The sequence below is a fragment of the Acinetobacter sp. ANC 4910 genome (genome assembly GCF_004331035.1).
Classification (GTDB): Bacteria; Pseudomonadota; Gammaproteobacteria; order Pseudomonadales; family Moraxellaceae; genus Acinetobacter.
Map to the genome: position 1 here is coordinate 57,672 of NZ_SJNT01000024.1, position 47,327 is coordinate 104,998.

Genomic DNA, 47,327 nt, shown 5'->3' on the forward strand with positions numbered 1-47,327 from the left:
CCATGGTGCATTGCTCGATGCTGAAATTTTAGCAGACGTCTATTTGGCGATGACGGGCGGACAAGTTTCGTTTGATATCGATGCGCTATCGCAAAGTGAACAACAACAAGGTGCAAGTGGACGACGTCAAGTTGATGAAACGGGCTTAGCCGTCATCTTACCTTCCGAAGAAGAATTGGCCGCACATGAGACTTGGGTCAAACAAATTGAGGAAAAACAGGGCAAATCTTGCTTTTTTTCAAAATAATTTCAACAGATTCTGTTATTTTTTGTATTTAAACTTTGGGGACATCAGTTATAGTTAAATACAAGAAATAACGCTTTAACTCAGCCAAACATAAACAGATAATACACTAGGAAAGGTGCAGATAAATGTCTTACCAAACCTCTATTCATTTTGATCCTACGGCCTTACTGATAATAAAAAATGAGGTTGATAACTCGATCAAGTTAGTTGAGTCTGCCGTCAGTACCTTAGCAGAGGATCATACTCTACCGTTTGGTATTGATGATGCGCTGAATCAATTTGAACAATGTGCTCAAGTTTTAGTCTTAATTGATATGCCAAACTTAGGACAAATTGCTCAATACGCTGCGGAACTCATGCGTAAAATCATGGCGAATCCTGAAAATATCAACACACAGGACGTGATCGCGCTCAGTGAAGGCACGACCATGCTAAAACGCTATATTGAGTTTATCTGCCTGCGTGAAGTCAAAATTCCTCAATTTCTACTCGATACTTTAAATCGCTTAGAACTTGCTCTGGGTAAACCGCTAACGCATGAAGGTCAGCATCTTGAATCATTGCTGAACTGTATAGAGCCTAACTTCCAGTTACCTCATATTCCAACCCTAGAAAAATCAGAATATGTGCACCGCTTATATAAACTTGCCTTGAACAAATTGCTCCAGCAGCAAGAAACAGAGCTCGATTTGCAAGCAATTCGTATTGTAGGCACCTATTTAGCAGGTTTAGCCAACCAATTACCAAGTCAACAATACTGGGGACTGGTGCATGTGGCATTTAATCAAATTGACAATCTGCTGTTCACAGATGCGCGTTTACGTAGTCTGATTGATATTGAACGCAATATGGCAGCTTTTTTCCAAGCACCGGAAAACTTCAATGCGAGTCTGAAAGATTTATCGAATATTCTTAGTTTATGTATTAGCCAAGAAGATGACTCGGCTCAAAGCATTCGTGACCAACTGAATATTGGTGAAGACGCCTTAACAGACACCCAACTCCAAGTGTTTAGCCGTCATCTTTATGGTCCAGATTTCAACACCATGCACACCATTAGCGAACTTGTAACCAGTGAAATGGCGCAAATCCGCAATGAGATTGAATATAACTACCAAACCATGTCGCCTGAGAAAACGCAAGAATTACAGGCAAAAATTAAGGAATTGGCCAATATATTCAAAGTCTTGAATTTGAATGAAGCATATCAAGACTTATCACGTCAGGTTGAAGCACTGAATCAAGGTGATGTGTTAAAAGACGAAAACTTTGCTCAACAATTAATGAAAAGCATTTTATCTGCTATGAATTCAATTGGGGTATTAGAACGTCACCATACTTCAAATCGCTTACAACATCGTGTAAATAACTTGAATGTTTCTCTAGATCGTCTAGATGAAGCCCATGATGCTTTACTGAATGAAACCAAAATATTGGTTGATCATGCTGCTGCTGCATTAATTCAGTATCTTCAAGATCAATTCTTGGGTGCCTTAGGTAATTTATCTACACAACTCAGTGAAATCAGCGGTGCTTTACTCTTCCTTAATGCCAATGAAGGTCAGCAAGCATTAAAAAATGCTGCGCAATTTGTGCAACAAAAAATTGAAGCTTCAAGCAGTATTTCTGAACAAGAAATCAACTACATTTTAGATACTCTCGCGAGTGCCGAAATGATGATTGATAATTTGAAGAACAAACAGCCTGTATTGCATTCAATGTTTGATGTAGCATTGAACAGCAGTCAAAAACTTAATGCCGAAGTAGTCGCCTAATGTCAGAATTATCACTTGCCTATATTTTTCATCAACAACAACTATTGGTTGATGAACATCTGCAACTACCTAAAGTTGAGCGCTTGGCAAGTGATCTGCACTTACACACGGGCAATACTGTGATTGCCCGTGATCTACAAGCCCATGAAAGCATTCCGAGTGGACTACAATTGGTGCCCATTCGACAACTGTTGACTCAATGGACCACCAAGCAGTTTGAACAGGCCAGTCGTGCCATGCAGCTATTAGAATGGCGTCGCAACCATAAGTTCTGTAGTCATTGCGGACATGAAACACAAGTTCATGCAACTGAATATGCCATGATCTGTCCTGCTTGCCATTATCATCAATATCCACGGGTACAACCTTGTGTTATTACGGTAATTACACGAGGAAAAGATGAAATTCTTTTGGCGAAAAATGCCCAAAATACCAACAACATGTATGGTCTAATTGCAGGTTTTGTTGAAGTCGGTGAAACCCTAGAAGATGCGGTCCGTCGTGAAACTGAAGAAGAAGTCGGCTTAAAACTCAAAGATATTCAATATTTAGCGAGCCAGCCATGGCCCTTCCCAAGTAATTTAATGATTGCCTTTCGTGCTGAATATGCAGCAGGCGATATTCAATTACAAGAAGAAGAAATCAGTGATGCACAATTTTTCAAATTTGACCAACTCCCTCAGATTCCCTTCAAAGGAAGTATTGCACATGCCATGATTATGCATGTGACGCAAGGACATCCAGTGGCCGATGACACCCATCTATGGCTTTAAGGCTTCCTCAAGAGAAATCAAAATCTGCTCTTTGGTTTCAAAATAACGGTTGAATAAACTGGATACCGATCCCATCACAGTAATGTGACCTGTGCGTGGAATCACAATCATTTTACTGTGATTGCCTTTTTCTTTTAGTACTCGGTCAAAATCTTCAGTATTGTTGTGTCCCACAATATGGTCATTTTCTGCCATCAGCAAATAATGCTTAATGCTATTCGATGCCACAAAATAATATGGCATGACCTGCTGAAAAGGAACACTTTGATCAAATGCCTCGGCACACAGCGGATCACCCTTATAATCAAAATGATACGGACCTGCAACCCCAATAATGGCACGGATTTGCACACGACATTGCAATTCATACTGCTGCGGATGATACACCGCCGACATGACATTAAATGCCCCTGCCGAATGTCCCATAAGTACAACATTGTCGGTGCGAATAGCCAGCTTTTGCTGATGCAGACTCAAAAAGTTGAGTGCAAGGGTTAAATCGTCTACATAGCTCGGAAAAATGTACTGTGGTGCAAGATGATAGTTAATGACTGCCACGTCGTAACCTTCACGAGCAAAAGCCTCCCCCACAAAGCGGTAAGAACTTTTATCACCATGCGTCCAAGCACCGCCATGCACAAAGATAATTAAAGGTTGATTCAACTGTGGTTTATGCGTTTTGAATAAATCGAGACGATGACGTGCCTTTAAACCATACGCAATATTTTCATGCAGCGTATATCCCTCACGCGGTGTGAGTTGATTTAATGCATAACTGCCAACATCGTAGATGCGAAAGTCTCGAAGAAAGTCTTTCGCATTACCTACGGTGTCATTTAATTGTTTAATCCAATATTCGGATTTATTGAACATTCGTCGGTTCTACCTGATCTGGGTCAATAGCTACAGGCGTTTGAACTTCAGGCTGCACATTGCTTGCGACTGGGCTTACAAAACTAGAATTTATCGACTTCTGTCCTTGATCGACATTATCAACCAATGTCACGATTTTAGTTACATTACCCACTTGCTGTAACACGTTGTTTAAATCATTGATTTCAGCATTATTCAAACGCCCCATCACGTACAACACACCATCCTCTGTATGTACACGGACTTTACTGTCAGAAACCACTGCTGCTTTCATAATCAAGCCACGAGTATTTGCTGTTGCAGAAGCATCCTGCATAATGGTGTTATATCCAATTTTATCACCCACGGTAATAAAATTATGCACATTTTTTACGTCACTCATCGCACGGACATTATCTTCAGCCAGTTGTTTTAAATACTGATCTGGGACTTGCCCTGTCAATAAAACATTACCATAAAAACTTTCAATATTGATGCGCGACTGTTTAAAACGAGAATCTAATTTATATAAATTAATGTTCGCTGTACGTTCAATGGAGGAATCAATAAATACCTGACCAAGTGAGCGTACCCCACTTTCAGTTCCAACGGGTGCAGTCCCTGTACCACCCGAAATAAAACTCGCACAGCCTGATAAACTTAGACCTGCGACACAAAGCACTGTCATTGCAATACGATTCAACACTCAGCAAGACTCCTCACTTATTTCATTCATTTTTCTATAGCATTGATGCTTCCTGTTCCTTCAAAGATTAATGAACTCTGAATCAAAAGTAAAAGCATTTTCTATCCATTGCAGATCATAAGTGAAACTTGAAAAGTCATACTGTACTGTTTTTGCAAATTGTTGATAGAAATCAAAACAAATTACATCAAATCGACAATAGAACTGCTGATATTCGGGATATTGGTTAAGAAAGCACAACGCTGTTTTGATGAGTTTGCGCTGTTTCGAAAGTGACACCACTTCATTGGCTTGAGCATAACGGGTCAAAGCACGCGCCTTCACTTCAACCAAAAGCAATTCTTCGCCTTGTTGCACCACCAAATCTAGCTCACCATATCGGCTATGATAATTTCTTTGTACAAGCTGAAAACCCTGCTGTTGCAAAAGAATTAACGCTTGTTGTTCTGCCCAATCTCCCAAAGCTTGCGATGTTGTTTTAAGCTTCAATTTTTCTTCCATTCAGTAAAACCCACTTATTTCTTGTTGTAATGCAATGAATACCAAGCTTTTTTATATATGTTTATACTAGTGCAAGCATAGATCTAATCTCAAATACACATGGTAAATTGAGTAAATGCACACTTGTAAATTTTAATCATTTTTTCAATACACTCAGCAGCAACCTTATACCACACCTTAAGCACATACTTTATCTGGTAACCCTGTAGAATCTAATTCGCGTCTGAGCAGTGGATTCAGGTAGAATGCAAGTATTCTCACGCGTTTTGGGAGCCTAACTCCCATATCAGTTAATCGCGTCATTCTTTTCTTAATTCTATTTTTGGCATGGAGACTTCACATGAGTGCTCAGTTATTTGTTATAGCAACCCCTATTGGGCACTTAGATGACATGACGTTTCGTGCTATTAATACCCTAAAATCTGTAAGTATTATTGCAGCTGAAGACACCCGTACCTCTGCACAATTGCTCAAGCATTTTAATATCTCTACACCCCTTACCGCCTGCCACGACCACAATGAAAGCAACAAAATTGATATGTTAGTGCAACGTCTGTTAAAAGGCGAAAATATGGCATTGATTAGTGATGCAGGCACACCTTTAATTAGTGATCCTGGGTTTAAATTGGTCCGTGCAGCCCAAGAACATGGCATTCGTGTGATTCCAGTTCCGGGTGCATGTGCCGCAATTGCTGCCTTAAGTAGCGTGGGTTTGCCAAGTGATCGTTTTAGTTTCGAGGGTTTTTTATCCTCTAAAGCTTCACAACGTTTATTGCAACTTGAAAAGTTGAAAGACGAAACTCAAACTCTAATTTTTTACGAAGCACCTCATCGAATTTTAGAATCTGTAAAAAACATGGCTGAAGTGTTTGGTGCAGACCGCCCAGTGGGTTTTGCTCGAGAAATTACTAAAACCTTTGAAACCATTCGCAAAATGACTTTGGGTGAATTGGTTCAATTTATTGAGTCTGACCATAATCAACAAAAAGGTGAAATCGTGTTGGTGGTGGGTGGTGCAACTCAAGAAAAAGACATGGAACAAGAGAAATTAGACCAACTTCTCACCCGTCTTTTACAGGATTTATCAGTCAAAGCAGCATCACAACTGGCTGCGGACTTGACTGGCATTAAGAAAAAAGTGGCTTATCAACGTGCCTTAGAGTTGACTGCACAGTAAAACTGAAGCTTGAATGCTGAACAAATAAAAAAACCACTCTCATGAGTGGTTTTTTATACTGCTAGGTTAGTCGTGTGCAGACTCATCTGGTGGAACTTCAGTAATACGTCCACCACGTGCCAAGAATGCAGCCACTTCATCTTCTAAAGCTTCACGTTGCTTCTTCTTTGCAGTCACGGTTAATGTTTCTGCCTCAGCAACATCACCATCAGAAGCACCTTCTACTTCATCTGATGCACCTTTTTCAGCAGCCTTTGCTTCATCCTCATCTACAGCAGAGTCTTCCGCATCATCATAATCATTCATATCCGTCATCTTAATCTCCCCACAATGACTTCCAAATACTTCGTTTCGAATCGATTTCGAATTACGATGAAATTTATCAATCTAAATCGCTTTCGCATAGTACTTAATGCAAAAAAATCGTATCTTTTTTAATCAAATTCGTAATCAGATTTAACTAAATGCCTAAAAATTATCTGTTTAAACCTAATTTGCATAACGGGTATTTTTTAATGCCTGCAAACCATTGGCCTGCATCATAAAAGCATCTTTCAATACGGGCTGTTGTTCAACTTGTTTTAAGCCAAAATTACGTGCCCAAATAATGGGGAAAAAATCTATGGTTTCTAACCAGCCGATTGCCGACATGCTATGCATCATGGCGTCATTTTGACCTTTACGACAATGTTCATAACGCTGCAACGTTTGCTCATGTGCCCACACCCCACGCGAAAAATCATGCAATAAGGCATCACTCAGTACCGCAGCATCTAAACACCCAATATTCACCCCTTGCCCTGCTAAAGGATGAATCACATGTGCTGCATCTCCAATCAGAGCCAACCCTGAAGTCACATACTGCTGTGCAGCTCGTGCTTTCAACGGAAACATCGCCCGCGGCGTCGCTTCTAACACCTCACCCAACATATGCTGACTTTCACGCGTCAGCAGTTGTAAAAAGGCAGAATCATCCAATGCAGTATATTCCTCGGCATAGTCATCGGGTAACGTCCAGACAATAGACTGCCAATGACCATCTTGCTCTGGTTTTAGGCTTGCCATTGGTAAAAATGCCAAAGGACCCGTTTCTAAGAAAATTTGACGGGCGACATGTTGATGTGGCTGTGTGGTACGAATGGCGCAGGTCACGCCTGCCTGACGATAATCCAATACATCCAGATCAATAAATGCCTGTTCACGCACAAAAGAGTTGGCACCATCGGCACCGATCAGCAATTTAGTGGTTAATTGCGTGCCATCCGCTAGATGAATATGCCAAACACCAACGCCGCGTTCTACACGCGTGACTTTGACTTGTGTTCGATAGTCTTTGACTTCACTCAACATGCGTTTTTGAATGGCTAAATTCAAAATACTTGGCTCGACCATTGAACCTAAGGCTTGCTCGGCTGATGGAGCTTTTTCGCTAGCATGTCCAAAATTAATTTCACCATAGCCATTTTTATTCCAGACCTGCATACCACTATAAGGCATCTGGCGTGCCAATAGCTCCCAGACCTTTACTGTTTTGAGCAAATGAATGGTCGCTTCGCTCAGCGCCAATACACGTGGATTGGCAACCGCTAAAACTTTGCCCTCATCCAAAATTGGTGCAGCATCTAAAACCGTAGCTTGTACACCACCTTGAGCCAGCAATAAAGCAGTCAATCCGCCAACTAAACCACCACCGACAATCACAACATCTAAAACTTGGCTCATGCTTTTAGTCCCATTGCGTAAGTGGCTACCAATGGTTTAATACCTGGAATTAAATCAAATGCGATCAGTCCTGTATTGCGTAATAGCTTCAACATTGGATTTTGATTGCTAAAACCTCGTACCACGCTGTCACAGAACTTAATCACGCGCTGTTGGTCTTTTAAACGAGCTTGTTCATATTCAAGTAAAATACTTGGTTCACCGAGGTCAGCACCCGCACTCTGTTGTGCTTCTAAATAGCGCAGCAATACATAAGCATCACGCATACACAGGTTAAAACCTTGTCCTGCAACGGGATGAATGGTATGTGCCGCATTACCCATCAGCACCACACGTCCTACTGCCTGCTTTTCTGCTAACACTTGTGACAACGGATAACTAAAACGCTTGCCTGTTTTCTGGAATTTTCCAGCACGGTCACCATAGGTTTTCTGCAAAGCATCCAAGAAATGTTGGTCATTTTCTTCACCTAACCACTCTTGCTCTGTGCCCTTTTTCACAGGCCAAACCACTGAACGACGGTATTCACCTGGTAAAGGCAACAATGCCAATGGCCCAAGAGGACTAAAACGCTCAAAGCCAATATGTTGATGCGGTTTCGAAGTTTGTACGGTGGTGACAATCGCTACTTGATCATAATCATGCTCAGATACACCAATACCCAAAGCTTGACGACAGAACGAATCTCGACCATCTGCCGCAATCACCAACTTGGCTTGTAGTTGCAACTGTTCTTCACCACGTCGTGCTTCAATATAAGCATGCTCTGTATCTTGGGTAAGTGACGTGACCTGCACACCATCAATCAGTTCAATCAATGGCTGTTGGCGAACTTGGGTCAGTAACACACGCCCTAACCACGCATTTTCAATGACTTGCCCAAAGCTTTCGACTTTTTCTTGCTCTGCAAGTAAACGCGCCTTACCAAAGCTGCCTTCTTCAGTAATATGTACTTGTAAAATTGGTGTTGCATGTTGTTGCAAGGCATTCCATAAACCCAGTTCTTGATAAATTTGCACGCTACGGCGAGACAAAGCGCTGTTTCGTGCATCGAAACTGGAATGGTAAGGCGCAAGATTGATGTCATCATAATTTGGGTATTTGATGGCTTCGAGCAGTTTGACTGCAATATTTGCTTTCGCCAACATGAGTGCCAGACTCAGCCCAACCATTCCACCACCGACAATGACGACTTCTTGCTGCATGCTTGTATCCTTTTTATGGCGTATTCGAAGGAGGAAACCTCAAAATACCTATAAGTTTTAATGGATTTTATATTACATCAAAGCGTTTTATTTTTATAATGAAATGGATGCTTTTACGTACTATCAAGGTAAAGGGCTCTACCATGATTTTGAGAATGAATGTTGTGTCTGCTCTTTAAAAATATATTTAGGACACTGTTTAGACCAACTTATCAAACTTATGGAACTTTGACCGAGTTGTAATCGTGGAACGTGAATAATCATGAAAAAGACCAATCGGCGAGGATTAGGTCTGCAAGACAAAGTATAAGATTTTGAATTATAAAAGCTAATTATAAAAATTTCGTATGACGTGTACTATGTTAATTTTAGAAAAGCTTAAACATTCTTAATGTGACAGAACATTTTAGGAAATAGTAATATTGCGATATTTTAAAATAGATTTATTGATCATTTTTATTCAGGTTATTCTACTTTTTCTCTCTATCCTTTTTACAAGGAATCATCCTGTCATTTCACATGATAATAGTATGATGGGAATAGTCTTTTTTCCGCAAATCTTGGTTATGGCTTTTATATCAATTCTACCTTTTATTTTAACTTCAAAAATGCCTAAACAAAAAGGTTTATTTATAAAAAAATTTTTACTTTCAATATTTTATATATTTATGAGTGCAATTATTAGCATTAATATTTGGAATACTGAACTATTTTATTCCACACCAATATTTTTTTTACTCAGTTTAACCATTTATATATTGAGTTTTTACTTTTCAAATAAATACGGTTCAATATAGGAACTGGGGGAGACATTAAGTATCAGGTGTAAAAATGGTACTATAGCTAGATAATTTCTTTAGGCTACAACACATATAAATTTAAATAATTTAACCCGAATCCTGTTGGGCTTTTTATTCGAATTGAGATCAGCTATAACAATGAAAATACTGTAAATAGAAAAATTCATGATTAAGTTAAATTTTGCGGAAAGCATCTTATTTGTTTCCCTAATTTTTTGGCCAGCAACATTATTTATTTTAGCTATCTTAATTGCTATTAGTTATGCATATAAAAAACATCCTTTTGGTCAATATTCACTGTATTTTTTCATCGTTGTTTTGATCATTTTTTCAGGAACAGCTTTATACATGATTCTGCAATTTTGAATAATTTTTAATCAATTTATTAACAGAAGATACCAAACATGCTTAAAAAGCAGCCAAATTATTTCTAGTTTGGTTTTTTCTGTTTTTTAAGTTATTAGAAAATTTCTAATGCATTGATTTAAAATAATTTTATAAAAAAAATTTGGATAACGACCATTATGTTAAATGGTGGAGCCAATATATGTTTCTATTTCTGTTAGAGCATTTTCTGGAGTAAGTTTAGCTGTATCTATTATTAATCTTTTATCTGTTCTCAATTGATAATCATGTACTTGAACAGACCGCCAATCTGGTAGTTTAAAATTTTCTATATCAGATGACCTCGTTTCAATACGTCTCTTATGCTCGGCCTTGTCACTACAAACAACTTCAATTTCAATAATCTTAACATTAGCTTTCTGAGCTATTTCTTTCCATTTAAGCCTGCTTTCTATGACAGGATTAACGTTGTCAGCTACAACTGTATTTCCAAGTTTTAGATTAGATAATGCTATAGAAAATGCAATTGCATAACCAATAGCTCCAATTTTTTCAGAAGAGTTATTACATTGTTGAATCGCAAATTCTATTTCGTCAATTCGGATATAAGTAAACCCTTTCTTTTTTATTAAAGCCTGACATAAAGTTGTTTTTCCTGTGCCTGGTAACCCACTAAATACTATGAGCATTAATTTCTCCTAAAATTAACATAATGGTGATTATACGAAGTAAATTCAGATATTCAATTAAATATCAACAATTTAAAAACATAAATACCATTAAAAATTCACAAAATACCGACTTTGAAACTAGTCGGTAGCTTATCCCTAATTTTTATATTCTCGCGCAAAACCAATACGGAAACACGCCTATTTTAGTGTGGCTTAAACCTAAAACATGAATTTTACTCACTTTATGTTGAGACTAAATCATTTTTATTCATGTTGTGATTACGGTATAAATTACACCATTCAAGAAATTTAGATTTAATCTCAAAAATTAGGATGACCATCACCATGAGTAAAGAGTTTGCATGTTCAATCAAACGCATTCGTTTTGATGAAAACTATCAACCAGCAGATAGCACACGCCTAACGACTAACTTTGCTAACCTAGCGCGTGGTGAAAGCCGTGAGCAAAATCTACGTAATACGCTTCGAATGATTAACAATCGTTTTAATGCTTTAGCGCAAACAGATAACCCAAATGGTGATCGTTATTCCCTTGAAATTGATATTATTTCTGCGGATTTAGATATTGAAGGCAATGGTCAAACCTTCCCAATTATTGAAATGCTGAAAAGCACTATTATCGATCATCATACCCATCAGCGTATTGAAGGCATGATTGGCAATAGCTTCTCATCTTATGTACGTGACTACGATTTTAGTGTGGTACTAAAAGAGCATAATAAAGAGAACTCAACTTCATACGCACCTGAAGGTTTCGGTGATTTACACGGCAAGCTTTATCAATATTTAGTAAATTCAGATACTTTTAAGGCTGAATTTAATCAACAGCCTGTAATTTGTTTGAGTGTTTCAACGGCGAAGACCTATCACCGCACGACCAATGAGCATCCAATTTTAGGGATTGAGTATAAACAAGATGCATACTCACGTACCGATGAGTATTTTCATAAAATGGGCTTACAGGTTCGCTTCTTTATGCCAAAAGGTAGCGCTGCACCTTTAGCATTCTACTTTGCGGGTGATTTACTGCGTGATTACACCGATTTTGAATTGATCAGCGCGATTAGCACCATGGAAACGTTCCAAAAGATTTATCGCCCTGAAATTTACAATGCAAATTCATCAGCGGCGCAAGTTTATCAGGCAAGTTTAGAGTACCCAGATTACTCATTAACACGAATTGTCTATGACCGTGTTGAACGTGGTCAACTTGCGGTCAAGCAAGGCAAATGGACTGAAGAGAACTTTATCAAGCCTTATCAAAACATTCTTGAGCAATGGGCTGCCAATTACAACGCAGACCGTAACGCTGCTTAATTTAACTGAAATAGAATATTGAAATAGAGATTTAAAATGGCAATTTTATTACCAACATCAACCGCTGGCAGCTTACCAAAACCTTCTTGGCTGGCTGAACCTGAAAAACTTTGGTCACCTTGGAAACTTGAAGGTGAGGCATTACTCGAAGCGAAACAAGATGCCTTACGTTTGTCATTGCAAGAACAACTACATGCAGGCATTGATATTGTTAGTGATGGTGAACAAACCCGCCAACATTTTGTCACCACCTTTATTGAACATCTTGACGGTGTGGATTTTGAGAAGCGCGAAACGGTTCGCATCCGTAATCGCTATGATGCCAGTGTGCCATCTGTAGTGGGTGCAGTTTCTCGTCAAAAGCCAGTGTTTGTTGAAGATGCTAAATTCTTACGCAGCCAAACCACCCAACCGATTAAATGGGCACTTCCTGGCCCAATGACTATGATCGACACGCTATATGATGGTCACTACAAAAGCCGTGAAAAACTGGCTTGGGAATTTGCCAAAATCTTAAACCAAGAAGCCTTAGAACTTGAAGCTGCTGGTGTTGATATCATTCAGTTTGATGAGCCTGCATTTAATGTGTTCTTTGATGAAGTGAATGATTGGGGTGTGGCAACTTTAGAGCGTGCTCTTGAAGGTTTAAAGTGTGAAACTGCGGTGCATATTTGCTATGGTTACGGCATTAAAGCCAATACCGACTGGAAAAAGACTTTAGGTTCAGAATGGCGCCAATACGAAGAAGCGTTCCCTAAACTACAAAAATCGAAGATTGATATTGTTTCACTTGAATGTCAAAACTCACGTGTGCCAATGGATCTGATTGAACTGATTCGTGGTAAAAAAGTCATGGTGGGTGCGATTGATGTTGCAACCAACACCATTGAAACAGCAGAAGAAGTTGCCAATACATTGCGTAAAGCGCTTCAATTTGTTGATGCAGATAAACTTTATCCTTCAACCAACTGTGGTATGGCGCCTTTGGCACGTGAAGTGGCACGCGGTAAACTCAATGCTTTAAGTGCAGGTGCTGAAATCATTCGTAAAGAACTTTCGACTTCATACGCATCTATCGCATGATGTGAAAGAGCTACGTATTAGATAAAATGGGTAGCTCTTATCTCAGTAAAAAGCATGTGTCGACTTTCCCCAGAATGCATTCTAATCCAGTGGTTATATGACCGAATTGCGTGATATAGCCCAATTTAAACAAAATGTACGGTTCAATTTAGGAATAAAGTGATGATTGAAGCAACAGACTTTAGAAATGCTATGTCTTCGTTAACCAGCGCAGTAAGTGTTGTGACCACGGCAGGTATGTCTGATCGTCATGGTTTCACTGCATCTGCCGTATGTAGCGTTACCGATACTCCCCCAACTTTATTGGTCTGTATGAATAAAGCTTCTCGATCACATGAGCATTTTATCGAAAATAAGATTTTAACGGTAAATGTTTTAGGTGCACAGCATGAGCATATTTCTAACGTATTCTCCTCTAAACTGAGTTCAGAAGAACGTTTTAAGCATGGTGTTTGGAAAGAGCTAGAAACAGGCGCACCAGTGTTGGAAGATGCTTTGGTCAATTTTGATTGTGAAATTGATCAAATTCAGGAAGTGGGTACACATACCATTTTTATCTGCCGTATTGTTGCGATTCAACAAAGCCAACATGAGCAAAGTTTAGTTTATTTTAATCGTGCTTATCATCAAGTTGGGCAGACGGAAATCGCTTAAATAACAGTTTCTTCGATAGAATATATCTCGAAGAAAACCAATGCAAAAAATAAAAAAAGCCAATCATAAGATTGGCTTTCATATTATTGATGCTTAAGCCATCAACGCTTCAATCTCTGCAATCGTTTTTACAACGCCTTTGGTTAAAACCAGTGGCCCATTGGCAGTCGCAACGACATCATCTTCAATACGAATACCAATCCCACGCCATTTTGCATCCACTGTTTCATCATCTGGCGCAATATAAAGACCTGGTTCAATCGTTACAACCATCCCTTCTTCATAAGGACGCCATTCGCCAGTTTGTTTGTATGCACCAACGTCATGCACATCCATGCCTAACCAGTGTCCCGTGCCATGCATATAAAACTGATGGTAAGCTTCGGTTTCAATAATCTGTTCAATATCACCCTGCATAATACCAAGTGACAATAAGCCTTCTACCAAAATACGCACGGCAACATGATGTGGCTCTTTATATGAGTTGCCAATTTTGACTACATCAATCGCTGCAAGCTGTGCGTTTAATACAATTTCATATAACGCTTTTTGCTCAGGACTAAACTTACCATTTACAGGGAAAGTACGGGTAATGTCTGACGCATATAACTCATATTCACAAGCTGCATCAATCAAGACCAAATCACCATCTTTCAATTCTTGGTTATTTTCCACATAGTGCAAAATACAGGCGTTGGCACCCCCACCCACAATACTGTTATAGGCTGGTACGCAACCTTGTTGCCCAAATACATAATTTAGTTCGGCTTCCAAAGCATATTCCATCATACCGACACGCACAGCTTGCATGGCACGGGTGTGTGCTTGTGCACTGATATTCGATGCAATTTGCATCAATTCAATTTCTTGTGATGTTTTAAATAAACGGATTTCATCTAAGATACGATCCAGTTGAACCACTTGTGCTGGCGATTCATTGCCACGGCGTTGTTGTGCATCTGCCTCTTGAATCCATTTACTCACTCGGACATCAAATTCTGAACTGTGTCCAATCCGATAAAATAATTTCTGTTTATTTAGTAATTTCTCAATGATTTCTTCATCAAGCAAATCAATCGCATAAGCTTCATCGGCTTCATAATCATCAATGGCACCATCAATTCCTGCACGGTAACCATTCCAGATTTCCATCTCACGATTACGTTCACGGCAGAACAAGCTATAGGTATAGCCTTCATCTAAAGATTCATACGTTTCAATCACAGCAACCGCTTCTGGTTCTGCAAAACCCGTCAAATAGAAAAAACTACTGTCCGCTCGAAATTTATAGTCTGCATCTCGATTACGAATGGCCACTGGGCTGGTGGCAATAATCGCGATACTGTGTGGTCCCATTTCCTCTGCGAGGCGGTCACGACGTTCCTTAAAATCTACTTGAGTCAGTTTTTTCATTAAATGTTCTTCGGTCTTGTTGAATAAAGAATAGGGTTGCTGTGTTTGCGATCTTAAAGCAAAAAATCGACCAAAATTAACTTGGTCGATGTGGTGTAAACATTTCTACAACACTGTTATCAGTGCTCATTTTATTCTGCTGCATTTTGGCATGAAAATTTTGCAATAATGAACTTTCATCTACCGCTACTTTCGTGCGACCTAAAGCCAAGCTCACAGGAATCAAACGTACAAACTCATACAGCTCTTGATAACTGTCCTCACCTTCTTCGTCATTGTCAGACTCTTCAAATTCAACTGCAGCCACATCTTGTAAATGCTCAATCAGCTCCATTTCATCGGCACGAATATGACCTGATGCTAAACCAAAACCCAATACTACACCTGCACACCAGTCTGCCAGTGCTTGCACGCGATCTACCAACACATGTTCATCATCTGGTAATAAAGGCAAGTAGTCTAATTCATCTTCCGAGAGTGCATGCGATACGTCTTCAGCTTCACCAGTAAGCACTGTTAAAGCCAAATCGCTTAATTCTGGAACATTAAGCGTTGCTAAAATTTGTTGCCACTCTTCACGCGTCGGTGATTCAGTCACACAAACTATACCCGTGAGTAACCCATGTAACTCACTTGGGCTTGAAATCTCTTCAATTTGTGAAAAATGTTGGTTCCATTCCGACCAACCTGAAATATCGTCTTGCATTCGTTTATCCAATCTCTATACTTCTTATATATTACCTTTGTTTGCAACACTGTGCGACTACGTTATGTTAGAAGAATTACAGCGTCTACAGGCGCATATTGGCGTTTTAAAATCTCGACTCACGCATTATGAAACTGAAAATAATGCATTAACTGAAGCCAGCGCAACAGCAGCTGAACAGCATCATGTCCAAGTTGTGCACAAAAACGGCATTATTACCAAAAAACAAGAAGAAATTGAGAACCTTACAGAGCAATTGACTGAGGTACAGTCCCAATTTAAGCAACTCAATACCGATGCAACTGCTTTAGCAGACCGTTATAGCCGTTTGGAAAAAAGCTGTACCGATTTAAAAAATCGTTTTCAGGATATTTTAAGTGAACGTAATGAATTACGTGTCATTAAAGAAAAAATGCAGAATGAACAACGTCATGCACAACAAGAAATTCAAGGTTTACAGCAGGAACGTGATAGATTGTTACAAAAAAATGAGTTGGCACGTACCAAAGTTGAAACCATTATTCAGCGCCTATCTATTTTAGGCACTGAACAAGACCAGCACGCACAAGAAATTCAACAATTGGCTCATCCCACCGAAGTAAATGAGGAAATGCAATCATGAGTGAACAAATTCCTGTTGAACTGCGTGTATTGGGACATAGCTTTCGTTTAGCCACCACAGAAGATAAAAAGCCAGAGTTGGAACGTGCTGCACAATTGCTGAATGACAAATATGATGAATTTCGACGTCAAGCACCGCGCATTGAACCCAGTAAACTGATTATTATGGTTGCACTTGAGCTTATGCAGGAAGTGCTCGCAATGAATAAATCCTTACAGGAATATGCACATTGTGAACGTTTACTCAGCACCATTCTTGAAGATGTCAAAACGCTTACCTAGTTTCACGTTTATTTGCATAATCTCTCGACAAACAGCACTTAATTTTACAGTTCTTTGCCTACGATGATTTGCCAGTATGGGTTTATCCGTTATACTAGGCTTAACTCTGAGATGTTCGCCAGCGGGTCTATTCCCCTGCCGATACTTAAACTTATGGATTGCGTTCTGTATATTTAGAGTGTATGCCCGCCTTCGAGTGGGAAACCCAGCAAGTATACGTCGCGTCCACCTTGAACTCATCGGGTTCAGGGTAACGACACATGCAGCGGCATCATCGGAGTACTTTAATTTCATATAATAAATACTTTATCTTCAATTATTTCCCCCTCAAGCTTAAGCAATCATTAAAGTCCGTTGTTGCAATAACTGAACTGACTGTCGTGCCTGCCATGCAAGTTCCATCATGTCTATATTTGGAATTTGGTCATTCTGCATCACCATTTTACCTGCCACAAACATGGCTTTAATATGTGCGCGGCCACCACTGGCAATTGGACCTATAGCCATGTCATGCAACCCAAAATAACGCGGGTCATCTAACTGATAAAGCACAAAATCTGCCTGTTTCCCGATCTCAATACTTCCAACTTGGTCTAGACCTAAAATTTTAGCACCGCCTGCGGTTCCCCAACGTACAATATCTTCAATGGTGGCGGCATCTGCTCCACCCTCAAACTGGCCACCCTCATACTGTGGTACCGCCAACATGCCTTTACGTGCACGCTGCATTAACCAAGCTGCATGGGTTTCTGACAACATATCAGCAGCTTCATTGGATGCTGCCCCATCCACCCCAATAGAAATGGTCATGCCGGCTTGTTCAAGCGCGACCAAATCAGCAATACCACTGCCCAAACGTGCATTACTTTGTGGACAATGTGCAATGCCCGTGCCTGTCTGACCCAATATTTGAATTTCTTCAGGCAACAATTTGACTAAGTGTGCAAACCATACATCAGAGCCAACCCAATCATGTTCAGCACAAAACTGGACTGGGGACATGGCAAACTTATTTTTAGCAGCATCTAGATAATCAACCGTTTCAGACAAATGACTATGCAAACCAATTCCTAATTGGCGTGCGAATTTAGCAGTCTCCCGTAACTGCGTGGGGGTTGTGGAATGCAAGCATGTGGTCGGCGCCATCACAATTTTGCGTAATGCACTGGCATCTTTTTGATGATAGCGCTGCACTAAACGTTCAACATCCAGCATAAAATCTTCAAACTTTTCTGCATGTAATGCTTGCGGTAACTCACTTTCTAAACCACGTGTCTGCGTTGCCCCACCACGACATAGCACAAAACGCATGCCTAATTTATCGGCTTCTTCAAATAAAATTGCTGCGCCATCAAACGGCATGTTCGGCCAATACAAATAATGATGATCGGCGACTGTGCCACAACCCGAGCGTAACAATTCAATCAAGCCAATACGCGCCGCTATCCGAAAGGTATCTTCATCAAACGCACCCCGAAAACGATAAGGTGTACTGGCCAACCACGGTGTTAAACTTTGATTTAGCCCCTGAGGTTCCCCTTTGAGTAAAGACTGAAACAGATGATGATGAGTATTGACCCACGCTGGATAAATCACGCAATCTTTTGCATCAATAACCGTATCTTCTGGTAATGAGCTGAGTTGACCAATTTCGCTAATTTTTCCATCTTGAATGCGAATATCCGTCGCTGTAGAGCGTGCTGATTTCCCAAATAAACCCGTGAGAATGCTATAGGCATTTTTAATTAAATATTGAGTCTGCATTACACTTGCTCACTTTCATGCCATTTACTTAAAAACAAACTACTGACCCAAGACATCACAACAAATAGGGCTAAACCTGTACAGGTAATCAGTAACAACGCAGCAAACATTAAGGGTAAATCCAGTTGAAAGCCTGCCTGTAAAATTTGATATGCCAAACCTGCACTGGTGCCCCCTGTTCCTGCCACAAACTCTGATACCACCGCACCAATTAAAGCTAAACCACATGAAATTCGTAACCCACCAAAGAAATACGGTAGCGCATTCGGCACACGTAGGCGCATGAGAATTTGCCAACGACTGGCTTTATTAATTTGGAATAAATTCAACAAGCCTTTGTTGACACTACGCAGTCCCAAAGTGGTATTGGTCAGGATTGGAAAAATCGCAACAAGCATCGCGCACACCACCAGAGCCAACGTAGTATTTTGAATCCAGATAATTACCAAAGGTGCGATTGCCACAATCGGAGTGACCTGAAATAAAATGGCATAGGGCATAAAACAAGCTTCAATCACACGGCTTTGCACAAACAAGAATGCCACCAACGTGCCAATAATTACCGCGCTCAGAAATGCCAATAAGGTAATTTTTAAAGTGACCCATAAGCTGCCAAACAGTAATCCTGATTGATTGATCAGTGCCATACCAATATCACTCGGTTTCGGCACAATATAAACAGGTACTTGCAGTTGCTGAAAACTGATTTGCCAAGCCAGTAACAAGACCAATCCTAAAATGACAGGTGCAGCGAAACGCTGGATGACAGGGTTTTGCATCAAAGGTTTATTCATGGTCTACACCTCCACTGGCTTGCACTAGCAACTGCGATAAATATGAACATTGTTTAATGAATGATTCCGAGGTACGGAAGGATTCATCTCGTTTAACTGGCCCATCAATTTCAATATCTGCCACAATTCGACCTGGGCGCGTGCCCATCACAATCACACGTGAAGATAAATACACCGCTTCATAAATACTGTGCGTGACAAACACCACGGTTAAATCTCGCTCTGACCAGAGCTTTCGAATATCGCTATCTAACTTATGTCGTGTAAATTCATCTAAAGCACCAAAGGGTTCATCCATAAGCAATAAGTCAGGCTCTGTGACCAAGGCCCGGGCTAAGGATGCACGCATTTGCATCCCTCCCGAAAGCTCTCGCGGGTAGGCTTGGGTAAAATTTTCTAAACCTACAGCTTTTAAAGCTTCATGTACTTTAGGATTACCCTTGGCTTTGCTCATGCCTTGCAAATCTAAAGGTAAACGCGCGTTATCTTCAATATTTGACCATGGCATTAAGGTTGCTTCTTGGAACACCATTGCCATTTTACATTGTGCCTGAATATCACTTTTTCCATTCCAGCGAACCTGCCCCGCAGAAGGCTGCTCTAATTCGGCAAACATTTTTAACAAAGTGCTTTTACCACAGCCCGATGGCCCAAGTAGCGAAACAATTTCCCCACGGGCAATATCCAAATCTAAGCGCTCTAAGGCTTTAGTCCCATTTGGATAGGTTTTTTCTACCCCACGTGCCATCAGCATTGGGGCAATAAAACTGGTGGATGCTTGTCGTAAATCATCAATTGGTAATGCGAAATTCATGAGGTTTCCCCTTCAGGCAACTGCCTTATTTTATTAACCTTTGCTTTACGTTATTTTTTCACAGGACTCACAAACTGAGTGGTATAGGCTGCTTTCCAATTCACCTTCGCATCCAGCAATCCAGCACCGACCATAAAGTCGCGCGTGGCTTTCCAACGAGCATCGGTCATGACACCAAGACCTTTAGTTTTGGCATCGCCGCCATCAATTAAATGTAATTTTTTCATTTGTCCTACAGCAAAAGCCAATAAATCATCCTGCATGTTTGGATTTTCTTTTTTAATGATGGCATTGCCCAGTCTTGGATCTGCTAAATAGTTTTTCCAACCTTCCATCGATGCTTTAACAAAACGTTGTAGCACTTCTGGCTTAGTCTGAATAACATCGTTACGGGTCACCAAAATACCGCCATAAGCTGGATAACCCGCATCTGCGAATAAGAAAAATTTACTCGATGGTTCTACTTTTTTGGCTTGGAAAACTTCAGACGTTGCATAGGCTTGTTGTGCAACATTTTTACCCGCAAGGAAAGGCTGCATGTTGAAGGTGTACGGGCGAGCTTGCGAAGCATCTAATTGATATTTGGTTTTTAACCACGGCCACCAACTGGCCTGTCCACTGGTCGACACCAAAACAGTTTTGCCTTTTAAATCACTCAGAGATTTCACATCACGATGTATAAGCATGCCTTGCGGATCAAACTGGAATGGTGCAGCAATAGCTTTAATGGGAAACTTGCTTTCCATGCCCTTCAGCACTTGTAGGTCATAGTTAATAATAATGTCAGCACGTTTAGACAACAGCAGCGTCATATTATTAACTTGTGGACCACCAATTTTAATCTCTACATCTAAACCATATTTTTTATAAATACCTTGCGCCAGTGCTTGGTAATAGCCACCTTGTTCCGCTTGTGCATACCACGTGGTTTGTAGCACCAATTTATCTGCGGCATGTGTAAATGAAGTTAAAAATAAAGCACCAACAAGGAGAGAGAAACGACCTTTGCCTACACGGTGATGAATTTTCATAAGTAATACCCCTAATATATGCATGAACTCATTTTTGCTATTCTTTTTAGGGGTAAATTTTTCAGATATATTTACTCTCAAAGCCAAGTCAGACTTAACTTTGTCCCCTAAAGAGGAACAGCCAACGCTGTAGAGCAATGTCCCATGTGTAAACTACACACTAACCGCTTATACTCAGACTAGATTTAGCAAGCTCTGTGCCAGTTCTATTTTTTTAATCTTTTTCATGCTTTTAATTTTCAAAATATGTTGTTTTCGATTTCTTCGCAGATCAGTTTAAACAAAAATAGCCATCCATCTAAACCATCACATCCCAACGCATGCATGAATGCACCAATTTATAGCAGCACATTGTGCAAAAATGATTCAGAAAAATAACCCAATAGTTATGCGAATTAGCCCCAAAAAATAGCATTGCTGTACTTCGTTATTTCTATTTTTGCATCCGTCATCACATTGGTATAAAAAATGCTTATCTTCAAGCAGAGTAGAAGCGTTCAGCAAAGATTATTCTTTTCATCATCTTTGTGGGTCATTGCTCAGAAATATGTCCATATTCTTAGGCGTTAAGAATATGTGACTCTTTTTGACCAAAATGATCCGATCTCTGATCTACAGCAAGATTGGGTCATGTATATCCAAAATTTGAGGTAAAGAGATGAACAGTGTAAGCATGAACCAACTGGCAGAAAATGATTACAGCTTAGACGAGTTAAAAAAAGAAGCGCGTATGGGCGCCTTTGGTGAAGAAACCTTTGAGCGTGAAGTTCGTGTGATTGATTTGTCTGATTTTGAACAACGTAAATACCAAATTGCCGATGAGCTATGGCTTGCAGCAACTGATATTGGCTTTTTCCAAGTGTCACATCATGGTATTCCACTTGATCAAATTCATGCTGCGTTTGCCATGACCGAGCAATTTTTTAAATTGCCTGAACAGGTCAAAGCCCAATATCCATTGAACCGTAATGCAGGTTGGGAAAGTAAGGCTCAGATTCGCCCTTCTACCCACACGCCAGACCAGAAAGAATCTTATCAAATCACTCGCCCACGCATGACTGGCTTGTATCCTTCAGCGCAAGAATTACCTTATTTTAAACAGACCATGTTGGAGTTTGAACATGCGTGTTGGGAAGTCGGCATGAAACTTTTATCTTGCTTTGCCTATAAACTGGGCTTTGCCGATGACTTCTTTACCCATGCACATAATCCAGAACAAGAAACCTATCAAAGTACCCTGCGTATGTTGCACTACTATGCGGTAGACCCTGCGCTAAAAGACCAATTGGGATTATGGCGTGCAGGCGCACATACCGACTTTGATTGTTTAACTTTATTGTTTCAACGTAAAGGGCAAGGCGGGCTGCAAGTCTGTCCGGGTAAAGACATGGAACAACAACAATGGACCAGTATTCAGCCACGCGATGATGTAATTACCTGCAACATTGGCGATATGCTGATGCGTTGGAGTGATGATCAACTGCCCTCTAACTTTCATCGTGTGAAAAACCCTGAAACAGCTGAATATCAAGGGGCACGTTATAGTTTGGCTTTTTTCTGCCAAGCCAATGAAGATGTTGTGATTGAGAGCCCAGCGCATAAATATTCTGCCATTACTGCACGTGAATATTTAAAACAACGCATTAGTGCCAACTTTAAAGGGAAATACTAAAACACCCCCACAGTCAGAGCGGAAGTAGCTCTGGCTGTGTCTGAGCTTCTAAAATCCAAACTGGTTGTGAAAACTTATACACATCACAATTATGACCGTCACCAATCCGATCAATCACCAAAAAGTCACTTTCAGCTTCCAAGGTAATTAATGGATGATGCCAAACCCCTTGATGATAGGTCACACCCTGCTGACCGTTGCTTAGAAATGCAAAAATTTGCTGCTCATTTGGCTGTTCATCATTCAGTGGCAAAGCCACGACAACCATAAACTTCTGTCCCGCTAAAGGCACAAAAGATTGCGAACCTAGAGGATGGCGTTCGAGCATTTCAATTTGAAAAGGAACTCTGATTGCGGTTAGGTTATGAAAAATGCTCACCCCGACTGCCCCATTTTCGTCACTCACTTGGGGCAAAGACAGTGCATGAAAGCGCTGAGTTAAACCCTGATTTATAGCAAACTGATCTCGCCCTTGGGTTTCAATCACATCACCAAAAGGCGCAAAATTTTCTCGTGTTAAGGGCTGAATCATAATGGCTTGTTCAGGCATGGCTCTTCCTACACTGTTCATTCTTCGAATTCAGCATCTAATAAAAAAGAGGCTGAACCTGTAGCTATTGTTATTGTTCTGACATTTTTCCCCAGAGGCGAATACGACTAATCCCCCCATCCGGAATCATATTGACGCGAATATAATTCACCTTATGATGGGGCAAAATTTCGCTGTTATAGCCGTGTTTGTGGTCCATGCCTAAAGGTTGTTGCTCAAGCAAAAATGACCAGAACATACTTTGCGGAATAAGCTGAGCATCCGTGGCATTTTCTACATACGCCGCTTGAATAGAGCAAAAAGCAGGAAAATTTCCCTTAAAAAATACAGTATCAACTTCAATCTGCTCGACATGTCCTGCTTGACCCAAGGCAATAATACACCAGTCAAAGCCAGGTGCACGGCGTCGTTTGGTTTCCCAACCATCCCCCATATTTAGACCCGCATTAGGCTTAATTAAATGATTGGGATGACCAAAATGCGCGTCACTAAACGCCACAATACGCCCACCATTTTTAAGCCCAATCAAATCCAACACCTGATCTGTCTTGATATTTTCCAAAACCACCTGACCATAAACTCTTAAACGAGCAATGCCACCATCTGGGAAAATATTGATGCGAATATGTGTGACTTTCTGAGACTCACACTGAAAAAAATGATGTTGATCGGGTGACAGTACCGAATTATTCAGTAGAGGCAACCACTCAACCTGATCCAACTGATCATCTGCCGCATAACAACCTTCTATGGATGCTGATGCAGGATAATTTCCAGTAAAGAACGAGGTATCAATATCGAAACCTGAAACCATGCCTGTAACACCTAAACGCACAATACACCAGTCATAGCCTGCTTCACGTTTACGTCGTGTTTCCCAACCATCCATCCATTTACCATTGTCGTCATATTTACCATCGATGAATTGTGCGGGTTCAGTTTGCAACATGCGTTCTGCTGCGGCAAAGAACTGATCCGAACAAGACACAATACTGGCACCAATATCTACACCGGCTAAGTTGGTCAGACCGTTCAAATATTTGGGTAAATCTACAGCTTTGGCAATATGCACCGTCATGGCTCATTCCTAAAATTCTGATTGCTTAAGATTATGCAAAATCCAGTCCAACTGGTCTGACCTGTTATAAAAATCTTGCTTATTTTTATGCTAAAAATAAAACCTTTTATTTTTTTTGTGTAGAATCAAGTTGTTCGTTTTGATTAGGATGCAGCAGCTATTATGAAGTCACAAGCAATACTCAAGGGAAAATCATCTCAGGTGACTGAGCAAGCTGTAGAAGTGATTCATCAACGCATTCAGCAAGGGATTTATGATGTCGGTTCTGTTCTGCCCTCGCAGCGCGAGTTGGCACTGCAACTGGGCATCAGTCGAGCTTCTTTACGCGAAGCGGTCACGCGGCTGGCGGCTTTAGGTTTACTTGAAATTAAAGCGGGTAAAGGCGTCTATGTCATTTCGCAACACAGCCAAGCCGCTGAACAATGGGATGGCGAACACCGTGTTTCCTTAAAAGACTTTTATCAATTGCGTTATGTCTTGGAAAGCTTTTCTGCCCTCTTGGCCTGTGAATATTTAAGCCCTGAAGATAAAACCTTACTCCAGCAATATCATGAGCAATTGACCCATGCCATTCAGCAACAAGACTGGCAAGCGGCATCTGAATATGACTATGCCTTTCATCAACACATTATTGATTTAAGCCATAATCAATCGATTATTCAAACACTTAAAATGCATACAGAATGGACTAAAAAGAGTCAAATTTTACCGTTTTTACAACCCAATTTGGCCTTTAAAACCGTACAAGAACATGAAGCTATCTTAAAAGCAATGTGTTTACAAGATTCGTTAGCCGCAGAAAAAGCCATGCAAGCGCACATTATTGGGGCGGCACAGCGTGCGGGGGTTTATTTTTCTAGACATCACGTCTTGAATTAATTCGATGACTCCAGACCTTTGCTGAATGCTCAGGTTCGGCTCGGTAAAATACTTTGATTTGAACTGATTTTCCCATTTAAGTAAAACCTCATTGCTCTAGTTCAGCTTAAATGTGCTCGGCAATATTTATCCCCAATTAAAATTAGTCCTGAACGTCAAAACATTGCAGATCATCATCTATACACGTCCGTAGTGTTTAAGTTTATATTTTAAAACATCCGTTCAGTGCCAAATTTTTCCAACCCTGCACCACTTTCGCCCACAGTGCAAAACAACAAGAAACAACCTCCTTTTTTATGCTGCTTGATGAAGCACAAATACTGGTCATACCAGTAAAACCAGTCTTATAAAATTGGCACAGTTCTCGCTTAATCCTCCTTATACATTTCATATTTTAAACAAATCTATAAGGTTCTCATCGATGAAGATTGCAATTATCGGTGCAGGTATGGGCGGTTTAACCGCAGGTATCGCATTAAAAAAATTTGGACATCAAGTTACCATTTACGAGCAAGCCACAGAAATTTTACCTGTCGGTGCCGCCATTTCACTATGGTCAAATGGGGTCAAGTGCCTGAACTATCTGGGTTTAACCCATGAGATTCAAGCCTTGGGTGGGGAAATGGAATCACTGGCGTATGTCGATGGTTTAAATCAGCAAACCATGACGCAATTTAGTCTGACCCCACTGTATAAAGAAGTGGGGCAAAAAGCCTATCCTGTAGCACGTGCCGATTTACAAAATTTGTTGATGCAACATTTTGGTCTGCAAGATATTCAGTTAAATAAGAAAATGATCGGTATTGAACAACACGCATCTCATGTCAGCATTCAATTTCACGATGCTTCAATGGTCGAAGCCGATTTACTGATTGGGGCAGATGGCACACACTCTCTGACCCGTCAATATGTGCTCGGTCACAGCGTGGAACGTCGCTATGCAGGCTATGTGAACTGGAATGGCTTGGTCGAGATTGATGAAGGATTGGCTCCAGCACAACAATGGACGACCTTTATTGGTGAAGGTAAACGCGTCTCGCTGATGCCTGTTGCCAATAACCGCTTCTACTTCTTTTTCGATGTTCCCCTTGAAGCAGGACTAAGCAATCAGCGTGATCAATATAAAACATGCTTAAAACAATACTTTAAGGACTGGTGTGAACCTGTACAGCAATTAATTGAACATCTAGATGAGCAGAAAACCAATCGTGTCGAAATTCATGATATTGAACCCTTCATGACTTTTTACAAAGGACGTGTCGTTTTACTGGGTGATGCGGCACACAGCACCACGCCCGATATTGGACAAGGCGGTTGCCAAGCCATGGAAGATGCGATTTATTTGGCACGTGCCTTACAAATCAATACCTTTGGACTGGAAGATGCACTGAATCGCTATCAAAACAAACGTAATCAACGCACCCGTGAAATGGTGTTACGAGCGCGTAAACGCTGTGATGTGACCCACATGAAAGATCGTCAACTGACCGAAGAATGGTATCAATCGCTGTATCAAGAACAAGGCACACACATCATGCAAGGCATTATCAGCAATATTGTTGGTAATCCTTTAGACTAAACAGATACATAGACTTAACGCCCCTCAACTGGGGCTTTTTTATGCCTATAGGCATAACATTAAAATCCAAAAGGAAAGTAAAGAAGATTAAAAGAGCTAAAAAACCTTCATCCAGCAAATGACCTTTTAGATGCCGAAATATTGGACTAAATATGCAGCGTTTTACCAACAAGAGCTGGCATTATGATGAATCATGTATTCAATCGATACAGTACAGTCAAAGCCGCATCTGATAAAAGCCAAATCACATGCCAATACCCTGCTCATTCTGAAGCTGTGTAACATGGCAGTACAATTAAAAAAAAACATAAAGCATTGTACGCGACCAAGCGCAAATAACTTAGAATCGCTGTAAAGCCGAATGCTCTATTCAATTTGCTTCAATATTATAAAAACTGATGAAATCAAATTTTATACTTTCAGTTGAGGTTTATTGCTTACAACTTGGGCTCAAGCTGCGTCTTTAATACAAGAACAATTTGATGAATATGTTCGCATAGATCTAGATCAATTCGAGATGCGTGTTCAAGGCAAAGATTGAATTAGATAATGCAGATGATTAGACAGTAGACGCCATTAAATATAATCATGAATTTAAGTCTGCTTTAAATGCATGTGGATAATGGAGATTAGCTTTGTATCATGAATCCCTGAACATACTTGTACAGCACATAGACGGTTAAAGTATTCTATATCGTGTTAATTTTTACTTTAACACCTTATATTTGAATCAATAATAAAAATACGATATATCTCAGTCGTTTAAGCTAAATCCCCCAAAAGCACTACATCTTTATATCTTTCTTTGAATATCCAATGCATTTAGAGCTGAGCAAGAGACGTATAAACAGCATTCTTGTTTCAGCAAAAATGCTGTTTTAATGTCAACTCTTAAAATTTATAGGAAATGGCAAAACGGTTTTGTAAAAAATCCTTGTGATAACGTGGCGAAGTTTGAATGCCCGCAAAGTTACTCACACTTAACCCTTTGAGTACACCTGTAAAATTATAGATGCCAAACAACATATATTCAGATTGATTACGACTTTTCAGACGCTCATCTTCTTTTAAATCCATAAATGAATAACGTACACCTGCAATCATTTGATCCGTGAGTTTACCCTCTAGGGATGCCATCAATGCATTACCTGCGCCTAAATCCTGCGTACTGGTAAAAAATGGCTGTGCAAAAATTTCACCTGAAGAGGTTTTTGTGGCATACGGTGTCAATAATGCACCGTTCAAGTAGCTGTCCTGATCAGGTTTAATATAATCATACGCCAGTTTTAACGTCGCTTTCGGTACCACGGTTAAAGCCGCCTGTACCCCAAAGATATGACTGTTCACCTCCCCTGCCAAAGCCTTGCCCTGCTCGCGTCCATTGATATATTGCACCGAAAATTCAGGTGAGGTTTTCCATAGCGGTAAAGCAAAATCAGCTTGGGTATAAATTAAATCTGTATAATCATCATAATGTTGATACCACAATTGAGTTTTCAACTGTTTTTGTTCATCAAAGGCAAAGGCTTTGCCCAATCCAATCGACCAGACGCCATCCGTCTCAATGTTGCTAGTTTGACGAGTCGTTTCAGTAAACTCATCATCGCCATAACTCTTGAATTTATTGACTTTGGTTAAACGTAAATAATCCTTGTTATTGCCAATCTGGACATCCGCCGCTTGGTACAGATTGAGCAATACACGTCGATCCGCATAGTCGCCCATAAAAGGTAAATTGAGGCGCTGATTACCAATGGTCACTCGCGCCTTATCATTTTTCCATGTGATGTATGCTTCCCCTAAACCATCACGATCATCTTTCAGCTCGGACACTTCTGGATGCTTATTTTTTTCATCTACGCGGCGTTGTAAGTCATAACCAATGGCGGCCTGTACGCCATAAAAGGGAGCGGTTTCATATTTGACATAGCCTCCAATCGCAACCGTATCTTGGTTAAGACCTTCAACAAAATAGGCATTATTGGTCGAATAATACAGTGACTTTACTGCACCATGTACAGCACCACAACCCAATGCTTCAGTGAGTGAACCGACCGAATTATTGGTAATCTGACAGTCTTGTTTTAAATTCAGTAGCCCATTCAAACTGGTGTCTGCCGACCACACTTGCATCGCAGCAGTGCTTGCGAGCATGAACATAGCCGATTGAATTTTAAAATGTTTCATATATGCCCCAAGAATTGTATTTAAAATTAACTTATTATTAATAAACAATGATTTGTATATCTTCTAAATTGATTCAATGACTTTTTACAGTCAAAAATCCCCCAAACCTATTCAAAAATGAATAAGCAGCTTTTAAATAATGACAATTAAAAAATAGTAAATTTACGTTGTTACCAACACAGCATCAGGTCGATTGTTCAGTCTTATTCGATACTGATTTCAACGTGACTGGTGCTTGCGTACGTGGTAAATGGTTGAATAATAAATTCAGTAAAATTGCGCTAATACAGGCCGAACTGATACCTGAATGCAATAAAGTTTTCACCCAAGTTGGAAACTGTGCATAAAACTCCTGATTCACAATCGGAATCATGCCTATCGCCAGTGAAGTCGCCACAATAATCAGATTGCTTTGCTCGCTATAATCGACTTTTGAAAGTGTACGAATACCACTCGCAGCCACTGTACCAAACAATACAATACCCGCTCCGCCCAATACCGGCATTGGAATGGAAGCAATTAAACGCCCAACAATAGGAAGTAGCCCCAGTAAAATTAAAATTCCACCTGCTGTTGCCACCACAAAACGACTTTTAATCCCCGTAATGGCAACTAAACCCACATTTTGTGCAAAAGCACTTTGTGAAAATGAACCAAACAACGGTGAAATGGCACTGGATAACATATCGGCGCGTAATCCATCACCTATACGTTGTGCATCGACTTTGGTCCCCACAATTTCACCAATCGCAATAATATCCGCAGTGGTTTCGGTCATAATCACCAAAGTCACAATCACCATCGATAAAATGGCGGTCACTTCAAATACAGGCAAACCAAAGTGAAATACATGAGGAAATGCCATGATAGGGCCAGAAGCGACTTTACTGAAATCTGTAAAACCCATCCCCCACGCGAAAATTGTGCCCAATACAATCGCTATCAAAATGGCTAAACGACGTAAAATAACCTGACGCAACATACTAAAAATCAAAACAATAGCCAAAGTTAAGGCTGCTAAGCCGACATTAGCAGGGTCTCCCCAATTTTCAGCTTTTGGATTTCCCCCCATAATCCAACGAATCGCAACTGGAGTCAGTGAAATCCCAATCATGGTAATGACACAGCCCGTAACCACCGGTGGAAAAAAGCGAATAATCCTGGCAAAAAAAGGCGTCAATGCCAAACCAATCAGTGAAGCAGCAATTACCGCACCATAGACCGTAGGTAAGCCTCCACCTGTACTTAAAATGGCTAAAATAGTGGCAACACCTGCAAAAGATACCCCCTGAACAATCGGCAGTTTTGCCCCAAAATATTTAAATCCGATGGTTTGTAACACTGTTGCTAAACCACCTACAAACAAAGCTGCCGCAATCAACAGTCCAATTTCAGCAGGTGCTAAGCCCGCTGCTGCCCCAATAATCAAGGGGGGTGCAATAATGCCGCCATACATAGTTAAAACATGCTGTAAACCAAACATGACATTTTTGTTTAGCCCCAAATGCTGATGCTCTGGGGCGACGTGTGACTGCTCTGAATGAATCTGCTCGTGCTGCATGTATTATTCCTCGAAAAATAAATTGATATATGTCTTGGCTACATTTAACTACCGCGATACGTTGAATAAGAAAATGGGCTAATCAATAACGGCACATGATAGTGCTGATGCTGATCTGTAACAGTGAAGTCAATGCAAACTCTCGGATAAAAACTGGGGACGTGTTGCTGCTCAAAATAGCTGCCGACTTCAAACACCAATTGATAATTGCCCTTGACCAGTTTATCTATCTGAAAAGCTTTAATTCGACCATCCTGATCGGTCTGTTGAACATCCAACGTCACAATGCTGCGCTCAAACTGTCGAAGCAATTTGACAACAACTTGAGGTGCGGGCTGCCCTATAGAGGCATTTAAAATATGGGTACTAATTCCAGCCATTATTGAATTTCCTGTTTTAGACGTAGTAGCGCAATTTCCGTCAGTTGTTGCTGTACTTCTTGTTGTTCTTGTTGAGTGTTATGATGCAAACGACGTTGCAATTCAGAGAGCATTTCTTGCCCCGTACGCCCTGCTGCACGAATAAGAAAGATATGTCCAAATTTGTGCTCATAAGCCAAATTGCCTTGATAAAGGGCTTGCTGAAGTACCTGACTGTCACCTAACTGCGCCTGTTCATTTTTAGAAAAATGCTGTTCTTTATCGCTCAGTTCTACCGCGGCTTGACGTTCACCAATGCGTGGATGTTGTGCCAATGCTTCTGCAATCTCAGTCCAATCCCACTCGCTTGCCTGTTCAGCGGCATATTGAAAGAGTTGATCTTTAGAGGCATATGGGCGCTGCTCAGTCACAGCATCCACCCAGGTCGATATATGTACACAAGGCTGTAGTAGCGCTTTACTTTGCTCGGCAGTTAACTGATTAAATTGCTCTAAATCCATCATCGCTCCATATCAACACATTGTCAGACTGGTCTGACCAGATAGGATAAATTAAGCAATGAATATGCCAAGTGTGATAAGAGAGCAAACAGTCCAATCACATACTTTACAGTTATGAATACGATAGACTGAAATAATGCAGGATATGTATAAAATAATAGGCAAAGAAAAATTTATTATAAAATCAGCCTGAAGATAGAATATTAAAATTGAGAAATGGATTATCTGATCAATTTACACACCAATTCCTGTCGACTATTTACATTTAATTTCTGATAAATATGCTGCACATGTGTTTTTATGGTCGACAAGCTACAATTGAGTTTTTGGGAAATTTGAACGGCTTCCAAATTTGTAAATAATTCCTCTAAAACTACAATTTCTTTTTTTGTTAATTGATATTGATCCATAATTTTATCTTTATTAATCATGTCAACATGATGATGAAAGTGATCAATAGATAAACGATGAAAGGCTTCAAATATCTTTTTTTCTTGCTGATTAAATTGAGCTTTACCCTGTTCTCTAAAAATACTCAAACCAAAGATCGGTTGTCCATCGCGCTTTCTGAAGAAAAATTCAGCAGTATCTTCAACTTGCCAGCGCTGCATAAAATTTAGAAATATTTCATTGGATTGATGTTGCCCCAAAAGTGCAATGTTCTGATCACCATGATAAAAATGCCGAAAGCTCACAGGATCATATTCAATTTTTCCATTTAAATATTCATCAATTGCACTTTTTGATATTCCACCTTGCTCAAAATCATAAGCATGTTGAATATTATCAATTTTATAAGTCAAAAAACCATCAATATGTACAACATACCGAATTTGAGAAATAAAATTCTGGCTAAATTGCTGAATAAAATTATGATTGAACATAAATTTTCATAGTCCTTTTGAAAATTTAATCTAATTTCTAGATCAATATTATTAGCTTCCTGCCAATAAATAAGATGACCCATATATATTCAAAATATATTTTCTATGGTTTTAATATAATCAATATATAACTATATTAAAACCTAGAGTTTCTTTCATCAGTCACACATGTTGATCTATTTTTCTCATGATTGAGAAATATGAATGGCTTGTTTATGTGTAAACAATAACAAGCCACTTAAACCAAAAGAGTAACCTAAACCTGACATTTTCCAGCCGCCAAACTCGGCTGCGGGTGAAACATCTGAATGGCTATTAATCCAAACCGTACCTGTTTCCAGTCTGCTGGCAATTTCTTGTGCACGATCTAAATCTTTGCTCCAAACTGAACCACCTAAACCAAAAATACTCTTGTTGGCACGTTCAATCACACTATCAACATCACTAAACTTGATAATCGGTAAGACTGGACCAAACTGTTCTTCATCTACCAAAGGCATGCCTTCTTTGACATTGGTCACTAGCGTTGGTGGAATAAAATAACCACGCTCACTTACTTTTTTCGCCTCAGTGATAATCTGACCGCCTTGTGCCACAGCATCCTCAATCATGCCTTTGACTTTATTATATTGCACATGATTTTGAATTGGACCAAATGTCGTCGTTGAATCTAATCCATTACCAATTACTTGTGCATTGGCAATCTGAGTTAGTTTTTGTGTAAGCGCATCATAAACATTTTCGTGTACATATAAGCGCTTCAATGCAGCGCAGGTTTGTCCCATATTCAAGAATGCAGAACCAAAGATTTTTTCGGCTGCAACATCGACATCGACGTCATCTAATACAATCCCGACATCATTGCCGCCCAGTTCAAGCACCACACTCTTTAAGGTATTTACTGAATGTTTCAGAATACTTTGACCAGTACGCGTTGAACCTGTGAAGGTCACTTTATCAACATCTGTATGTTCACTCAGTGCCTGCCCCACATCGCCTTTGCCTAAGACAATATTACACACACCTTTTGGCAAATGACGGTTAATAATTTCAACCAGTTTAATCGTACTGAGTGGGGTAAATTCAGATGGTTTGTTCACCACGGTATTTTTGGTTTTCAGCGCAGGAAAGAAATGCCAAATTGCAATCATAAATGGCCAATTCCAAGGGGTAATAGAAGCCACAACACCCAACGGGCGGTTATAGACCTTGATTGTCTTACCACTCGGATCAGCAATGGTTTCGACGGGTACTTCCAAACTGGTAATGTATTCAATCCAATTTGCACCAGCTTCGACTTCAAATTGTGCCAAAGCCAATGGTTTACCCTGTTCAGTGGTAATCAACTGAGCAATTTCATTACTTTCTGCGCGAATATCTTGTGCAATTTTCAGAAAACTTTCATTAATCGTCCGATCAGTCACATGCTGCCATGTTTTAAATGCAGCACGCGCAGCCTGTACAGCTTGATCAACTTGTTCAGCGGTTGCACTATTAATCTCGACAATGGTTTGCTCTGTTGCAGGATTTAACACTGCAAAAGCTTCACCCTGACCGACAACCGTTTCACCATTTAACAACATGTTGCTATTCATCTGACTCATATCCATATTGATGTTCTTTTACATGAAGTTTATCGCTGATTATTATTCATAAACTCATCCTTTGGGATGATTTTAACGCAACTCAGTTTAAAAACAATACACCTTAATTATTATTTTTACAATTTGGTATCAGTATTTTTAAATGTAATTTTACATGTATTTTATTAAAAAATGACGGCATTCACTATTTCAACTCAATCGAAAGATTTCTACCATTGAACATAACTTGACTATAAAAAGACATATTACTTATGCACTAGATTTTAGGGGCAGACTGATTCTTCTAGAAATTAGATGACCAAATAAGTCCCAATACAGACCGCTTTATGCAATAAAGCCCGATAGACAAAGTATCGCTCTAAAGACATGGTTACAATTTATTAAACAAGGACATGAGCCACTTGGTTTTTATCGCTATAAAGGCAATTCTATTACTGATTTGTATAAAGAATACACTGGAAATATTTAACCCCATAATCGCTTTATTTTCATCTGAAGGTTCATTCCTAAGCCCTCTTTTTTATGTATTTAAAAACTATTTCCCCAGCCATACATGAATTTAGAATTATTAACTTTTTATACTTTTTTCCGATCCTAAATTATCTTGTTTTTACTCTTAGCATCCGAAAGTTGATGTGGTGACTATTCAGTAAAAATTATAGACAAAAAATAAGCCCTTGCAAAAACAAGGGCTTATTTAAATATTTGGCGGAAGCGGTGAGATTCGAACTCACGGAGGACTCACACCCTCGTCGGTTTTCAAGACCGGTGCATTAAACCGCTCTGCCACGCTTCCAATGGCGGCTATCATATAAATATTTTCCTAAGTTGGCAAATACTTTTGCATATTTTTCTATTCAATTGCACAAAATAAAATCAAAAACTAAATTAAAGGGTTATTTCTGGCTTTTCGTAGCGGATTGTATTGATATACCAAGTCTTTTTCCCAGACGGTGTGATGACTTCAATTTCATCGTCCACTTGTTTCGACAGTAATGCACGTGCCATTGGTGAATCTATAGAAATATGTTGTGGATGATGATCATAAATTTCATCTACACCAACAATGCGCAGTTGTTTTTGCTCACCTTGTTCGTTCTCAATTTCGACCCATGCTCCAAAAAAAACTTTGCCCTCTTGCTCTGGAGCAAAATCAACAATTCTTAACTCTTCTAAACGTTTTCCAAGGTAACGTACCCGACGGTCAATCTTTCTTAAAATTTGTTTGTTGTATTGGTATTATAACCCCACTCTTAAACATACTATTACCCAATAAAAGAGTTTGACAATTGATGAAATGTTGATAGTTTATTTGTTAAACAACTCATACTTTATAATAAATAGTATATGGCTTACGTTAAGAAAATTTATGTAAATTACAAAGATTGTACTTCTCACACTAGCTTAGTCCTTCCTTGTATCTTGACTGAGAAAGGAGTCATTATTTCTCATTTGCGATACTTGGCTTGGTTTAACTCAAAAAGTGAGGCATGGAAAGAAAGATCATGCTATGCACTACAACTTCTTTTGAAATACATTAATTCTGTTCCAAATATTGATAGCGCAACAAAACTACTCAAAGCATTCACTGAAGCTTTAATCACTGGCACTATTAATTATTCCAACAATAAAGATCCACTCGATCTTTATTGGCGACCACGATCAGTTCGTGATACCAATAATTTATTATTTCATATCACTCACTACACAGATTTTCTCATGTTACAAGATGATCATTCAGCCAACAGAGTTAATCCTTTTCGTAAAGCGACTAGCTATGAGGAGCGTTTAAATTGGTGTGCTTATTATCATAAGCAGGCAAATGTATTTCTGAATCATTTAACCCATAAAGATCTAACACAAAACCAGGTACGTTTAGTGGGCTCGTTTCATGAAAGCATGGTTGATTATGAATATGCTGTACGTTTTCCTGAAAATCACCTTGAAAGACTTCTATATTTGGGCTTTGAAAAGAATGGAAACATCGATTTTAAATCTCAAGCAATTACTATGTTGATGAATTACTGTGGACTCCGAAAAAGTGAAATTTTTCATATTTATATATCAGATATTACATTGCATCCAAATCATCATAACGAAGCGCTAGTTAGAGTTTACCACCCTGAACTAGGTAGCTCTCCAGACTCAGCGTTCAAAAATAGAAAAGAATATTTACTAGCAACAACTTCTTATAAACCTCGAAATAATTATCTATTTTCTGAAAGACTTTATGCCGGTTGGAAAGCCCCATTATTAACCTCAAAATTAGGCTACTTTGAGGTTGTATTCATTCCTCCTGAAAAAGCTAAAGATTTTTTATTAATCTGGGCAAACTATCTAAAATATCAACGTATAGAGCCTTCAAAAAGCTCTCCCCATCCTTTTGCATTTACAAATAGTCTAGGTGAACCTGAAACTATAAAAAATTTCCAAAGATTGCATAAAAATGCCGTAAAACGTATTGGATTAATCTGTAAAAAAGATCTTGGAACGACCGAACATGGTCATCGACATGCTTACGGTTTTCGAGCAGCTCAGGCAGGCTTAAGTCAAGTTGAAATTCAAAAAGCAATGCACCATAAAAGTCCAACTTCTTGCCTTGTTTACATCAAGCCAACACTTGAAGAAGTACAAGAAAAATTGAGAAAGATTCAATGATAAAACCTCCAGCTATTCGGCAAATTGAAAGTAAAAGATTTAATAAAGAGTTTTCAACTTTTCCTGACTTAGATTCTTTAAAGCAATTTTGTAAAAATGCTGGTATTTCAAATTCTGTTTTATATAGACAAAACTACAAGGAATATGGACTACCTGCACACCCTGAAAGAATTTATGATGAGTGGATTAGCTATAAGGATTTTTTTGATATCGTCGATTTTATTTCGTATTCAGAGCTAAAAAGTTTAATAGAAAACAAAAATCTTAAAAATGCTAAAGAATACAAAATTTTTATTTTAAAATTAAATGATCCGAGCCTTCCACTCGATCCACAGACAGCATATCTAAATGAATGGGAAAATTGGTACAAATTTTTAGGTAAAACTGAGCCTTTTAAACCTGATTTTATTTCACCAAGCTATATAACTTGGGCAATTAAGATCAAAGAATTCATGACTAAAGCCCGTGGTGGAGGCACTAAAGAAACTCAGCTTTGTCGTTTCGTCCGTCTTTATATTGAACAATTTGATAAAAGCAAAACACCACATGCTTTTCTTATACAGGAAAAATTCGATGTAAAACCCTTTCGAGATATTCTTGAAAATATAGAATCTGAACCGATGAGGAGGAAACTCGTTGTTTATGTCAATGAATTCTTAGATTACATCATTGATAATGATTTAACGATTGAAGATGAAGAAACAGGCGAAATAGTACGAGTCGATAATGCTCGAAATCCGTTCTCCCTTTTACTCAATCAACAAAATATATCATCTAGCTCAATCCGTTCTGAAACTACAAAGCCATGTTTACAATATCATTTCGTAAAAAAGGCTCAACAATGGATTATGCCTGCAAATGCAAAAAGCTTTCAGGATCTAGAGCATCTGCATAAGTTTGATGCAGATTGGATTAAAGTCAACTTTGATCAATTAGACTTATATGATCCTGATTGTATTTATCGTATCGTCGATAATCAAGCTTATTTGTGGTGTCCTACCGATTGGATTCATACCTATGCACTTACCAAAGTACCATTACGTGGTCGTCAAATTGCTTATAATGACTCTGGTGAAGCTGATGAATATTTAGCTGAATTAGACCCACAAAATAAAATTATTTGGAAAAAAAATAGTTCCTCACTTTCAGGTTTAACTAAAGAACAATCGTTTATTAAAAGAATGCCTGATGGTCAGATAGGTATTTTTACCACAACAAATAAAACAAATAACAATGGGCAAGGCTACACAATTCCGTGGATACCTGAAGATTTAGCATATTGGTTAATTAGACTACGAAAATGGCAACAAAAATATAATCCTATCTCATATCCTAGTGCTTGGATTGATTGCCAAAGAACAAATTTAAATGAGGTACAAAGAAAAGCCAAAGGATTGAATTGTTTTCTTTTTAGGCGCTTTAATGATTTTGAACCAGCAGCTGTTTCAAATGCACTTACGCCTAGGCTCGCAGCGGCTCTGTTTCATATTCAACCTTCAAATTTAGCTTTAGCAACTTTAGATGGAAATGCTGCCACACTCGGGAGCTATAAATCCAAATATACGCCTCATAGTATGCGTGTTAGCCTCATTACTGCATATGTTCTTGAAATGGGTATGCCTATTGAAATCGTAATGAAAATCGTTGGGCATAGCTCTGTCATCATGTCGATTTATTATTGCAAAGTTTCCAATCATGATATTAGAACTCGGTTAGAAGAAGGTGAAAAAATAGCCTTAAAATCTGAAGTTGAATCTATTCAAAGAACAATTGAGCAAAATAAAATTGAAAGTGTTAAAAACCAACTAATTGGCAATAATTTGGAGTTACTACAAGCTTTATCTAATGAGGTTCCTGCGGGTAATTTTATTTTTAGAGATTATGGTATTTGCCCTTTTGCAGCTTCAAGATGCGAGGATGGTGGTGATTTAATAAAAAGTAGTTCATTCTACACCCCTACACCTCAAGGATATTTAGGAACTCAGAATTGTATCCGTTGTAGACATTTCATTACTGGACCCGCCTTTATTGGTGGTTTATTGGCAATTACAAATGAGATATTACTCCAATCCAATGATCAATCTGACATATGTTCCAAACTACAATTTAAAATCAATCAGATTAATCAAGATATAGATAATATTGAAAAAGAAGAATATATAGCCAACTTAAAGAAAGAAAAATTTGAAAGTGCTGCAAAAAGATCAAATCTTGAAACTGAATTACGAAATTTTGAATCAGAATATGAAACAGCTGCTAAAAAATTGGATATGCTTTTATGTGATATCCAATCAGCTTATAGTCATATTACGAAATGCCACAAGCTCATTAATAACAACGCTTTATTAGAAAAAAATGATCAATTATCGCTAATTACTACTTCAAATGCAGAGTTAGTTTTGGAAATGGAAGAAGTCAGTCACTTTCAGCAATTACAAGAAGTTTGTGATAATGCCGTCATTTATAAATCTTGTAATGCAGATCAGGCCATTTATCCAAGGACCCAGCTCATTGATAAAATGGCGATGTTTAATGAAATTATGCCCTCTTTATTCATGTTATCTAAAGAACAGCAACTTTCAGCAGGCAATCAAATTTTTAAATTATTGATGAGTCGCCTCAAATCTTGGGATAAAGTACAAAGTGTTATGGATGGTAAGCTTAAATTGATGGAGCTTTCTGAAACTGAACAAATTTCAAAATCGGAAATTGAACTCATTCTACATAATTCACCAACTTTGATTGAGGCAATTCATGAATGCTGAAGAGTTATTAAATAAATTAAAACATGGCTCATCTCTGAAAATTCAGCAATCGCTCGATGCAATCTATGAAGTATGTATTGAGCAACAGGAACGTGGAATTCAGGATTTTTCTGTAAGTACTATTGCTAATTTAGGATTTAGTAGAGGTGTTCCTAAAGCGCAAAGTATCAGAAATAAGACAGGTGAAAAATATAGAGCACTGATTCAATGTTTTGCAGATGCTTCATCACAGACAGCTAAACTGGTAAAGCCCTCTCCAAAAGATAATGCGTGGATTGAAGAAATTCAAAATCCCAAACATCAATTGCTTGTACGCATTATGGCATCTGAGCTAAAAGAAGCTCAACAGATGATCCGTGAAATCATTCCACCAAAACAAAGAATTGATATTTATGATCATAAGAATATGATACCTGATGAATCTTTTAAGCTTTCTGACCAAGAAGTACGGGCATTACAGTATTTATTATCTACTGATTTTCAAAAAAAATGGAATCTAAAACCAACTCATTTTGGTGAGCTAGTCGATGAGTCGAATAAGCCTGTTTTTAAAGTTTCAACATTAGATGCCTTACGCAAAGCTTTGGAGTATTTGTCTTGAATCGAAAATTATTAACGGCTGAAGGTTATCAACGCTTACAAGATGAGTTAAATGATTTAGTTCGTAAAGAACGCCCTGAAATTACAAAAATTGTATCTTGGGCAGCGAGTCTCGGTGATCGGTCTGAGAACGCTGATTATATTTATAATAAAAGAAAGTTGCGTGAAATTGATCGTAGAATTAGATACTTAACTAAACTTTTTGAAGTGGCACACAAAGTAGAATACAGTCCAGAACAAGATGGGAAAGCTTATTTTGGCGCATGGGTAGAATTGGAAAATGATGAAGGTGAAACCACTAAATTCCGCATTGTAGGCGATGAGGAAATATATGGTTGTAAAGACTATATCTCACTTCAATCCCCTATAGCAAAAGCTTGCTTAGGTAAATCTGTAGATGATGAAATTCAAGTACATACACCTACTGGCAAGAAAAATTGGTATCTTATTAAAATTCATTATTTAACCTAAACTACTTTTAAGGTATCTCAAAAAGTACGAGTTTGACTTTTAGCTTTGGCGATTAGGCAATCAATGAAGTATAGACATGAAGAATATACTCCAGTTAAAAAAACAGAATTTTTAAATCAGAAAATTACAAATTATTGGAATTTGACAAAATTATGAACATGACTAGTTATACAGATTTAGGCATTAGTTACGAGAACAGTAACGCTAGACTTTATTATAGATACGATGAGGATGCAGAAAATATCGAACTTGTAAAAGTTTGGACTCGAACCCCTGATATTGATGACACTCTAATCCGAGAGTTATGGAGTCATGAGTTAAGGTATTTAAATAAACTAAAATTAATTAACGGAGCACAAGATTTTCTTTTACTATCTAAAGAGTCAAGATTTGATGATTATGCATATGCAATTGTATTTGATTTAAATGAAGGGCACCAAATTCTAAGTCAGTACTTGGAGACGGATAATGATAAATATGCTTATTTAGATAAAAATAAATTAAAGTTTCCAATATATAGAGCTTCATTATGGAAAAATATTCTCCGCTTAGCTAGAGGTTTAAATATTTTACATAATCAAGGACTCCTACATTCAAACATCTGTAGTCGCAATATCTTATTAAAGGACACAAATACAGACGAAAATTTTGTACTAACAGGATTTGAATACTGCCTATCACTGAATGATTTAACAAATCCTTTATCTTCCATATCCGGACAAGCTAGTAAGAGTTCATACTTACAAGATTGGGTACAAATTGCTGCACTATGTAATATTTTTCTCGACTATCGTAGTAAAAATATTGAATTGATGCCAAGTGAATTTACTTTTCTTAAAGAACTATTGGATGATAGTATTTCAAACAAAACTAGAGCAAAAGCTATTAATGGTGATTACATCATAAATAAAATTGAAAATATTATTAATGATGTAAAAGGTTTAGCAGACAAGGAGTCAGGAAAAGAATATATTGTATTTTTTAATAATCATTTTCTAAATTTAAGGTTAATTAAACAAATTAAAGCACTAGCTAATGCAGCAAACAATGATAATTACCTATTGGAAGAAGCTTTAGATTTTATTAATGATGATTTAAGTGGGGAAAATATAACTTTAATATATGCAAAGGATAATAAAGATGAGGACAAATATTTTATAAAAGGTAAACGCTATATTTATGAAGTCATAAAATATAGGGAACCGACATCTTTTAGCATAACAACTTCAATAGAAAGTTGGAGCCGTGCCACATGTTTCAATATTACGGAAAGCCTTCCCCATTGGGCAAAATTTTCTAAAAAGTCTATTGATTGTCAAATTTCAGTTAGACTAATTACGCCATCAAAAGTATCTCAAAAGTACGCTAAACCAAGTACTAATACTAGATATGAGGATTGGTCTCAATTTGATCAATTAAAACAAGAAAATAGTTTAGATCCAACAGTGAAAGAATTTCTGCAAAGTCTTGCCATGTGCCATGCAATAGAAGTTGCAGAATATAGAAGAAATATATTTAAGGTAGTTGCAGATGTTAAGACGGATTCAATTGTAATTAAATTGGAAAAAAATATTGATATATTAAATCTATCAAAATTGCTTGGAATTAATGGAAGCATTTTAGACTTATTTAATAACAAATTAAGTGATGGTGAAAATAACAAATGGATACTAAGTAGAAGAGAACTAGAAAAATCTTCTGAATTTAAAACTTGGGATAATATTACATCGATGCATTTTAATGATGAAGATATAAGACTTGAATTGATTTATGATAAAAAGATTGGAAATCAATTTTATTTCCATGTTTCAAACAGTCCAGACTTATTAAGATTTGTTCAATATTTTAATAATCATCCTCTGTATCTGACACCTATATCGCAAGCTGGTTCATCTGCACTATTACATAGGAAAAATAAAGCCTATATAGCATTAATAAATAATTCATACTTAATAAAAAGTTTAGTTAGCCCAGACGAAAATATCACAAAAATACCATATAAGCACTCCTATACCTCAAGTTATGGCGAAATGGATGCTTCAAAACAAAAGGTCTATACAGATATCTTACAAACATATCCAAACTATGTTGTACAAGGTCCCCCTGGAGTTGGTAAAACTTTTTTAGTAACCGCTTTGATTGAGCAAATATTTAAAGATGAACCAAATAGTAAAATTGTCCTAACAGCTCAAAGCCATGCTACAGTTCAAGTTTTATATGACGCTTTAATGGGTGGCGATATTAATTTATCAAAAAATATTATTTCTATCGATGATTTTAAGAATGAAAGTATATTCGATGATGATACATCAAAGATTGAAAAACATACTCAAAAATATGTTGAAGATCTCAAGAGTAGTTTATTATGGAAACGTGCATATATAGAATATCCTAGTCTTAAAAATGATATGGATCAATTTATACAATCAACTGAAAAAAGAAAACCATTTTATAAGCAAATAATTAGTTCAGCCAATATTTTGTTTACAACATCTAACTCTGGAATTATTGAAGAATTAATCAAAAATAACATTCAATTTGATTGGACGATTATGGAGGAATCAGGCAAAGCATCTGGTAACGAACTTATAAGTCCATTATTACTTTCACACAGACGACTAATGATTGGAGATCATAAACAACTCCCACCATTTTCTGAAAAAGTGGTTAATAGTATACTTGAACGTGATAGCATTGATTATTCATTGCTAATTGATGGAATTAGTAATGGTAGTTTTAAAACCAATTTAACCAAAATATCTGGACTTGATGAGCTATCGGAGCTAATGCAGTCAGATGAATTAGACAATGACACCATCAAACAACTCAATCAGACAATAAAACGTATTTTTACTAATGCTAAAACCCATTTTTCTCTATTTAAACATTTAGTTGAAACATCTGAACGCCTCAATATAAATAATTCATCCTCTATGGGTGATTTGCTTAAAATACAGTATCGAATGCACCCAAACATATCAAAATTAATATCCTCCTTATTTTACAAAGATCAATTAATAAACCATAAAGAGACAGAAAATAAATATTTAGATATTACTACAAAGCCTTTTATTTTCTCTACCAATGATCACTTCCCAAATATCAACTCAGATAAAGGAATTGTATGGTTGGGAATTCAAGACTCAAATAAATACAATTTTCTTCCCCAAGAAAAAGATTATACTAATGAATTTGAAGCTCAAATTATTATAAAATCTCTTGAACTCATTCAATCAAAATCTCAATTAAATACTAAAAATAATAAGCCAATTAAATTAATGGTACTTAGTCCATATAAAAAGCAAGTTGATATGTTAAATAGTTTATTTTTAACACACAAAACTGTTGAAAAAATACAGCAGAAAGGGTTTTGCATAGCTCAAGGTGATAACTTATGTAAAACTGTAGATTCTTTTCAAGGAGGAGAAGCAGATTTAATTATATTAAGCTTAGTTAGACATAATACACACACGCCGATACGCAAGGCTCTAGGCTTTCTTCTTGATGCACGGAGAATGAATGTGATGCTTAGCCGAGCTAAATACCAAATGATTATTGTGGGAAGTTTAGATATGCTTGCTTGGTGGTCAAATGATTCGCGAGCAAAGGATAGTGAAAATTTTTTGGTCAAAATGACAGATATGTTAATTCCAAATTCAATTCAGGCTAAAGAGCTTGAAATTTGTCATTATATTCCAATAGCTTACTAAGATAATTAACGCAATTTTTTCAATTTTATGAGGTCACATCTAGTGATTACTAAAAACATTATACAGCAGAATAGAAGCTGTAAATTTAAAGTTGCAATTGAATTTGCTTATGGTCAACAGAAGCTCAATGTCACAAGAACCGATGGATGGAGTGTATTAGATTTTATTATATTACGGGAAATTGCCAAACGTAGTTCTTTTTTTACTTTAGAGCACCTAGCTGAAATCACTCAATTACCAAAACAAATTATACTTCAAATTATTATTCCTTTATTACGTATGGGATGGATTGAACTTGATAGAAGTAAAAATCCAACATGCGTTGCGATTACAAATATTGGGTTAGTAGCAGCCGATAGAAATGATCTTCCGCCTGTTGTATCTAGTTATGCGGCAACTAGAGAATATTTAATTGATCCCATAGTTGGTAAAGTAATTGGATTATTACGGCATAAAAATATCGGGACATATAACTATCTAAAAATTCAAGAACTCAAAGCTGCTGGTGAAAATCTTGCAATACTACGAATTGACAATCCTCATTCTTTTGTTAATGAAGATAGCTTATTGAAAGAAATAACTTATTCTCATGAAGTTGCAACCATTGTTGATAGACTTGAAACCTCTCCAACAGATAAACGTTTTGTCATATTCAATGTCTCTTTAGAAAATGGAAAGGAATCTATTGATAGGTTTTATAATAAATATAATGAATGGTTTGATGTAGCTACTTTTGACTTTATCGAACAGAAATTAAAAGAATTAATCAATGAGCACAAAAAAAATTCAAGAAATACAAATTTAGTTGATGAGATAAATAATACAAACTTAAGCTCTCAAGATCGTACCCCTGTCTCATTCTCTATTGGTGATAATGAATTTGATTTGATACTTGGTGGGATAAATCACAGAAAAAAATTTAAGGACTTGATAAATCATGCTGAAAGCTATTTAATAATTCAAACCACTTATATTGGTGGTTTATGGGCGTTAGATTCTTTCATTGATGATTTAAAAAATGCCGCCGATAGACAAGTAAGAATAACAATTTTATGGGGAAAAGATAATGAAGAATTTACTAGTACTGATGAATATCAAAATGTATTGAATTATTTTAGTCAAAATTTAAGTTCATCTCAGGCTAAATATATCCACTTGCAAGAGCAGTGCGGATCTCATGCTAAATTCATTATTTCTGATCATGCAGAGTTTGGAAATATAGTTATTGTTGGCTCTTGCAATTGGTTATATTCAAATTTTGATCGATTTGAAGCATCTGTATTATTTAAACACAATGATATTGTTAAATATTTTTTAACATTAGCTTCTAGCATCGCGACTGGAAAGAGTGGAATTTATGATGCTACTAGTAAGTATATTGCTGATTTAACTTATGATATCTACATTAGCGGACAGACAGCCCCTTCATTAGAAACAACTCGTGTTGAAATTGTATTAAAAGATCAACATTATTCCTATATCCAAAAGGCTAAGAATGAAGCTCAACAAAAAGTATTAATTTTGAGTGACAAAATTAGTGATGTTGCTAACCGTCCTATATTAAATGCATTAGAAGAATGCAAGGCAAATAGTAAGAGAGCTTTTTATTCTACTTTTGATACAGATATAATTTCTAAAGAATCCGTCAATGCTATGGAAAAAGCTGCTTTAGTAAATGGGATAAAGCTTTTACGCCATAACTGGAATAAATTAAAAACAAACCATTCAAAAGTACTTGCTTGGGACGATAACGACTTGGTAATTTCTAGTCTAAACTGGCTTTCATCCAATGCTTCAGTATCTAATCATAATCACGAATTACTCCATGAAATTGGAGTCTATTTACATTCGCCCAAAATTGCAAAACACTTCATTGCTTTTTTTGATGATAAGAACAATCATGAACAGATGTAAAAATACTTTCACAAAATTTAGAGCAGTCCCCCAATAAACTGCTTGGGCTAAAAGATGAAGTGTGACAACTCAATCACAATAAAGTGATTAAAGGAGTTGTCTAGGATCAGTTCTTATGTTGCATACTAACAATCTTATAAAGGGATCAATTGGATGTACTATAGATTTTAGATGCACACTTCTTTATTTGAAAATTATATGGCTGAAGAAGTCTTTAAGAATAGGTTTATGCAACAAAGCCCAATCAATTAAAAATTGTTAACTCTAATGCTACCTAAAAGATAATCTTATTAATAATTTTTCAGAAGCAAGCCAATAAAAGTTTAAATAAATTTCTTATTTATTTAAAGGTTAAAGTTCTGGCTTTATTGTTACTTTTTCACTATTCAGCCATTTATGAACTAATTCATCACCACTAAAAGTAGTCCAAGATAGTCCCTCATTTATTATACTTTTGCTAACAAAATATTCTAAGGAAGTATAACTCCAATTTGGCCCAATACTGCGTATATGGGACGGAGTTTTATTATTTAATTTACAATATTCCAAATAGGATGTGATCCTTGCAATAAACATTTTATTTACAAAAAAATGATCTCGGTCTTTGCATTCCCCATGTTCTAAACTATACAAACTAGAAGCAACTTTATCCGCTTGAAAATTTAACAAACTATTCACAACCAAGAGGTTATACTTTTCAACTAATTCAACAAGCACATAATCTAATTCGATAGATTTTTCAATTGGGATAGGCCTATATTTTTGTATATTTGAAATCAATTTATATGCATCTATAACTTTTTGCTCAATAATAAATTCTCTAATTTCTTTAACGTCTAGATAATTAAGCTCATAATATTCAAATTGTTTACTTAAATCTTCTAACAAGTGATTAAAATTCTCATATTCTAAATCAAAATTTAGAAAAGTATTTTCACTATTGAATAAATATCTATATTTCTTATACTTATTTAAAACTTCCAAACTTATTGAATGTGATTTTTTAATAAAAAAAAGATTATTTTCATGAAGAATTTTTTGGATTTCCTCATGCTTTTTTG

39 protein-coding genes, 1 tRNA gene, 1 other RNA gene and 2 pseudogenes (1 of these 43 only partly in view) are annotated in these 47,327 nt (G+C 37.7%); 19 read left to right on the plus strand and 24 right to left on the minus strand.

All coding sequences use genetic code 11. The features are described 5' to 3' along the window. The 3 genes from dnaQ to nudC form a co-directional block, all read left to right on the plus strand. Positions 1-247 carry the final stretch of a DNA polymerase III subunit epsilon gene (dnaQ, locus tag E0H82_RS16275; protein WP_131265748.1) on the plus strand. It extends 1,124 nt beyond the left edge of the window, so 247 of the gene's 1,371 nt are visible here — the last part of the coding sequence; its start codon lies off the left edge, out of view; the stop codon is at positions 245-247. A 125-nt stretch (positions 248-372) separates the two neighbouring features. Continuing rightward, positions 373-2,022, plus strand: a complete 1,650-nt coding sequence (locus E0H82_RS16280; RefSeq protein WP_131265749.1) for a chemotaxis protein — start codon at positions 373-375, stop codon at positions 2,020-2,022. Continuing rightward, positions 2,022-2,795 carry an NAD(+) diphosphatase gene (gene nudC / locus E0H82_RS16285; protein ID WP_131265750.1) on the plus strand — a complete coding sequence of 258 codons (774 nt, stop codon included), beginning with the start codon at positions 2,022-2,024 and terminating at the stop codon, positions 2,793-2,795. The genes E0H82_RS16280 and nudC overlap by 1 nt, the downstream gene beginning before the upstream one ends. Here the strand turns inward: nudC and E0H82_RS16290 are convergent. From E0H82_RS16290 to E0H82_RS16300, 3 genes are read right to left on the minus strand one after another with little or no spacing between them, the layout of a single operon-like run. Then, a complete protein-coding gene (locus E0H82_RS16290; protein ID WP_131265751.1) occupies positions 2,784-3,668 on the minus strand; it encodes an alpha/beta hydrolase in 885 nt (294 codons plus the stop codon). The two genes, nudC and E0H82_RS16290, sit on opposite strands and share 12 nt — an antisense overlap. Next, positions 3,658-4,353: a BON domain-containing protein gene (locus E0H82_RS16295; protein WP_131265752.1), complete on the minus strand. Its 696-nt coding sequence runs from the start codon at positions 4,351-4,353 to the stop codon at positions 3,658-3,660. Before E0H82_RS16295 ends, E0H82_RS16290 begins: the two co-directional genes overlap by 11 nt. A gap of 60 nt (positions 4,354-4,413) precedes the next feature. After that, positions 4,414-4,854 carry a YraN family protein gene (locus tag E0H82_RS16300; RefSeq protein WP_131265753.1) on the minus strand — a complete coding sequence of 147 codons (441 nt, stop codon included), beginning with the start codon at positions 4,852-4,854 and terminating at the stop codon, positions 4,414-4,416. 340 nt (positions 4,855-5,194) lie between these two features. Between E0H82_RS16300 and rsmI the strand changes: the two genes are divergently transcribed. Further along, positions 5,195-6,031: a 16S rRNA (cytidine(1402)-2'-O)-methyltransferase gene (gene rsmI / locus E0H82_RS16305; RefSeq protein WP_131265754.1), complete on the plus strand. Its 837-nt coding sequence runs from the start codon at positions 5,195-5,197 to the stop codon at positions 6,029-6,031. Between the two features lie 66 nt (positions 6,032-6,097). Here the strand turns inward: rsmI and E0H82_RS16310 are convergent, their stop codons facing one another. From E0H82_RS16310 to E0H82_RS16325, 4 genes are all read right to left on the minus strand, one after another. Next, positions 6,098-6,346, minus strand: coding sequence for a hypothetical protein (locus tag E0H82_RS16310; RefSeq protein WP_131265755.1), 249 nt, complete (start codon positions 6,344-6,346; stop codon positions 6,098-6,100). 174 nt (positions 6,347-6,520) lie between these two features. After that, entirely contained in the window at positions 6,521-7,753 is a 1,233-nt protein-coding gene (locus E0H82_RS16315; protein ID WP_131265756.1) for an FAD-dependent monooxygenase, read from the minus strand. Further along, on the minus strand, positions 7,750-8,958 hold the full coding sequence (gene ubiH, locus E0H82_RS16320; protein WP_131265757.1) for a 2-octaprenyl-6-methoxyphenyl hydroxylase: 1,209 nt from the start codon (positions 8,956-8,958) through the stop codon (positions 7,750-7,752). Before ubiH ends, E0H82_RS16315 begins: the two co-directional genes overlap by 4 nt. A 1,327-nt stretch (positions 8,959-10,285) precedes the next feature. Next, complete coding sequence (locus E0H82_RS16325) at positions 10,286-10,792, minus strand: AAA family ATPase (protein ID WP_016167006.1); 507 nt, start codon at positions 10,790-10,792, stop codon at positions 10,286-10,288. Between the two features lie 327 nt (positions 10,793-11,119). Here E0H82_RS16325 and E0H82_RS16330 point away from each other — a divergent pair, with 327 nt between their 5' ends. The 3 genes from E0H82_RS16330 to E0H82_RS16340 all read left to right on the plus strand — a co-directional run bounded on the left by E0H82_RS16330 (position 11,120) and on the right by E0H82_RS16340 (position 13,849). Then, positions 11,120-12,112 carry a DUF1852 domain-containing protein gene (locus E0H82_RS16330; protein ID WP_131265758.1) on the plus strand — a complete coding sequence of 331 codons (993 nt, stop codon included), beginning with the start codon at positions 11,120-11,122 and terminating at the stop codon, positions 12,110-12,112. Between the two features lie 36 nt (positions 12,113-12,148). After that, positions 12,149-13,195: a methionine synthase gene (locus E0H82_RS16335; RefSeq protein ID WP_131265759.1), complete on the plus strand. Its 1,047-nt coding sequence runs from the start codon at positions 12,149-12,151 to the stop codon at positions 13,193-13,195. A gap of 162 nt (positions 13,196-13,357) precedes the next feature. After that, positions 13,358-13,849: a flavin reductase gene (locus E0H82_RS16340; RefSeq protein WP_131265760.1), complete on the plus strand. Its 492-nt coding sequence runs from the start codon at positions 13,358-13,360 to the stop codon at positions 13,847-13,849. A gap of 93 nt (positions 13,850-13,942) precedes the next feature. On the opposite strand, the gene pepP is transcribed toward E0H82_RS16340, so the two are convergent. Next, complete coding sequence (pepP, locus tag E0H82_RS16345; protein ID WP_131265761.1) at positions 13,943-15,262, minus strand: Xaa-Pro aminopeptidase; 1,320 nt, start codon at positions 15,260-15,262, stop codon at positions 13,943-13,945. Positions 15,263-15,338: 76 nt separating this feature from the next. Beyond that, entirely contained in the window at positions 15,339-15,968 is a 630-nt protein-coding gene (locus E0H82_RS16350) for a UPF0149 family protein (protein ID WP_131265762.1), read from the minus strand. A gap of 64 nt (positions 15,969-16,032) precedes the next feature. On the opposite strand from E0H82_RS16350, the gene E0H82_RS16355 reads away from it, so the two are divergent. From E0H82_RS16355 to ssrS, 3 genes are all read left to right on the plus strand, one after another. Continuing rightward, positions 16,033-16,590 (plus strand): hypothetical protein, encoded by a 558-nt coding sequence (locus tag E0H82_RS16355; RefSeq protein ID WP_131265763.1) that lies wholly within the window; start codon positions 16,033-16,035, stop codon positions 16,588-16,590. After that, the gene (locus E0H82_RS16360; RefSeq protein WP_116763700.1) at positions 16,587-16,871 is read left to right on the plus strand and encodes a cell division protein ZapA; all 285 of its coding nucleotides are present in this window, start codon (positions 16,587-16,589) and stop codon (positions 16,869-16,871) included. The genes E0H82_RS16355 and E0H82_RS16360 overlap by 4 nt, the downstream gene beginning before the upstream one ends. A gap of 100 nt (positions 16,872-16,971) precedes the next feature. After that, positions 16,972-17,156, plus strand: a non-coding RNA gene (ssrS, locus tag E0H82_RS16365) — 6S RNA. Positions 17,157-17,204: 48 nt separating this feature from the next. On the opposite strand, the gene E0H82_RS16370 is transcribed toward ssrS, so the two are convergent. The 4 genes from E0H82_RS16370 to E0H82_RS16385 are packed head-to-tail and all read right to left on the minus strand — an operon-like array spanning position 17,205 to position 21,274. Continuing rightward, a complete protein-coding gene (locus tag E0H82_RS16370; RefSeq protein ID WP_131265764.1) occupies positions 17,205-18,635 on the minus strand; it encodes an amidohydrolase family protein in 1,431 nt (476 codons plus the stop codon). Further along, positions 18,635-19,429, minus strand: a complete 795-nt coding sequence (locus E0H82_RS16375; RefSeq protein WP_131265765.1) for an ABC transporter permease — start codon at positions 19,427-19,429, stop codon at positions 18,635-18,637. The genes E0H82_RS16370 and E0H82_RS16375 overlap by 1 nt, the downstream gene beginning before the upstream one ends. After that, positions 19,422-20,243, minus strand: a complete 822-nt coding sequence (locus E0H82_RS16380) for an ABC transporter ATP-binding protein (protein ID WP_131265766.1) — start codon at positions 20,241-20,243, stop codon at positions 19,422-19,424. The genes E0H82_RS16375 and E0H82_RS16380 overlap by 8 nt, the downstream gene beginning before the upstream one ends. Before the next feature lie 50 nt (positions 20,244-20,293). Further along, positions 20,294-21,274 carry an ABC transporter substrate-binding protein gene (locus tag E0H82_RS16385; protein WP_131265767.1) on the minus strand — a complete coding sequence of 327 codons (981 nt, stop codon included), beginning with the start codon at positions 21,272-21,274 and terminating at the stop codon, positions 20,294-20,296. A 658-nt stretch (positions 21,275-21,932) separates the two neighbouring features. Here E0H82_RS16385 and E0H82_RS16390 point away from each other — a divergent pair. Continuing rightward, on the plus strand, positions 21,933-22,946 hold the full coding sequence (locus E0H82_RS16390; protein WP_131265768.1) for an isopenicillin N synthase family dioxygenase: 1,014 nt from the start codon (positions 21,933-21,935) through the stop codon (positions 22,944-22,946). A 13-nt stretch (positions 22,947-22,959) separates the two neighbouring features. On the opposite strand, the gene E0H82_RS16395 is transcribed toward E0H82_RS16390, so the two are convergent. Beyond that, positions 22,960-23,496 carry an ureidoglycolate lyase gene (locus E0H82_RS16395; RefSeq protein ID WP_131265769.1) on the minus strand — a complete coding sequence of 179 codons (537 nt, stop codon included), beginning with the start codon at positions 23,494-23,496 and terminating at the stop codon, positions 22,960-22,962. A 70-nt stretch (positions 23,497-23,566) separates the two neighbouring features. Continuing rightward, positions 23,567-24,574 (minus strand): allantoicase, encoded by a 1,008-nt coding sequence (alc, locus tag E0H82_RS16400; RefSeq protein ID WP_131265770.1) that lies wholly within the window; start codon positions 24,572-24,574, stop codon positions 23,567-23,569. Positions 24,575-24,736: 162 nt separating this feature from the next. Here alc and E0H82_RS16405 point away from each other — a divergent pair, with 162 nt between their 5' ends. Both E0H82_RS16405 and hpxO read left to right on the plus strand, forming a co-directional pair. Beyond that, positions 24,737-25,453, plus strand: a complete 717-nt coding sequence (locus tag E0H82_RS16405; RefSeq protein ID WP_131265771.1) for a FadR/GntR family transcriptional regulator — start codon at positions 24,737-24,739, stop codon at positions 25,451-25,453. 421 nt (positions 25,454-25,874) lie between these two features. Next, positions 25,875-27,032 carry an FAD-dependent urate hydroxylase HpxO gene (gene hpxO, locus E0H82_RS16410; RefSeq protein WP_131265772.1) on the plus strand — a complete coding sequence of 386 codons (1,158 nt, stop codon included), beginning with the start codon at positions 25,875-25,877 and terminating at the stop codon, positions 27,030-27,032. 891 nt (positions 27,033-27,923) lie between these two features. On the opposite strand, the gene E0H82_RS16415 is transcribed toward hpxO, so the two are convergent. From E0H82_RS16415 to E0H82_RS16450, 8 genes and pseudogenes are all read right to left on the minus strand, one after another. Beyond that, positions 27,924-29,219 carry a hypothetical protein gene (locus tag E0H82_RS16415; RefSeq protein ID WP_131265773.1) on the minus strand — a complete coding sequence of 432 codons (1,296 nt, stop codon included), beginning with the start codon at positions 29,217-29,219 and terminating at the stop codon, positions 27,924-27,926. Between the two features lie 184 nt (positions 29,220-29,403). Beyond that, complete coding sequence (locus E0H82_RS16420; protein WP_131265774.1) at positions 29,404-30,780, minus strand: nucleobase:cation symporter-2 family protein; 1,377 nt, start codon at positions 30,778-30,780, stop codon at positions 29,404-29,406. 44 nt (positions 30,781-30,824) lie between these two features. Next, positions 30,825-31,160, minus strand: a complete 336-nt coding sequence (gene uraH, locus E0H82_RS16425; RefSeq protein WP_131265775.1) for a hydroxyisourate hydrolase — start codon at positions 31,158-31,160, stop codon at positions 30,825-30,827. Further along, positions 31,160-31,660 (minus strand): 2-oxo-4-hydroxy-4-carboxy-5-ureidoimidazoline decarboxylase, encoded by a 501-nt coding sequence (uraD, locus tag E0H82_RS16430; protein WP_131265776.1) that lies wholly within the window; start codon positions 31,658-31,660, stop codon positions 31,160-31,162. The genes uraH and uraD overlap by 1 nt, the downstream gene beginning before the upstream one ends. Before the next feature lie 221 nt (positions 31,661-31,881). After that, entirely contained in the window at positions 31,882-32,463 is a 582-nt protein-coding gene (locus E0H82_RS16435) for a helix-turn-helix transcriptional regulator (RefSeq protein ID WP_228258675.1), read from the minus strand. Between the two features lie 266 nt (positions 32,464-32,729). Then, positions 32,730-34,139, minus strand: a complete 1,410-nt coding sequence (locus tag E0H82_RS16440; protein ID WP_131265785.1) for an aldehyde dehydrogenase family protein — start codon at positions 34,137-34,139, stop codon at positions 32,730-32,732. A gap of 715 nt (positions 34,140-34,854) precedes the next feature. Continuing rightward, positions 34,855-34,944: transfer RNA gene (locus tag E0H82_RS16445), tRNA-Ser, on the minus strand. A gap of 92 nt (positions 34,945-35,036) precedes the next feature. Then, positions 35,037-35,387: pseudogene (locus E0H82_RS16450) on the minus strand (GreA/GreB family elongation factor); the annotation flags it as partial. Between the two features lie 108 nt (positions 35,388-35,495). Between E0H82_RS16450 and gmtY the strand changes: the two are divergent. From gmtY to E0H82_RS16480, 6 genes are all read left to right on the plus strand, one after another. Next, entirely contained in the window at positions 35,496-36,806 is a 1,311-nt protein-coding gene (gene gmtY / locus E0H82_RS16455; protein ID WP_131265778.1) for a gamma-mobile-trio recombinase GmtY, read from the plus strand. After that, a complete protein-coding gene (locus E0H82_RS16460; protein WP_131265779.1) occupies positions 36,803-39,571 on the plus strand; it encodes a VPA1269 family protein in 2,769 nt (922 codons plus the stop codon). The genes gmtY and E0H82_RS16460 overlap by 4 nt, the downstream gene beginning before the upstream one ends. Then, positions 39,561-40,172, plus strand: a complete 612-nt coding sequence (gene gmtX / locus E0H82_RS16465) for a gamma-mobile-trio protein GmtX (RefSeq protein WP_131265780.1) — start codon at positions 39,561-39,563, stop codon at positions 40,170-40,172. Before E0H82_RS16460 ends, gmtX begins: the two co-directional genes overlap by 11 nt. Then, positions 40,169-40,642 carry a transcription elongation factor GreB gene (greB, locus tag E0H82_RS16470; RefSeq protein ID WP_131265781.1) on the plus strand — a complete coding sequence of 158 codons (474 nt, stop codon included), beginning with the start codon at positions 40,169-40,171 and terminating at the stop codon, positions 40,640-40,642. The genes gmtX and greB overlap by 4 nt, the downstream gene beginning before the upstream one ends. 158 nt (positions 40,643-40,800) lie before the next feature. Further along, entirely contained in the window at positions 40,801-44,352 is a 3,552-nt protein-coding gene (locus E0H82_RS16475) for a DEAD/DEAH box helicase (protein WP_165492977.1), read from the plus strand. A 42-nt stretch (positions 44,353-44,394) separates the two neighbouring features. Beyond that, positions 44,395-46,266: a phospholipase D-like domain-containing protein gene (locus E0H82_RS16480; RefSeq protein ID WP_165492978.1), complete on the plus strand. Its 1,872-nt coding sequence runs from the start codon at positions 44,395-44,397 to the stop codon at positions 46,264-46,266. A 351-nt stretch (positions 46,267-46,617) separates the two neighbouring features. Here the strand turns inward: E0H82_RS16480 and E0H82_RS16485 are convergent. Beyond that, positions 46,618-47,327: pseudogene (locus tag E0H82_RS16485) on the minus strand (hypothetical protein); the annotation flags it as partial.

Bases quoted from the DNA above. Each gene is read 5' to 3' on its own strand.
- E0H82_RS16420 (WP_131265774.1), bottom strand. From the start codon at position 30,780: ATGCAGCACGAGCAGATTCATTCAGAGCAGTCACACGTCGCCCCAGAG.
- E0H82_RS16330 (WP_131265758.1), top strand. From the start codon at position 11,120: ATGAGTAAAGAGTTTGCATGTTCAATCAAACGCATTCGTTTTGATGAA.
- E0H82_RS16290 (WP_131265751.1), bottom strand. From the start codon at position 3,668: ATGTTCAATAAATCCGAATATTGGATTAAACAATTAAATGACACCGTA.
- E0H82_RS16370 (WP_131265764.1), bottom strand. From the start codon at position 18,635: ATGCAGACTCAATATTTAATTAAAAATGCCTATAGCATTCTCACGGGT.
- E0H82_RS16375 (WP_131265765.1), bottom strand. From the start codon at position 19,429: ATGAATAAACCTTTGATGCAAAACCCTGTCATCCAGCGTTTCGCTGCA.
- rsmI (WP_131265754.1), top strand. From the start codon at position 5,195: ATGAGTGCTCAGTTATTTGTTATAGCAACCCCTATTGGGCACTTAGAT.
- pepP (WP_131265761.1), bottom strand. From the start codon at position 15,262: ATGAAAAAACTGACTCAAGTAGATTTTAAGGAACGTCGTGACCGCCTC.
- gmtY (WP_131265778.1), top strand. From the start codon at position 35,496: ATGGCTTACGTTAAGAAAATTTATGTAAATTACAAAGATTGTACTTCT.
- E0H82_RS16280 (WP_131265749.1), top strand. From the start codon at position 373: ATGTCTTACCAAACCTCTATTCATTTTGATCCTACGGCCTTACTGATA.
- E0H82_RS16325 (WP_016167006.1), bottom strand. From the start codon at position 10,792: ATGCTCATAGTATTTAGTGGGTTACCAGGCACAGGAAAAACAACTTTA.
- E0H82_RS16335 (WP_131265759.1), top strand. From the start codon at position 12,149: ATGGCAATTTTATTACCAACATCAACCGCTGGCAGCTTACCAAAACCT.
- E0H82_RS16380 (WP_131265766.1), bottom strand. From the start codon at position 20,243: ATGAATTTCGCATTACCAATTGATGATTTACGACAAGCATCCACCAGT.
- E0H82_RS16440 (WP_131265785.1), bottom strand. From the start codon at position 34,139: ATGAATAGCAACATGTTGTTAAATGGTGAAACGGTTGTCGGTCAGGGT.
- E0H82_RS16350 (WP_131265762.1), bottom strand. From the start codon at position 15,968: ATGCAAGACGATATTTCAGGTTGGTCGGAATGGAACCAACATTTTTCA.
- E0H82_RS16340 (WP_131265760.1), top strand. From the start codon at position 13,358: ATGATTGAAGCAACAGACTTTAGAAATGCTATGTCTTCGTTAACCAGC.
- E0H82_RS16405 (WP_131265771.1), top strand. From the start codon at position 24,737: ATGAAGTCACAAGCAATACTCAAGGGAAAATCATCTCAGGTGACTGAG.
- E0H82_RS16385 (WP_131265767.1), bottom strand. From the start codon at position 21,274: ATGAAAATTCATCACCGTGTAGGCAAAGGTCGTTTCTCTCTCCTTGTT.
- uraH (WP_131265775.1), bottom strand. From the start codon at position 31,160: ATGGCTGGAATTAGTACCCATATTTTAAATGCCTCTATAGGGCAGCCC.
- E0H82_RS16315 (WP_131265756.1), bottom strand. From the start codon at position 7,753: ATGAGCCAAGTTTTAGATGTTGTGATTGTCGGTGGTGGTTTAGTTGGC.
- E0H82_RS16360 (WP_116763700.1), top strand. From the start codon at position 16,587: ATGAGTGAACAAATTCCTGTTGAACTGCGTGTATTGGGACATAGCTTT.
- gmtX (WP_131265780.1), top strand. From the start codon at position 39,561: ATGAATGCTGAAGAGTTATTAAATAAATTAAAACATGGCTCATCTCTG.
- E0H82_RS16310 (WP_131265755.1), bottom strand. From the start codon at position 6,346: ATGACGGATATGAATGATTATGATGATGCGGAAGACTCTGCTGTAGAT.
- alc (WP_131265770.1), bottom strand. From the start codon at position 24,574: ATGACGGTGCATATTGCCAAAGCTGTAGATTTACCCAAATATTTGAAC.
- nudC (WP_131265750.1), top strand. From the start codon at position 2,022: ATGTCAGAATTATCACTTGCCTATATTTTTCATCAACAACAACTATTG.
- ubiH (WP_131265757.1), bottom strand. From the start codon at position 8,958: ATGCAGCAAGAAGTCGTCATTGTCGGTGGTGGAATGGTTGGGCTGAGT.
- E0H82_RS16395 (WP_131265769.1), bottom strand. From the start codon at position 23,496: ATGCCTGAACAAGCCATTATGATTCAGCCCTTAACACGAGAAAATTTT.
- E0H82_RS16475 (WP_165492977.1), top strand. From the start codon at position 40,801: ATGACTAGTTATACAGATTTAGGCATTAGTTACGAGAACAGTAACGCT.
- E0H82_RS16390 (WP_131265768.1), top strand. From the start codon at position 21,933: ATGAACAGTGTAAGCATGAACCAACTGGCAGAAAATGATTACAGCTTA.
- E0H82_RS16300 (WP_131265753.1), bottom strand. From the start codon at position 4,854: ATGGAAGAAAAATTGAAGCTTAAAACAACATCGCAAGCTTTGGGAGAT.
- uraD (WP_131265776.1), bottom strand. From the start codon at position 31,660: ATGGATTTAGAGCAATTTAATCAGTTAACTGCCGAGCAAAGTAAAGCG.
- E0H82_RS16460 (WP_131265779.1), top strand. From the start codon at position 36,803: ATGATAAAACCTCCAGCTATTCGGCAAATTGAAAGTAAAAGATTTAAT.
- hpxO (WP_131265772.1), top strand. From the start codon at position 25,875: ATGAAGATTGCAATTATCGGTGCAGGTATGGGCGGTTTAACCGCAGGT.
- E0H82_RS16415 (WP_131265773.1), bottom strand. From the start codon at position 29,219: ATGAAACATTTTAAAATTCAATCGGCTATGTTCATGCTCGCAAGCACT.
- E0H82_RS16355 (WP_131265763.1), top strand. From the start codon at position 16,033: ATGTTAGAAGAATTACAGCGTCTACAGGCGCATATTGGCGTTTTAAAA.